The organism is Cryobacterium sp. W22_MBD10_FK3, from assembly GCF_052113745.1.
Lineage (GTDB): Bacteria > Actinomycetota > Actinomycetes > Actinomycetales > Microbacteriaceae > Cryobacterium.
On sequence record NZ_JBGQOH010000020.1, the window covers coordinates 1 to 56,447 of the forward strand.

The 56,447-nt window shown below is 62.7% G+C and carries 53 protein-coding genes (1 of these 53 running past the window's edge); 24 read left to right on the plus strand and 29 right to left on the minus strand.

Annotated features, from left to right (window positions below; all coding sequences use genetic code 11):
* Positions 1-483 precede the first annotated feature (483 nt).
* On the plus strand, positions 484-1,545 hold the full coding sequence (locus ACEN2M_RS15270) for a hypothetical protein (RefSeq protein ID WP_441649000.1): 1,062 nt from the start codon (positions 484-486) through the stop codon (positions 1,543-1,545).
* A 101-nt stretch (positions 1,546-1,646) separates the two neighbouring features.
* Here the strand turns inward: ACEN2M_RS15270 and ACEN2M_RS15275 are convergent, their stop codons facing one another.
* The 8 genes from ACEN2M_RS15275 to ACEN2M_RS15310 form a co-directional block, all read right to left on the minus strand.
* Positions 1,647-2,054 carry a hypothetical protein gene (locus tag ACEN2M_RS15275; RefSeq protein WP_441649001.1) on the minus strand — a complete coding sequence of 136 codons (408 nt, stop codon included), beginning with the start codon at positions 2,052-2,054 and terminating at the stop codon, positions 1,647-1,649.
* A complete protein-coding gene (locus ACEN2M_RS15280) occupies positions 2,051-2,932 on the minus strand; it encodes a ParA family protein (protein WP_441649002.1) in 882 nt (293 codons plus the stop codon). Before ACEN2M_RS15280 ends, ACEN2M_RS15275 begins: the two co-directional genes overlap by 4 nt.
* A 272-nt stretch (positions 2,933-3,204) precedes the next feature.
* Positions 3,205-3,624 (minus strand): DUF3846 domain-containing protein, encoded by a 420-nt coding sequence (locus ACEN2M_RS15285; RefSeq protein ID WP_441649003.1) that lies wholly within the window; start codon positions 3,622-3,624, stop codon positions 3,205-3,207.
* 364 nt (positions 3,625-3,988) lie between these two features.
* Positions 3,989-4,426 carry a hypothetical protein gene (locus tag ACEN2M_RS15290; protein ID WP_441649004.1) on the minus strand — a complete coding sequence of 146 codons (438 nt, stop codon included), beginning with the start codon at positions 4,424-4,426 and terminating at the stop codon, positions 3,989-3,991.
* 139 nt (positions 4,427-4,565) lie between these two features.
* The gene (locus tag ACEN2M_RS15295) at positions 4,566-5,501 is read right to left on the minus strand and encodes a DUF3560 domain-containing protein (RefSeq protein ID WP_441649005.1); all 936 of its coding nucleotides are present in this window, start codon (positions 5,499-5,501) and stop codon (positions 4,566-4,568) included.
* Between the two features lie 19 nt (positions 5,502-5,520).
* Positions 5,521-5,673, minus strand: coding sequence for a hypothetical protein (locus ACEN2M_RS15300; protein WP_441649006.1), 153 nt, complete (start codon positions 5,671-5,673; stop codon positions 5,521-5,523).
* 587 nt (positions 5,674-6,260) lie between these two features.
* Complete coding sequence (locus ACEN2M_RS15305) at positions 6,261-6,620, minus strand: hypothetical protein (protein WP_441649007.1); 360 nt, start codon at positions 6,618-6,620, stop codon at positions 6,261-6,263.
* 171 nt (positions 6,621-6,791) lie between these two features.
* Positions 6,792-7,445: a hypothetical protein gene (locus tag ACEN2M_RS15310; protein ID WP_441649008.1), complete on the minus strand. Its 654-nt coding sequence runs from the start codon at positions 7,443-7,445 to the stop codon at positions 6,792-6,794.
* Positions 7,446-7,919: 474 nt separating this feature from the next.
* Between ACEN2M_RS15310 and ACEN2M_RS15315 the strand changes: the two genes are divergently transcribed.
* Positions 7,920-8,216: a DUF7882 family protein gene (locus tag ACEN2M_RS15315; protein WP_441649009.1), complete on the plus strand. Its 297-nt coding sequence runs from the start codon at positions 7,920-7,922 to the stop codon at positions 8,214-8,216.
* Positions 8,217-8,239: 23 nt separating this feature from the next.
* Here ACEN2M_RS15315 and ACEN2M_RS15320 read toward each other — a convergent pair whose 3' ends face one another.
* The 4 genes from ACEN2M_RS15320 to ACEN2M_RS15335 all read right to left on the minus strand — a co-directional run bounded on the left by ACEN2M_RS15320 (position 8,240) and on the right by ACEN2M_RS15335 (position 11,441).
* Positions 8,240-10,129, minus strand: a complete 1,890-nt coding sequence (locus ACEN2M_RS15320; RefSeq protein ID WP_441649010.1) for a helix-turn-helix domain-containing protein — start codon at positions 10,127-10,129, stop codon at positions 8,240-8,242.
* A 243-nt stretch (positions 10,130-10,372) separates the two neighbouring features.
* Positions 10,373-10,609, minus strand: a complete 237-nt coding sequence (locus tag ACEN2M_RS15325) for a hypothetical protein (protein ID WP_134642583.1) — start codon at positions 10,607-10,609, stop codon at positions 10,373-10,375.
* Between the two features lie 58 nt (positions 10,610-10,667).
* On the minus strand, positions 10,668-11,024 hold the full coding sequence (locus ACEN2M_RS15330; protein ID WP_441649052.1) for an ArsR/SmtB family transcription factor: 357 nt from the start codon (positions 11,022-11,024) through the stop codon (positions 10,668-10,670).
* Between the two features lie 93 nt (positions 11,025-11,117).
* Complete coding sequence (locus ACEN2M_RS15335) at positions 11,118-11,441, minus strand: hypothetical protein (RefSeq protein ID WP_441649011.1); 324 nt, start codon at positions 11,439-11,441, stop codon at positions 11,118-11,120.
* Between the two features lie 719 nt (positions 11,442-12,160).
* Between ACEN2M_RS15335 and ACEN2M_RS15340 the strand changes: the two genes are divergently transcribed.
* Genes ACEN2M_RS15340 through ACEN2M_RS15380 form a run of 9 tightly spaced genes read left to right on the plus strand, consistent with a single transcriptional unit; the run spans position 12,161 to position 21,979 of the window.
* Positions 12,161-12,979, plus strand: a complete 819-nt coding sequence (locus ACEN2M_RS15340) for a MinD/ParA family ATP-binding protein (RefSeq protein WP_441649012.1) — start codon at positions 12,161-12,163, stop codon at positions 12,977-12,979.
* 4 nt (positions 12,980-12,983) lie between these two features.
* Positions 12,984-13,298: a hypothetical protein gene (locus ACEN2M_RS15345; RefSeq protein ID WP_236900939.1), complete on the plus strand. Its 315-nt coding sequence runs from the start codon at positions 12,984-12,986 to the stop codon at positions 13,296-13,298.
* Positions 13,299-13,328: 30 nt separating this feature from the next.
* On the plus strand, positions 13,329-14,039 hold the full coding sequence (locus ACEN2M_RS15350; protein ID WP_441649013.1) for a hypothetical protein: 711 nt from the start codon (positions 13,329-13,331) through the stop codon (positions 14,037-14,039).
* Complete coding sequence (locus tag ACEN2M_RS15355) at positions 14,039-15,517, plus strand: hypothetical protein (protein WP_441649014.1); 1,479 nt, start codon at positions 14,039-14,041, stop codon at positions 15,515-15,517. The genes ACEN2M_RS15350 and ACEN2M_RS15355 overlap by 1 nt, the downstream gene beginning before the upstream one ends.
* Positions 15,510-17,210: an SCO6880 family protein gene (locus ACEN2M_RS15360; protein WP_441649015.1), complete on the plus strand. Its 1,701-nt coding sequence runs from the start codon at positions 15,510-15,512 to the stop codon at positions 17,208-17,210. The genes ACEN2M_RS15355 and ACEN2M_RS15360 overlap by 8 nt, the downstream gene beginning before the upstream one ends.
* A complete protein-coding gene (locus ACEN2M_RS15365) occupies positions 17,207-18,751 on the plus strand; it encodes an ATP/GTP-binding protein (protein ID WP_441649016.1) in 1,545 nt (514 codons plus the stop codon). The genes ACEN2M_RS15360 and ACEN2M_RS15365 overlap by 4 nt, the downstream gene beginning before the upstream one ends.
* Before the next feature lie 7 nt (positions 18,752-18,758).
* Positions 18,759-19,832, plus strand: a complete 1,074-nt coding sequence (locus ACEN2M_RS15370; RefSeq protein ID WP_441649017.1) for a hypothetical protein — start codon at positions 18,759-18,761, stop codon at positions 19,830-19,832.
* Between the two features lie 46 nt (positions 19,833-19,878).
* Positions 19,879-21,585, plus strand: a complete 1,707-nt coding sequence (locus ACEN2M_RS15375; RefSeq protein WP_441649018.1) for a type IV secretory system conjugative DNA transfer family protein — start codon at positions 19,879-19,881, stop codon at positions 21,583-21,585.
* Positions 21,578-21,979: a DUF4913 domain-containing protein gene (locus ACEN2M_RS15380; protein ID WP_441649019.1), complete on the plus strand. Its 402-nt coding sequence runs from the start codon at positions 21,578-21,580 to the stop codon at positions 21,977-21,979. Before ACEN2M_RS15375 ends, ACEN2M_RS15380 begins: the two co-directional genes overlap by 8 nt.
* Positions 21,980-22,125: 146 nt before the next feature.
* On the opposite strand, the gene ACEN2M_RS15385 is transcribed toward ACEN2M_RS15380, so the two are convergent.
* Positions 22,126-22,320, minus strand: coding sequence for an ABC transporter ATP-binding protein (locus ACEN2M_RS15385; RefSeq protein WP_441649020.1), 195 nt, complete (start codon positions 22,318-22,320; stop codon positions 22,126-22,128).
* 277 nt (positions 22,321-22,597) lie between these two features.
* Between ACEN2M_RS15385 and ACEN2M_RS15390 the strand changes: the two genes are divergently transcribed.
* The 3 genes from ACEN2M_RS15390 (at position 22,598) to ACEN2M_RS15400 (ending at position 27,214) form a co-directional block, all read left to right on the plus strand.
* Positions 22,598-23,731, plus strand: a complete 1,134-nt coding sequence (locus ACEN2M_RS15390; RefSeq protein WP_441649021.1) for an AAA family ATPase — start codon at positions 22,598-22,600, stop codon at positions 23,729-23,731.
* The gene (locus tag ACEN2M_RS15395; RefSeq protein WP_441649022.1) at positions 23,724-26,045 is read left to right on the plus strand and encodes a S8 family peptidase; all 2,322 of its coding nucleotides are present in this window, start codon (positions 23,724-23,726) and stop codon (positions 26,043-26,045) included. Before ACEN2M_RS15390 ends, ACEN2M_RS15395 begins: the two co-directional genes overlap by 8 nt.
* A gap of 176 nt (positions 26,046-26,221) precedes the next feature.
* Positions 26,222-27,214: a DUF559 domain-containing protein gene (locus ACEN2M_RS15400; RefSeq protein WP_441649023.1), complete on the plus strand. Its 993-nt coding sequence runs from the start codon at positions 26,222-26,224 to the stop codon at positions 27,212-27,214.
* A gap of 40 nt (positions 27,215-27,254) precedes the next feature.
* Here ACEN2M_RS15400 and ACEN2M_RS15405 read toward each other — a convergent pair whose 3' ends face one another.
* On the minus strand, positions 27,255-28,292 hold the full coding sequence (locus ACEN2M_RS15405) for a PDDEXK nuclease domain-containing protein (RefSeq protein WP_441649024.1): 1,038 nt from the start codon (positions 28,290-28,292) through the stop codon (positions 27,255-27,257).
* Positions 28,293-28,339: 47 nt separating this feature from the next.
* The gene (mobF, locus tag ACEN2M_RS15410) at positions 28,340-32,152 is read right to left on the minus strand and encodes a MobF family relaxase (protein WP_441649025.1); all 3,813 of its coding nucleotides are present in this window, start codon (positions 32,150-32,152) and stop codon (positions 28,340-28,342) included.
* Positions 32,153-32,451: 299 nt separating this feature from the next.
* Between mobF and ACEN2M_RS15415 the strand changes: the two genes are divergently transcribed.
* Both ACEN2M_RS15415 and ACEN2M_RS15420 read left to right on the plus strand, forming a co-directional pair.
* Entirely contained in the window at positions 32,452-32,766 is a 315-nt protein-coding gene (locus ACEN2M_RS15415) for a hypothetical protein (protein ID WP_441649026.1), read from the plus strand.
* A 61-nt stretch (positions 32,767-32,827) separates the two neighbouring features.
* Positions 32,828-34,585 (plus strand): diadenylate cyclase, encoded by a 1,758-nt coding sequence (locus ACEN2M_RS15420; RefSeq protein ID WP_441649027.1) that lies wholly within the window; start codon positions 32,828-32,830, stop codon positions 34,583-34,585.
* A gap of 442 nt (positions 34,586-35,027) precedes the next feature.
* On the opposite strand, the gene ACEN2M_RS15425 is transcribed toward ACEN2M_RS15420, so the two are convergent.
* Positions 35,028-35,651 carry an NADPH-dependent F420 reductase gene (locus tag ACEN2M_RS15425; protein ID WP_441649028.1) on the minus strand — a complete coding sequence of 208 codons (624 nt, stop codon included), beginning with the start codon at positions 35,649-35,651 and terminating at the stop codon, positions 35,028-35,030.
* A 165-nt stretch (positions 35,652-35,816) separates the two neighbouring features.
* On the opposite strand from ACEN2M_RS15425, the gene ACEN2M_RS15430 reads away from it, so the two are divergent.
* Positions 35,817-36,104: a winged helix-turn-helix transcriptional regulator gene (locus ACEN2M_RS15430; RefSeq protein ID WP_441649053.1), complete on the plus strand. Its 288-nt coding sequence runs from the start codon at positions 35,817-35,819 to the stop codon at positions 36,102-36,104.
* Between the two features lie 522 nt (positions 36,105-36,626).
* The gene (locus tag ACEN2M_RS15435; protein WP_441649029.1) at positions 36,627-37,748 is read left to right on the plus strand and encodes an epoxide hydrolase family protein; all 1,122 of its coding nucleotides are present in this window, start codon (positions 36,627-36,629) and stop codon (positions 37,746-37,748) included.
* A gap of 58 nt (positions 37,749-37,806) precedes the next feature.
* Here ACEN2M_RS15435 and ACEN2M_RS15440 read toward each other — a convergent pair whose 3' ends face one another.
* Complete coding sequence (locus ACEN2M_RS15440; protein ID WP_441649030.1) at positions 37,807-38,304, minus strand: MarR family winged helix-turn-helix transcriptional regulator; 498 nt, start codon at positions 38,302-38,304, stop codon at positions 37,807-37,809.
* Between the two features lie 91 nt (positions 38,305-38,395).
* Here ACEN2M_RS15440 and ACEN2M_RS15445 point away from each other — a divergent pair, with 91 nt between their 5' ends.
* Positions 38,396-39,322 (plus strand): EamA family transporter, encoded by a 927-nt coding sequence (locus ACEN2M_RS15445; RefSeq protein WP_441649031.1) that lies wholly within the window; start codon positions 38,396-38,398, stop codon positions 39,320-39,322.
* The gene (locus ACEN2M_RS15450; protein WP_441649032.1) at positions 39,319-39,951 is read left to right on the plus strand and encodes an NAD(P)-dependent oxidoreductase; all 633 of its coding nucleotides are present in this window, start codon (positions 39,319-39,321) and stop codon (positions 39,949-39,951) included. Before ACEN2M_RS15445 ends, ACEN2M_RS15450 begins: the two co-directional genes overlap by 4 nt.
* Positions 39,952-40,457: 506 nt before the next feature.
* On the opposite strand, the gene ACEN2M_RS15455 is transcribed toward ACEN2M_RS15450, so the two are convergent.
* Positions 40,458-40,949 (minus strand): TetR/AcrR family transcriptional regulator, encoded by a 492-nt coding sequence (locus tag ACEN2M_RS15455; protein WP_441649033.1) that lies wholly within the window; start codon positions 40,947-40,949, stop codon positions 40,458-40,460.
* Between the two features lie 179 nt (positions 40,950-41,128).
* Here ACEN2M_RS15455 and ACEN2M_RS15460 point away from each other — a divergent pair, with 179 nt between their 5' ends.
* On the plus strand, positions 41,129-41,656 hold the full coding sequence (locus ACEN2M_RS15460) for a hypothetical protein (protein ID WP_441649034.1): 528 nt from the start codon (positions 41,129-41,131) through the stop codon (positions 41,654-41,656).
* 196 nt (positions 41,657-41,852) lie between these two features.
* On the opposite strand, the gene ACEN2M_RS15465 is transcribed toward ACEN2M_RS15460, so the two are convergent.
* The 4 genes from ACEN2M_RS15465 to ACEN2M_RS15480 all read right to left on the minus strand — a co-directional run bounded on the left by ACEN2M_RS15465 (position 41,853) and on the right by ACEN2M_RS15480 (position 44,015).
* The gene (locus ACEN2M_RS15465) at positions 41,853-42,431 is read right to left on the minus strand and encodes a DUF4865 family protein (RefSeq protein ID WP_441649035.1); all 579 of its coding nucleotides are present in this window, start codon (positions 42,429-42,431) and stop codon (positions 41,853-41,855) included.
* Positions 42,432-42,448: 17 nt separating this feature from the next.
* Positions 42,449-42,844 (minus strand): cupin domain-containing protein, encoded by a 396-nt coding sequence (locus ACEN2M_RS15470; RefSeq protein ID WP_441649036.1) that lies wholly within the window; start codon positions 42,842-42,844, stop codon positions 42,449-42,451.
* Between the two features lie 5 nt (positions 42,845-42,849).
* Positions 42,850-43,419 (minus strand): TetR/AcrR family transcriptional regulator, encoded by a 570-nt coding sequence (locus ACEN2M_RS15475; protein ID WP_441649037.1) that lies wholly within the window; start codon positions 43,417-43,419, stop codon positions 42,850-42,852.
* A 272-nt stretch (positions 43,420-43,691) separates the two neighbouring features.
* Positions 43,692-44,015: a hypothetical protein gene (locus ACEN2M_RS15480; RefSeq protein WP_441649038.1), complete on the minus strand. Its 324-nt coding sequence runs from the start codon at positions 44,013-44,015 to the stop codon at positions 43,692-43,694.
* Between the two features lie 234 nt (positions 44,016-44,249).
* Here ACEN2M_RS15480 and ACEN2M_RS15485 point away from each other — a divergent pair, with 234 nt between their 5' ends.
* The gene (locus tag ACEN2M_RS15485; RefSeq protein ID WP_441649039.1) at positions 44,250-45,416 is read left to right on the plus strand and encodes an NAD(P)/FAD-dependent oxidoreductase; all 1,167 of its coding nucleotides are present in this window, start codon (positions 44,250-44,252) and stop codon (positions 45,414-45,416) included.
* A gap of 25 nt (positions 45,417-45,441) precedes the next feature.
* Here ACEN2M_RS15485 and ACEN2M_RS15490 read toward each other — a convergent pair whose 3' ends face one another.
* A complete protein-coding gene (locus ACEN2M_RS15490) occupies positions 45,442-46,110 on the minus strand; it encodes a FadR/GntR family transcriptional regulator (protein WP_441649040.1) in 669 nt (222 codons plus the stop codon).
* Between the two features lie 178 nt (positions 46,111-46,288).
* Here ACEN2M_RS15490 and ACEN2M_RS15495 point away from each other — a divergent pair, with 178 nt between their 5' ends.
* Entirely contained in the window at positions 46,289-48,109 is a 1,821-nt protein-coding gene (locus ACEN2M_RS15495) for a 2-isopropylmalate synthase (protein WP_441649041.1), read from the plus strand.
* A gap of 823 nt (positions 48,110-48,932) precedes the next feature.
* Here ACEN2M_RS15495 and ACEN2M_RS15500 read toward each other — a convergent pair.
* From ACEN2M_RS15500 to ACEN2M_RS15510, 3 genes are read right to left on the minus strand one after another with little or no spacing between them, the layout of a single operon-like run.
* Positions 48,933-49,394: a nuclear transport factor 2 family protein gene (locus ACEN2M_RS15500; protein ID WP_441649042.1), complete on the minus strand. Its 462-nt coding sequence runs from the start codon at positions 49,392-49,394 to the stop codon at positions 48,933-48,935.
* 14 nt (positions 49,395-49,408) lie between these two features.
* Positions 49,409-50,341, minus strand: coding sequence for a pyridoxamine 5'-phosphate oxidase family protein (locus tag ACEN2M_RS15505; RefSeq protein ID WP_441649043.1), 933 nt, complete (start codon positions 50,339-50,341; stop codon positions 49,409-49,411).
* A gap of 26 nt (positions 50,342-50,367) precedes the next feature.
* Entirely contained in the window at positions 50,368-50,916 is a 549-nt protein-coding gene (locus ACEN2M_RS15510) for a carboxymuconolactone decarboxylase family protein (RefSeq protein ID WP_441649044.1), read from the minus strand.
* Positions 50,917-51,088: 172 nt separating this feature from the next.
* On the opposite strand from ACEN2M_RS15510, the gene ACEN2M_RS15515 reads away from it, so the two are divergent.
* A complete protein-coding gene (locus tag ACEN2M_RS15515; RefSeq protein ID WP_441649045.1) occupies positions 51,089-51,643 on the plus strand; it encodes a CGNR zinc finger domain-containing protein in 555 nt (184 codons plus the stop codon).
* A 427-nt stretch (positions 51,644-52,070) separates the two neighbouring features.
* Here ACEN2M_RS15515 and ACEN2M_RS15520 read toward each other — a convergent pair whose 3' ends face one another.
* The 3 genes from ACEN2M_RS15520 to ACEN2M_RS15530 all read right to left on the minus strand — a co-directional run.
* Positions 52,071-52,631 (minus strand): recombinase family protein, encoded by a 561-nt coding sequence (locus ACEN2M_RS15520; protein WP_441649046.1) that lies wholly within the window; start codon positions 52,629-52,631, stop codon positions 52,071-52,073.
* 185 nt (positions 52,632-52,816) lie between these two features.
* A complete protein-coding gene (locus ACEN2M_RS15525; protein ID WP_441649047.1) occupies positions 52,817-55,594 on the minus strand; it encodes a DNA methyltransferase in 2,778 nt (925 codons plus the stop codon).
* Positions 55,591-56,447, minus strand: the 3' end of a protein-coding gene (locus ACEN2M_RS15530) for a helicase-related protein (RefSeq protein WP_441649048.1). The gene runs 2,401 nt beyond the window's last position; the window shows 857 of its 3,258 coding nt (coding positions 2,402-3,258); its start codon lies off the right edge, out of view; the stop codon is at positions 55,591-55,593. The genes ACEN2M_RS15525 and ACEN2M_RS15530 overlap by 4 nt, the downstream gene beginning before the upstream one ends.

Consider the following 56,447-nt stretch of genomic DNA (forward strand, 5'->3'; position numbering starts at 1 on the left):
AGTGTGCGCCTGGAATTCTTCATCGAACCTACGACCAACATGTGCGCCGTGCACCTGTTCGACATGGCCGCGAAAAAGGTTCTTGTCGAGCGGGTCACAGCCCCCACTTTCGCCGAAGCCATCGAGGCTTACCCCTGGGATGTGGCGGTCAACGCGCTCGATCTCACCTAAACCACGCAGCGCCACCGGTCGCCGCGGAATGACCCTCGGTGACAATGGTTTGACCGCGACAGCTCTAGATCATGCTGACGAGGTCGCAGGACGGGCAGCGCCAGTAGGGCGCATCGTTAGTGCCGGCGGGCAGCATCGGGACGAGGCAGCGCGCGCAGTTGGGCGGTGCGCCGAGGTCATCCGTGTGCATGACGGCAAGATACCCCGGCCGCGATGGCCTCCGCGACCGCGTCGACGCTCCCTCGTTTCGTATTTAGTTATCGTTATTCGTATTTCGTTATCGTATTGGGTAGTGAGTGATACGATATAGGTATGAGCATTCCCGAGATCACCGACGTGCGTACCTGCGGTTTCCCCGGCTGCGACGAGCCCGTCGACGCCACGCCTGGCGTTGGCCGGCCCGCCGGCTATTGCGTCAACCCTGCCCACAACCGTGCCGCCGCCTGGCGGGCACGCCGCGCCGAGTCCGGACGCGTCGAGCGCCCGGTCGAGGACGACAAGCTCCCCGTCGATGCCGCACGTCAGCGCGCGAGCTTGCTGCAGTCCCAGGTCACCGGGATGGTCGAGCACTTACAGCAGCAGCTCGTCGTCCTCGTCGACGAACTACGCACGATCGCGGATCCCGACGCGGCCGAAGCACAGATCGAGGCCGTCACCTCCGACGCAGCCGAACAGGTCGCGTCCGCAGCCGCGCGCGCTAACCGGGCAGAGACCGCCACACGTAAGGCCGAGGCTGAGCGCGCCGAAGCCGACGCAGCAGCTGAGGAATCCGCCTTCCTGGTCGACGAACTCCGCGACGTCCTCGCGGGGCTCGAGCAGCGCGCCGGGGCGCTGGAGAGCGACCTGGTCGTCGCGGGTGAGGACAACACCCGTGCGGCCGCGGAGATTGCCGCCCTGACGGACCAGGTCGCCATCCTGAGCGTCGAGAACGCGACAACGACCGCACAGCTCACCGAGACCCGGGAGCTCCTCACGGCGGCCACAGCGGCCAAGGACGAGGCCACGGCGGCCTCTCGGGACGCGGCCGCGCAGGCTGACGCTGCGTCAGCGCGTGCCGAGCGTGCCGAAACTGACACAGCGACCACGCGTGACCTGCTCGACCAGGTCCGCGTGGAGCGCGAGAGCGCCCGCGCAGAAGCGCTCGTGCTCACCGGGCGCCTGGCCACGGTCGCCAGCGAACGCGACAGCGCCGCGGCCGAGGCCGCCCGGGAGCGCTCCTACGCCGAACAGCGCGTCACCGACGTGCGGGATGCTCTCGAGCAGCAGCTCACCCAGCTGCGCGCCGACCTGGACCTGGCACGCTCGAGCGAACGCGAGCAACGTACCCGTGCTGACCGCGCCGAGTCACGAGCATCAGGCCCGCAGCAGAAGTAGATCGGCTTCCCAACTCCCCTGCTCGGGCGGCGGCACGACCTTGTGGTCAAACCAGCGCCCGCTCACGTCAAGTGGCCTCCGAGCTCGCCCCCGTCTTTTAATCAGCTTCCTAGCGGTCGACCTTGGCGGAAGCCTCCGGCGTTCTCTGGAAATGGCTCACCGTTGTTGAACTCAACGGCAAGCCGCTCAAGTTCACGCTCTAAGGCACCCTCGACGAGCGCAGCCATGGACTTGTAGCCGCCCTCGTAGCCGGCCGTTCGAAGCACTGCCGTCTCTGCGCGCTTCTTGAGGGACGTGCGGAGCGCAAATGTGACGGCTTTCTTCTCAACACTTTCAATGGGCTCAACCGCGAGTGCTGCAGTTGCAGGCGCTGTCGCGGGGGAGCTTGGGGCAGGCTCAGCGATCGGCTGTGCCTGCTCTTCTACCGGCGATGTGCGGAGTTCCTCGACCTCGGGCACGAGCGCGAGCGGGCTTGTGCTTCCGGGCCGGCGGCGGATGGGTGCGGTCATGCTGCCACGCCCTCGGCGTTCAGGAAGCGGGATATGTAGGTTCGAGCGACGGCATCGTAGAGGGCGACGGTCTTGCGTCCGTTGCGATCAGTCCAGCCGGAGAGTGACACTGCAGCCGCGTCGGCTTCCGCGAATCGGGACCATTCGGGAATGTAGGCGGGGTTGAGCAGTTCTGAACCATCAGACATCTTGACGACTCCCCCGAGGTTCCATACGAGGTCGCCAAACTGACCGCGAAGACCCTCAATTTGATAGTCGTGCTCGATGGTGGTCTTTCGCCTGGTCACGACGATGCCACCGACGGCGAGTGTCGGGTTGGCAATGTCGATCGCATGCCTCGCGACGAAATCATTCACGCGGATCGCCGCTTCAACGGAGTCGTAGTTAGGATCTGTCGGGATGATGATGGTGTCGGCCGCCGCCATCGACATCTGGACGAGATGTCCGAGATCTGGACGGGTGTCGATGAGAATGACGTCGTAGTCGTCGGTCCACCCCTCGAGAGCCTTCTGGAGGCGCCGGACTGCGCCGACGACACCAGCTTCAGTTTCGCGGTTGATCAGATCAAAACGTGCCGGGAGAACGTCGATTCGCTCGGCCTCAGGTGTGGGACTCCCATCCGGCAGCGCCCATCCACAGGCGACCACGGCCCCCTCCCCCGCCCCAATCTGGTCAGCCTTGATCACCTCGGACATCGTAAGGATGGGCGCTTTTGCGTCCCATTCGATACCGAGGCGTCGGGTGGCGTTCGCTTGTGGGTCCATGTCTACGACGAGGACGTTCTTGCCAGCTCGAGCTAGCGCGGCGGCGAGCTGTACAGTCAGCTCGGTCTTCGCCACGCCGCCCTTGTTGTTGGATATGACTGCCGCATGGGCCACGATTGGTTTGCCTTTCGCCAGAAAGCTGTAAACACAAGGCTTGTTTGTCTTTACAGCGTTAATTGTCTTTCAATCATTTCACAACTATTGCCAAAAGCAATAATACCTTGGAATACAAGGAATACAACACTTGTTTGTATTGCAAGTATTGCAGACCGGGGCGCTGATGATTCCCGGGAGACACCGAGGAAGCGTGGTTCTCCTGCAGGGGAGTGTGAGGGGGGTCGCCCCTCACCGGCTGGCCCCGGGTGGGGCCAACCGGTTGCTCGTGGTTACCAGTTGTTGAGCATGCTGACGACGGTGGGGAATGGGGCGAGGCTCTCGAGGAGGGTGTCGATGGTGCCGTCGTCGGGTCGGTGGGTGAGTGTCTTCTGGATCCGGGCGATTTGCTGATCGGTGAGGCCGATGGTTTCGCCGTCGGGGGTGACGCTGACGGCGATGGCGGTGCCGAAGAGCACGGCGGGGGCGCCGAGGTGGTGGGCGAGGATCGTGGCGGGGAGGTTCAGGGGTGATCCGTTGATGAGTCCTTCGTCGTCGACGAAGAGGTCGATGTTGTCGGCGAGGCCGACGACATCGAACATGGAGCATCCGATCGCCCGGCACATATCGGCCCCGATGCTCTCGGCGGCCGGGGTGAGGGTGGTGATGGTGCCGGTGGGGTGGATTTGGATGCTGCGGATGGTGCTGGTCATGGAGTTCTCTTTCCTGGTGGGGGAGTAGCCGCGGGGTTTCCGGGCTTTTGGGCAGTGGTTGTGTTGTCGTCCACCGTTTTTCTGCCCTTGGTGGCAAGAGAATCGATTGAGAGCGGGAGTGCCGCAGCATCCGCAGTCTCGGGCGAAATAAGGGAGCGTGCGACCGCGTCCGAGAGTGTGGTGCGTAGGCGCGGGAGCGAACTACGATGACCGGGTCACCAAGGGAAGAAAAGAGAGTTTCTGAAGGGTCGGGCCGGCGTAGCCGGCTCCGTGTGGGGCCGGCCGTGGCCGGGTTCGCCTGGTGGGGGAGTGTGAGGGGGCGCCGTCCCCCTCGCGGCCGACCTCCTGAGGGTCGGCCCGGCGGTCAGGTGGTGGCGGTTGAGCTGGCGGTTACGTCGTCTTGGTCGCCTTCCCAGAAGTGGCCTAGTCCGGCGTCGACCATGCTGCGGATCACCGCGGCCGCGTTGATGCCGTGTGCAGCTCGGTCGGGAAACGACAGGGTGACGGTGATGCTCTGGGTGGGGGCAGCCTGGTCGACGTCGCCGTGCTGCGCGTCGGTGGCGTATTGGTACGTCCACGCGATGGCAACGGCGCCGGTCGGGCCGTCGCCTGCGGGAGTGGTGGTGGCGCGGTGTTCGTCCTGGCCGGGGTGGGGTGCTCTGCTGCAGCTCCACTGGATCCCGAGCAAGTCGACGGTCGTTGTTCCGCACGTGGCCCCGGTGGGGCTGAGGTCGGCGGCGGGTGCGTCCTGGTCGACCTGGTGCGCCTCGAGCGTGGCGGGGCGTTGGTAGGTGATGATCATTACCGGATCTCCTGTGGTCCCTGTGTCGGGACCGTTCTCGAGGGTGGGTGCCGGGCGGGGCCGGCTGCAGTTGGTGGGGGAGTGTGAGGGGGAGACCCCCTCACGGCCGGCCCTGGGTGGGCCGGCCGCTGGGGTGGGTTTACTCGGGCCGCATGAGCTGCTGAATCTCGGCGTAGGGGGCGGTGTCGGTCCAGGTGTAGCCGGTGGTGACGCTGACTGTTTTGAGGTTGGCGCGCACGACTTCGCGCCACTGGCCGCGGATCTTCACCCGGTCGCCCTTCTGGACGGTGGACCGGTCGTAACCGGTGGCCGTGCCGGTGGCGACGTGGGCGGCGCGGACGGCTTCCCAATAGGCGATCTGGTCGCGCTTCTCGTCGATGTGGGGGGCGAGGCGTGTTGCTCGGGCCTGGATCTGCTCGGCGGTGGCGTCGATGTAGCCGCGGGTGTCGTCGTAGCACTGCGCGGATATGCGGCGTTCGAGCTTGCGGAGCTCAGCGCTCAACGTCTCGATGCGGTTGGCCACGGTGACCGGGTTGTAACGGGCGTCGGTGGTGTGGGTGGCCGCGTCGGCGCGGGCCTGGGCGGTGGTGGCCTCTGCGCTGGCTTCGACTGATCTGCGCATGGCGGTATCTGCTTTGGCGATCGCGTTGCGGTGGCGGCCTTCGGAATGGTGGCCAACCTTGATCGGCTCGCCTCCCTCGGGCAGCCGGTCCAACGCTCTGCAGGCCTTGTCGTAGGCGGCATCTTCCGCGCTGGTCTTGCGCTCTGCTTTCGCGGCCAGGGCGTCGACCCGGTCCGCCTGGCGCTCGATCTTTCCGGCCTCGACGTCGGCGGTCGTGCGGTGGCTGCTGTCGATTTCGGTTGTGACCTCGAACCCGGCGGCTTCAAGTGCCGTCTTTGTGCGGGTGATGGTGTGCAGTTTGGGCAGGCAGTCGCGGGATTGGGGGACGAACCAGGCGCTGATGCTGCGGCCCCAGCGCCATCCGGTGGACTTGAGGATCTCGGCGGTGCCGTCGCCTCGGCTGGTGCCGTCGATCATGGTTCCGGCTTCGTGGGTGTGGGTGATGGTGAGCATGAGTTCTTTTCCCTCTGGTCTAGGCGAAGCTGTCGGCGTAGCGGCTGGCGGTGCAGGTTTCGCCTGGCTGAGTGTCTGCGGCACCTTCGGACCGGCACCCGCTGCAGGCGCACCCGGCGGCGTAGCGCTCCCGGGGGTAGGTGTTCTCGTACGGGTAATCGGTCTCAGCCATCGGTTCTCTTCCTCTTGAACAACTGTTTTTTTGCCCTATCTGGCAAGAGAAATCGATAGCGACCGGGAGTGCCGAAGTGCCCGGATTGTCGGGCGAAATAAGCCCGCAGGGCGCGTCCGAGAATCCGGGCACGCAGGCACGGGAGGAAGCTACGGTGAAACGCCAGATAGGACAAAAAGCCCACCGGGCAGCGCCGCGAAGCGGCTCCAATTCGCTTGTGGACGGCAGCGCCGTCACGGGGTCAGATTGATTCCACTCCGAGAAGGACCCCGGCCGCGCAGCGGCTCACCTGGGGTAGGAGTGCGGCGGCCGCGCCGCTGTTCCTCCACGTTCCGCCAGGGACGTGCGCCTGGTCACCGCAGACACCGGCCATAGGCGCTGGCAGGTGTGGCCGTTAAATCACGTCCGTGCCATGCCGCCGGCGCCACAAGTGGGGTGGGCCCGGCGTGACAGTGGGGGGACCATCACACCGGGTTGGAGCCGAGAATACTCCTGGCCGATCTCCCTCGATCGTTGGGTTCTGTCGCCGGATCCAGGTTGCGCGCGACGGCCCAAAACAGAGCGGCGTGCCCACATCGGAGGTCGAGTTAGTGCGCTCTGACTGACGGCGATTCGGCCAGGAGCTGCTCGAGCTCGTCGTCACGGGTGGCGCTGGCGCTGATGAGGGCGGGCATGAACCGGGTGATCGCGTCGAACCCGGCCGCCTGGGTGGCGTACACGCCCAGCGAGACCAGGTGGGTGGTGCCGTTGGACATGCTCAGCTCCACGCACGGGTAGTGCTCTTCCGGGGTGATGCCCATCCGGACGGCGTCGGCGAAGGTATTGCTGTCCAGCTGCTCCTGGATGGTGACGACCTGGTCGAGGTTGATCCACACATCGTCGGCGCCGATCGCGGGCCGGGACCGGTCGTGTTCGTAGGTGGTCACGGCAAGTTTGATGAAACACATAAGGGCGTCCTTTCGATGAAGTGGGATCCCTGAACGCTAAAACCGGCCGGCGCCGAGCCGGCGACTGGTTTGTGGTCCTGTGGAGAACGTGCTCGCCTGGGGGAGTGTGAGGGGGCGGGCGGCCCCCTCACCCGCGGCCGTCCCGGTCACGGGGCGGCCGCGGACCCTCACTTACCGGGCCGGTAGGGCTTGCAGCGCGATTTCTAGGGCGCGGTCGTAGCTCATCCCGCCGGGGCGGATGGTGCCTTTCCGGAACCGCAGCTCTTTGGGTGTCCGCAGCGTGCCCCGGTAGTTCTCCGGAGCGTCCTGCAGGGGCCCGTAGGACGGGTTTAGGAGGGCCCACTGGGTGAAGGGGTGGCCGGCGTGCAGGACCTTGTCAACGAACACCGGGGTCGGGTTCTTGCACAACGCCCAGAACCTCGCCGCTTCACGCCGCCCGGTGAGGCGTTCCCCGATCGGGCTGACCGTCAAACCGGGAGCGGGCATCCGCCGGGTGGTCGTGTAGTGCACGTACGGGCGAAGCTTCGAGTCGTCCCGAGCGGGCAGTCCGCCTAGCGCTTCGGCGGCTTCCCGGGCGGCTTTGGCCTGGGCGCGGGCGGCCACGGTGTCCTGGCCGTGCTCGAGGGTCCAGGCTTTGGCCTCGAGGGCGCAGCACACGAGGTTCCAGTCGTGGCTGTAGAACTCGACCATCCGTTCCCGCTCCCGGGCACTCTTCCAGGTGGGTTTGTTGTACCGGGTGAAGAACGCGTTCGCGGCTTTCCGGTCGGCTGCAATGTCATCACTGCTTCGCACAGGCCCGGTGACAACGACGTGGGACAGATACATGAGACTCTCCGCTCAACTGATTTTTTTGCCTGTCTGGCAAGAGAATCGATTGAGAGCGGGAGAGCCGAAGTGCCCGCAGTCTCGGGCGAAATAAGGGAGCCCTCGACCGCGTCCGAGAGTGTGGGCGCGCAGGCGCGAAAGCGAACTACGATGACCGGACAGACAGACAAAAAAGTGCCTGAACCAAAAGACGCGCACGGCGTCCACAGGGCACCGCCCCTCAACTGGGGCTATCTTGCCCATCAGCTCTGTAGGTACAGTGAGCGCGCGAACAGGCCACCCAGCCTTCTCCGGGGCGTCTTCCTTTCCAGATCTGCTTCACCGGCTCAACACAGAGACTCGTAGTAAAGACGCCGAATGTCATCGGCCCCGCTAATCGGGTGGTCCGCGCTTGTCTACGGATTTATCCGGCACCATCGACAACAGTCACCCAGCAGGCGCCGGTCGCATACCAGGCATGGTTAGGAACCAGACATGGGAACTCTCATCTACAACTCGAGAGTTGCCATTAACTTCGATGACACCGTCCTAGCCCATCTCGAGATCGTGATCGGCGCGAAACTCAGACTTCACCAATCTTTCAACCTCACCTGCCCCTACCCCACTGACACCGCCGACAGCCGAACCACCATCTGGCTGCACCCCAGCATTCCACTGCAATTCCTCTATACCCAGGGCACCGAACCCACCGTGGATAAAGCCTGGATCGATGAACTATTCATCCAAGCAAGCTCCACTAACGGCCTCACCCTCAACGCCACCAGAACCTGAGCCAGCCCGGCCCACACGCTCACCTAAGCGACATCGCCCAGGTACAGCCAACGACTTTCCGGATTCAGGTTGCCGGCCGCAACGAGCTCCAGCGCACTGCGGTGATCAGCCAGGTTGTTGCTGGCCCGCGGATACCGCGGCCACACCCGTTCCCCGGCATTACTTGCTTCGAACAGAGGCCGGCTGGACACGTGGGGACGCTTAGGCCGCTTCCCCGGGTGGGTGTTCATGGTGGTCACTTCCGCTTGCCACCACGCCCAGACCTCTCTCTCCACCCGATACCGCTCCGCTCGAGCGACCAGCGTTCCGGCCACGTTCAGGATCTTCGCGGCCTGGTCCCGGAGGTCTTGTTTGGATCTGGCCCACCCGTCGCGGTGGCCCACGAGGAGCTTGTGTCGACGGAGCCGGCCCAGGATCGTCGCGGTGTGCCGGGCAGTGACGCCCAGGAGACGAGCAGCCGTGTCGACCGTGAGGGAGGGGTGTTGCTTCAGGAGGGCGTAGAGCTTGCCGGCGAGGTGGCCCAGGCCGCGGCGGGTGAACAGGTCGTGGCGTTGGTCAGTGAGTTGTGCCTCGAGCTGGGCCACGAGAGCAGCGCGAGTGTTAAAAAGCTCGGCAGTAGTACGACTGACGGGAAGCGGGTCGGCGGCAGGGGGGCGGGGGTTATGTAGTGGTTGTGACCGGACTGTACGAAGGGTTGTGGAAAACGTGGAGACTAGCCGCCATTCCGCCGCGTTCCCCTCGTCGCTGGCCGTGACCCGTTCGACGTAGCCGGCCTCCGCGAGGGCTGTCAGCGCGGTGGCTGCGGTGGTTCGTCCCAGGCCTGCCATGGGGCCCAGGTCTCGGATCGCGGCGGCGACAACGCGTTTGCCGGTCTGCAAGGTCAGGTACGCCAGGGCGGAGAGAATCGACTGCTGGTTCGACGTGGCCTCGGTCGCGCCCCACCGGCCGGGATTGACCCGGAACCGCTCCAGCAGGTCCGACACCTCAGCGACGATGGCGGTCAGCTCCGTGAGGTCCTCCGGGGCCTTCTCCGCCGGCAGCGGGCGCTGCAAGGCCGCGTACTGCACGGCCTTGTCCCACTGGCGCTCCAGGCGGGTACGGGCCTCACCGGCTGAGCGGGGATGGCGGCCGCCACGGCCGGTGTTCTTCGTCCGGTAATGCTCCATCCCCGGCGCGGACTTGACCGCGTGCTCCACATCCAGGAAGCTCCAGCCCGCATTCGCGGCCGACAGCAGGCACATGAACCCGGTCCAGGACGGATCACGGCCACCGTCGATGGTGGCCATGTGCGCCGCCCCCGCAGCACTCAAGGAGCGGTGACCGGTGTGGTGGATGTTCACGGGTCCAGACGGGCGGCTCTCCTGGGCGCGGAGAGCAGGCTTGCGTTCCTCGAGCAGCCCAGCCAGGGCGACCAGGTCAGCCCTCGTCGTCGACGGGGCCGCGAGAGCGGCCACAGAACCGCGGAGCACGCTCGAGGAACTGCCGTCCCGGTGCGGGGAACCCGGGGGACGGGCGGCACCGGTGACGGTGTTCAACAGCATGCCGAAGTCCAACTGGCTGTAGGTGACCTGCGCGGCCCGAGCCACCGGGGCCACATCAGCCTTGACGGCACCGTCCTGCAGGGCCAACCACAGGTGCCGGCCACCAGTTCCGGAGGACTGGCAGACCACGTGTGCGATCGACAACTCATCCAGCGTGCGAGAGAGCGCATCGCACTGATCGACAGCCCGCTCCATCAACTCGGCATCCACAACGCCCTGGATCTTGCCGTCAAAGTCGAAGCAGAGAAACCGGAACACACCCGCGTCATCGGCCAGGTTCATCGCCCACGGCGTCGACGGTTCAACCGGGCCCACCCGGTGAATCGAGGGGTAATTGTTCTCATCGATACGCCCATACGCGTCGCGTTTCATGACCCGGACCTGGTCGCGGGGACTAATCCGGCGCGTCAAATCCCACGCTGTCCACTGCTCTGCGGACACGCCGGACACCTTTATGGGTGCATTCTGCGTGAAATCAGCTATGCTCTGTGGCATAGAGAAACCTCCCGTGAGGGCTGGTGATCTGGATTAGCTCGAACCTCGGGCCGGCAAGCACAGAGGGTTTGAGCTACGAAACTTGTAGAAGCCCGTCGCGGAAGCGGCGGGCTTTTTCGTTTAAGCGGCTGGGATAAGCAGCTCCTCGTTTGGGTTAGGGATGAGGTCGAGGACGGGCAGCTGGCCCTTGTCCGCGAGAGTTAGGCGAAGTAGTGCTTCCAGGTAGATACCGGTGGAGACACCACTTGCGGCTGCGGCTTGATTCACTTCCGCGCGGATCGCGGGGTCGACTCGTGTCTGGAACAACACCGTGGGGGTGTGGTCGCGACGAATCCGGCTTCCCTTTGCAACTGCCATGGAAACGATCTTTGCGTTAAACCCATTCAAGAGTGTGCGCCACGCGGGAGCTGCACGATTAAGGCTCTGATTGCCCGAGAAACTTACCCAAAGCAACGTAAAGCTCTGTGATGCGTTCGGGAACAGCTGTGTAACGGACCCACTGACCACTCCTGGCCTCGCTGCGTGGAGGCGATGACTCGATAAGCCCTGCTGTCTCAAGCGCTGACAGGTGGTTCGAGGCTGTTGGGGGAGCAATCCCGAGTGCCGTTGCAATGTCGGCGCGAGTGCAGGGACCGTTCTCGCGAACATGTCTAAGGATCGCCACCCGCGCTCGGTTCCCAAATGCGTCGATCGCTGCCTCCACGAGTTCATCATGAGGGGGACGCACATAGCGAGGCATTGTGCCATTCTGCCCGACCTCCCCACTCTCCATCGTTGACCAGGTCAACCCTAATCATTATATGGTTAGCTTATGGAAAATGGGAGCACGGCAGGAACCGGCCGACCTAGCGCGACAACGCCACCCCTAGCCCAGGACGAATTCGAGGACCTGGCCGAAGTCGCGGGTGACGAGATCTCGTCGCGCGGTGAAGATGGTCCCGGCGGGGCGGCGGAGGACGTCGTCGGGGGCGTCGTCCTCGACGTAGCCCATCGACCGAAGATCGATCAGTGCGGCGTGGACGGCGGGGCGGCTCATGGTGTCGCCGATCGCGTCGAACAACTCGTTGAAGCTCAGAGGCTTGGGGAGCAGCACGCGGAGGACAAGGATCCGGGAAGGTGCGGAAAACAGCTCTTGAAACAGGGCCACCCGGTCAGGGGCATGTTTCATCAGATTGTCGTCGCGCGCCATGCGCTCAATTCTGGCGTGGATCCGCGCATTTTTACCCGCAACACGACTCTTCTGCGGTTAATGCAAACGCATCTAATTACGTTGACAAATTAACGAGCGCGCCAATGTCGGTAGTGACACATAGGGTTTCAAAACGACCCCGCGTGTGCAACCAGGCGCAAGTTTCCTTTGGTTCAGGAGATTTATGCTGGCACTCAGGCGAGGCACACCCCCCGTTCAGGTGGCATTTAGGGGCGAAAAAGTAGAGACTAGTCAGGGCCTTTGGGGGGCGTCCTATATCCCTCTGATGCTTAGCAAGAGTTCGAGAGGAGATACCGCCCATGAGTGACACCAGTCACCGCAGCACCCGTGATGTCTTCGGCGCGGCTGACCGCGCCGGAGATTACGTCGAGGACGACACGGCCCACATACCCCCGCCGGCGCCCCGCCGTCGAGCAGAAACGGCCGACGATAGTCCCGCGCACCCCTCCGCTGGGGTCGGAGCAGACCCCGTCATGCCGCCGACGCCTGCGGAAACCGCAGTTGAGGCGCCGACCACGGTGAGCCTGGCTAGCACCTCGGTGTTGTTTGGCGGGTCGGCGGCCGCTCTGGTCGCCGGGGCGCGAACGGCGAACCCAGCCAAGGCCACCACGGGGTTCCGTGGAGCCTTGGCGAGTCTGGGATTGCCGGTCGGACCCAGCGCCGCAGAACTGGGGGAGCGGCGCCTGCAGGAACAACGCATGGCGCATGAGACCACCGTGCGCCAAGCAACGTGGACCCGCGCCGTCTCGGTGCTGGTGAACAACCCGAAGGGCGGCACCGGTAAAACTCCGACCGCGTTGCTGCTCGGGGGAGTACTCGCCGCGATCCGCGGCGGCTCCGTCGCGATCTTGGAAGTCTCCGATGACCCCGGCGCGCTGAACTTCCGCGCTGAGGGCAACCCTCAACTCGGCTTGGGGGAACTGGTCCGCGACGTCGATCAAGTGGGCACCGTCGGACGCCTCGCCGGCTACACCGCCCCGCAAACCTCGTTTGCCTCCGTGATCGGATCCACCGGCCGCCGCGAACGCCTCACCGGCGAATCCGTCGTGGCCGTGTCCAACGTCATCGATGAGTTCTACGCCATTCGCGTCATGGACTCCGGCAACGTCCCCACCTCCTCCGCATTCCAGGGTGCAGTGTCCGTGGCAGACGTCCTCGTGATCCCCGTCATGAACGCTGGCGACTCAGTCCTGGAAGCGATCCAGCTACTCGAGGAACTCCGTGCAGCCGGCGGCGACTCTGCAGGGCTGGCCAACCGGGCGATCGCGATTCGCCTCACCGACGGGCGCCCCGAGAACGACGCCGTCCGCCAGGAAGTCGAACGGCTCCTCAACCAAGCCGGCGTCACCGCCCTGCACGACATCCCCTACGACGCGCACATCGCCGAGCGCGGACAACTCACCCTCGCCCAGCTCCAGCCCGCGACCAGGGACGCATTCGTGGCCGCAGCCGCGAGCGTGGTCCGGGCGCTGCAATCCGCGGTCTCCACCGCTCCCACACAGAACCGGAAGGCCTAACCACATGCACGACCTCATGCTCCGCGCGGCGATCGACAATCCCCTCGACGGGATCCTGCCCGACTTCTCCTTCGGCGGAGCCGAGTTCACCGCCCTCTGGCAAAAACTCATCGCCGCCCTCTGGGCCATCGGGATCCTCGTCTCCATCGGGTTCCTGATCTTCGGCATCGTGGCCATGGCTGGAGCCTCCGGCGACACCAACCCCAACCCGCAAGCCCACGCACAAGGCCGCCGGAAAGCCGTCTGGGCCGGCATCGCCCTCGCCGCCCTCGCCGGCCTGGCGATCATCGTCGGCGCCGTCCTCTCATTCGCCGGCTAACCACACCACCCAAGGAGACCCACCATGCGAATGGTTACAGCATCCGGTCGCAGCCGGTGGCCTCTCGTCATCGGCGGCGGCATCCTGGTCCTCGCCATCGGCGGAGGCATCGCCTACACAGCAACCCGCCCCGCAGCAGAGCCCCTCACAACACCCACCTCGAGCACACCGACACCGACGGCGACCGCGACCGGTAGCGCATCGGGGAGCGAAGACAACGGGGACGACGTTGCACCCACGGGCTGCCTCGGCGGCCAGGACCGCACCGCCAACATGGTCCTCACCGCCCAAGCAGAAGCCAAACACAGCACCTACGGAGCCGTAGAAGTCGCCACAGCGTTCTATCGATTCGTGTGGCAGTCTCCCTACCCTGACTCTGCTGACGCGAGCACTGTCAGCGACGCCATCATGTCTGTGGATACGCCGGATTCCTATAGAGATCTTGCTGGTACATATTCATCCACTGATGACCTCACCAACGGTGAGGTCGAGCTGGGCGCACCCTTCCACCTATCCACCACGAACGGACTATGGCTGGTGGGAGAGAGTTCGACAGCCGATCGCGTGACGGTAAATATCGCCGCTGGATACGTCGTTAATGGCGAGTTGAGCCCGACCAAGGTCACAGCCCAAGCCTTCGTCATGGTCTGGGAAGACGGCGCATGGCATGTCGCCGACGGCGAGCAGCCTGACGCCCAGAAGCTCACCGCTGGTGGCAATCGCTACACGGGCGGTTGCTAGTGGCGGCGGGAGACGGCTGCACCAACATCGCAACGTGCGCATGGAACGGAGCAACGGGCGGAATAAGGGACGCCGTCAACGGGGCCAACAACGCCGTGAATACGGCTGCAGGAGTGGCGAACTTCTGGTCGGATCCAGCGGGGAACTCGTTCAAGATGATGCAGAACGGGGCCAAGGGACTGGCTGATAACGTGCTGCCAGCCCTGACGCACGCGACCCTTCCGGATCTGACTGCAGATTGGTTCCTGCAGGCGTACCGGGTGTCGTTCGCCCTGGCGATCTTCGTGTTTGTCGCGTTGCTGATTCCGCAGATTGTGCGCACCGCGCGCGGGCATCAGTCCGGCCGTGAGCTGGGGGAGTCACTGACGTTGTATGGGCCCGCGTTCATTCTCGGCGCCATGTTCGGGCCCGCGCTGGGGGCGTTTCTGGTGACGTTCTTCGGGGCCTTGTCAGATTCGCTGATCTCGTGGGGCGTTACAAATAATGCTCAGACGATCGTGGACAAGTTCTCCGTGATGCTCTCGGAGGAGAACAGCGACGGCCTGGCCGGCGGTGCCGTGTTGGGCGTCATCCTGATGTTCTTCATGATCATCGGTTTACTGATCGTGTTGCTCATGCTGATCGTGCAGCTCATCACTCTCTACTTCTCCGGGGTGTTGTTCCCGCTGGGGTTCGTGTGGATCGTGGACCCGCAGAAGCGAAAGTTCGGGTCCAAGATCGCGTACCTGTGGTTCGGGATCCTGGCCTCGCACCCGCTGCTCTTCTTCCTGCTCGCGATCGCGTACAGCATGATGTCTGCGCAGGTCGATGTGTTCGCCGGCTCGCCCACGCTTGCCAAGACGGTGACGTTGGTGGTGTCGATCCTGGCGTTGTTCATGGCGGGGTTGGCCCCCCTCGCGTTGACGAAGTTCGCCCCGGTCATCCCGACCGGGGGTGGCGGTGCGGCGGTTGCGGGTCCGACGATCGGGTCCCCGTCGATGCAGCAGGCCGATGCGAAGTACGGCGACAGCAGTCCCAGCAGTTCAACGAGCAGCCGGAGCGCTGACAGTTCGTCGGCCTCCGACGAGTCGGACAGCACCCCGGTCACCACCGGCGGTGCTGGCAGCACGGGTGGTGGTGGTTCGGCTGCGGCCCAAGGCGACACGGCGACGTCGTCGATCTCTGAGGCGGCCTCGCGGGGCGGCACGAGTGGCGGGGCGAGCGCGGGTGCAGCTGCAGGAGCCGGCACCACGGTCGGTGCGGGCACGGCGGCTGCCGGTGGAAGCGCTGCAGCGGCTGAGACCGGGCTGACCGCAGCGGGTGTCGCGGAGTCCGCGACCGGTGTCGGCGCAGCAATCGGGATTCCCACGATGATCGCCGCCGGCGCCAAGGCCGGGTTCGATACGACGAAGAAGGTCACCGATTCGGTCACGGATGCGGCGGTCGCCCCGGTGGAGGACCACGAGCAGCACTATGGAAAGGACTCCACCCATGAGTAACCCGGAGCCATACGTCCGGTACTTGGGCGGTGAGACCGGGCACCGCGGGTTCTTCGGCGGCACCGCGTCCAAAACCCGGGTGTTCTTGCTGGCCGTGTTCATCGGCGGCGGCATGGTCGGCATGGTCATGGGATTGGGCCTGCCGGCCCTGATCGTGGCCGTGACCGGGGTGGGCATCACGATGCTCACGACCGCACGCACGCACCGGGGCACCGTGCTCGAACGCCGCCGGAAACGCGCCCGCGCCCGGGCCCGCCGCCGGCTGGGAACGGACGAATTCGTGCCCTACGAAGTCGGGGCGTGGGACCAGCTGCAGGAAGCCATCAATCAGGGAAGCAAAGAGGAGATGCGGGCCGCGGAGCGCGCCATGGTGAAGATGCGGGCGAACCCGGATGGTTCCGACGGAATGGGCTGGCTGCAGTACGCCTCGAACATGCCCGGCATCGCCTGGCATGCCCCGATCGGTGAGCAACCGTACCTGTCGGTGGCGTTTTCGGTATCGGGTCAGCTGCGCGGGATGGAGACCGCGGCCGCGCTGACCCGGGCAGCCAACGCCTGGGGCAAGTTCCTGGCCCGCCGGGCGGCGCCGTCGTCGTTGATCCGCGACGTGCAAACCCTCACCCGGGTGTTACCTCCGGACTCCGCCAGGCAGCAGCTCTGGGTGAAGACCCGCCTGGAGAGCGTGCACGAGGACTGGACGGCCGCGCAGCGGGACTCGTTTGAGGCGCAGAAACTCTCCTACGACGAAGTGATCCGCAAATCCAGTGCAGACGCGATGGTGCAACGCCACTACGTCGTGGTGTCCTGGCCGTTGGATCAACAGTTCACCGATGCTGCGGCGAAGTTCGGCCTTGGCCGCGACGCCTGGCGGGTGCTGATGGCCGATCAAATCCGTGCCACCGAACGAGGCCTGGACGACGCGAAGATGGGCGACGTCCGCGCCCTGACGGCGAAGCAGACCACCGCGCTGATGCTGCACCAACAGAACCCACACCTGCCCATTGACCTCACCCGCACCGTCGACCCTCTCCGTGCCGGGTTGCGCTCACACGATGAGTTCTCCGCACACGTGGTCGAAGACGTCGACCCGACGTCGCTGATCATGGGGGAGGACGGGCCGGTTTCGCCTCCGGTGACCTGGTGGCATCGGACGGCGGCGATCCACGGTGAGAACCTCGCCGTGGCCGGCCGCAGCCCGCTCTGGTGTCTGGATCTGCTCATCGGCCGAGAACTCACCTTCGTCCGCTCCGTGTCCTTCCACCTGCATTTGGTCCCTGCCGGTCAAGCCAAAGCGAAAGCTAGAGCAGACGTCGTCCGGGACCTTGCCGGGGTCATGGCCGACCAGCAGAAGGGCCGCCTGGTCTCCGACGACTCGACCACGAGGATGTCGGCCGCGCAGCGCCGCTCCGCAGACCTGGCCGCCGGATCGCACCATCATGGTGTCGATTGGATCGGGTTCATCACCATCTCCGCGCCCACCCGCGACGACCTCGCCCAAGCCTCCCGCCAGCTCGAGGAAGCCTGCGCCACAGGCCTGGGCATCGAACGGCTGGACTGGCAGGACTCGTTCCAGTCCGCCGCGTCCGGCACAACCTGGCCCATCGGCCGGGGCCTTCGCCCCGCAGCGCCCACGATGGCCTCCCGGGCCATCAACCGTCTTGCCGGCCGCACCGAGAAGGAAGCACTCTCATGACCACCAACCCGGCCACACCGCCCACCACCACGACGAGCGCCGCCGGTGGTGGCGCTCACTCTGCCGGGTCGAGGAAGCCCTGGTACGGGTCCGTGCCGGGCCTGAAAATCTTCATGTCGCCCACCGCGACGATCCCGCCCGTCCTAACCGGTGAAGAGGACGCTGCCGCATCCGATTCGGCTGGGCCCACGGCCCGGCCGGCGGACGTGCCACCGTTTTCCCGGCCCGGGTCCGTGCTCCGCGCCTCCTCAGGCGCGGCGGCGCGAGGGTGGTACGCACCCAAGCTGGCCGGGGCGCCCACAACGACCCGGCAGGCCGAGATCCTGAACACCGGCATAATCGGGGCCCCGACCGGGATCGAGGGCGTCGTCAACGGCACCGACAATCTGTCTTCGACGATGATCAGCCATGACGCCCCGACCGCGTACAACGCGTCCCCTCGAAAGTTGACGTCGCCGAATGTGCTCATCATCGGCACCGTCGGGTCGGGAAAGTCCTCGTTCACCAAGACGGTGATGGTGATGCGGCCGCTACTGCTGCGAAACCATCGCGCAGTGGTCTTTGACAAGAAGGACGAAGGCGGCGAAGGCGAATACGCGGCCCTGACCCGGCGGATGGGCACCGAGCCGCTCCGGTTCGATCCGGACGGTACGGGGACCAGGTTCAACCTCATGGACCCCCTCATCGCGCAGGGCACCGGGCTGCAGGGGCAGATGCTGCTCATCAACGCGGTCGCCCGCATCGCCCGCGACGACACCGCCGCGACCGAGTGGGAAGAAAAAGCCACCCGGCACGCACTGCAGCTGCTCTTCGAGCGCTTCCAAGACACCCGCCGGGCCGCGACGACGACGGACCTGATGCCGTACCTAGGCATGGTCCCCACCGACCAGGGGCTGTCACCGGAGGCGTCCGAACGGTTTCACCAGGCAGGTTTGTCGATCCGGTTCGGCCTGCAGAACCTCCTGGAAACCTACGCCGGCGTCTTCGACGGCGAAACCAGCCAGCATGTGGATCTCTCCCACAAGCTGACCACGTTCGACATTTCGCAGCTGCCCGACTCGGGGCCGGCGATTCCGACGGTGATGGCGATCGGGAACATGTGGCTGATGGGCCGGCTCCGCCAGGAGCGCGGGTTCATCACCAACGTGATCTACGAAGAGGGCTGGCACATGATCGGCGGCCCCTCCGCCCAGCTCGTCAAATCCAACCAGAAACTCTCCCGATCCCTCGGCATCTCCAACGTCTTCGTCATGCACAAAGGCACCGACATCCCCGTCGACAGCCCCGGCTACACCGTCGTGCAGGAAGCACAGACGGTCTACGCGTTCCGGCAGGACCGCCCCGAAGACGCCCGGTGGGCGCAGGAGACGTTCAACTTCGCACCTGACACCACCGCCACGCTGATGGGGCTGAACCCGGGCAATTGCGTGTTCAAGTACGGGTCGAACCCGGAAACCCATATCCGTCACATTCGTTCGGACTGGGAGATCGAAGTCACCAACACCGACTCCGCCATGGCCGCCGGCAACACCCCCACCTGACCAGCGCATGCAGAAAGGTATCTGGGGGACCGGGGCAGTACTGGTACTGGTGGTCATCTTCACCGGGCTGCTGCTGATCACCGGCGGCGGCCCTGGCACCAACGCGTGCGCGGCGGTCGCCGCGAACCCGAAAGACGCCGCCGAACGCGGCGCGGTCGCCGGCTACCAAGGTGACCAGCTCGTGAACGCGGCCCTGATCATGAACGCCGGCGCGACCTTGGGTGTCAACGTGAGCGGGCAGACCATCGGTGTGATGACGGCGATGGGCGAATCGACGCTGCGCAACATCGAATACGGCGACCTAGCCGGTCCCGACTCCCGCGGCCTGTTCCAGCAACGCGACACCTGGGGCACCCTCGCTCAGCGGATGGACCCCACCCAGGCGGCATCGTTCTTCTTCCAGCGCCTGCTGCGGGTGCCGAACTGGGAAGCCATGACGACCACCCAGGCGGCGCACGCCGTGCAGATCAACGCCGACCCCAACCACTACACGAAGTACTATGACGGCGCCCGAGCCGTCGTCACCGCGCTCACCACCGGAGACGCGGCCTGCGCGGCCGGCGTCGACAGCGACGCCCGCACCCTCGCAGCCGGCCTGGTGGCCAAGATCGACTCCGGCAACATCACCGGCCTGTCACCGGATCACCTCCGCGAGATCCGCTGGATCGCCAACGGCGAAACCAAAGAGAACTGCGGCATCGATACCCGGATCCTGCAGGTCATCACCATCGCCACGAACACCTTCGACAGCGTCGGGATCTCCGACATCAACCGGGCCTGCACCGGCCAGATCCTCGGCTCCGGCCTCACGTCGCCGCACTCGGCGAACGGGGGCGGCCACGCCGTCGACTTCTACTCGTTCGATCGGATGCCCACCACCGGCGCCGACGCCAACGCGTTGAAGCTGCTCAAAGCGCTCAGCCCGGTGATGCCGGACGGGTCCGGAACCGGCCAGTCCCAGTGCCGCGCCGACGCCGGCGTGACCCTGGACCTGTCAATGACGCAGTTCAGCGACTACTGCAACCACGTCCACATCGCCGTCGACCCGTACAGCACCGACCCCCTGAAACTCGGCACCTGATGCCACGCACCACAACGCCTGCGCTGCAGGTTGCAAGGAGAATCCGATGATCGATTGGAAAGCCCGCATCATGACAGGCGTCCTCGCCCTCATGACCGTCCTCGGGTTACTCGTCGCCGTGCACGCTGGCGCCGCCCTCACACCAACCGGTGTCACTTATTCGTGGAACCCGGCCGCTCTGGCCGGCGATTTCCTCTTCCGCGACGCCCCCTGGCCGCCGGCTGCGACCTGGACGTCCTTAGTGGCTCTGGTTCTCGTGGTTGCGGTGTTCGCGTTCGTCCTGGCCAAGCAGGCACAGTGGGCATCGACCAAGCGCAACAACGTCGCCCTCAAGCACATGGCCACACGCAAACAGTCCGCCGTGTTGCGCGAAACAGCGCGGGCGACGGAGGCTGCGCAGCTGCACCCGGCCGCGGTGAACCTACCGGCGGGGGAGCGGGTCGGCCGGCTCGTGGGGCGTGGGGACCGGTGGGTGTATCAAGGGTGGCGAGACCTGGGCGTATACGTCTTCGGCACCGGCCGAGGCAAAACCTCCGCCCTCGTCATCCGCCACATGATCGAAGCCCCGGGGGCTGCGATCATGACGTCCAACAAAGTCGACGGCGTCCGCGAAACCCTCGCCGGCCGTGCCGGCCACGGCCAGGCGTTCATCTTCGACCCCAACCGCATCTATCGACGCGATACCCGCCCAGACTTCGTGTTCAACCCGCTCGACTACGTGCAAAGCGCCGCCGACGCCCGCGAGCTCGCGGCCATCTTTGAAGCCTCCACCCGGAAAGCTTCCGACCGAGGCGGAGACTCCCAGTTCGACACCGCCGGCCGCGACCTGCTCGCCTACTTCTTCCTCGCCGCCGCGCTCGAGCACGAACCCCTCTCGCAGGTGTTCGCGTGGATTGCCCGCGCTGAAGGGCACGAGGTACAGCGGATCCTGGCCCGTCACGGGAAAACCGGGCCGTCCTCGACAATCGAGGGCATCCTGAGCTGGCCCGAGAAGACCAAAGGCAGTGTCTACGCCACGGCACAGCGGATGGCTTCAGCCCTCGCTGACGATGACCTCCTCGCCTGGACCAGCGCTGAGGGTGTTCGCCGGTTCAACCCGGACGAGTTCATACGCAGCACCGAAACGCTCGTACTGCTCTCCAAAGACGGTGAAGGATCCGGCGGCGCCATCCTCACCGCCCTCATCCGCGCGATCTGCAAGACCGCCGAGCACGCTGCGCAAGGCAACGGCGGCCGGCTCACCGTGCCGCTGGTGATGGAGCTCGACGAATGCGCCAACATCGTCCGCTGGCCCGAATTGCCCTCGGTGTACTCGTTCTACGGATCCATGGGCATCATCCTGAACTCCTACTTCCAATCCCGTGCCCAGGCGATCGACGCGTTCGGGAAAGACGGCTGGCAAACCCTTTGGGACGCCGCCGCCACTCGCGTCTTCGGCGGCGGATCCGGCGACGATGACTTCCTCCGCTCGCTGGCCGCGCTGATCGGTGAGCACGACGAGATCACCTACGGCAGCTCCACCGGCAAAGACGGCCACATGTCCACATCGACCAATACGCGCAAGGTCAACACCCTCGACATCGCCGCACTCGGTTCGCTGCCTGAGTGGCGCGCGGTTATGTTTAGCTCGAAATGCCGGCCAGTGATGGTCAACACCATCCCCTGGTTCCGCGACAAGACGCTGTCCTCTGCCATCAAGATAACCAGGCCTATGACGGTCACGGCACCACTGAAAGTGGGCGCACGTGGCTGAGTACGACGATCAGAGTGACGGGGAGGAGACTCCAGTCGATGTCCGGCAGATGTTCCTCGACTGGCTGGCCACGCACCTCAGCACCGTTGAAACCACCGGCACCAAACCCACACCCTGGTGCACCGAATGGTGGCTACACCCGGAAGTCGTCGCTCGGTTCAAGGCGCTCTGGCAGGCCAGCATGCAAGCCGACGCCAGCCTCATGGACGGCGACGCCGGCGCCGTTTCCTCCTGGTGGATCAACCATTGGGATCGCCACGCCGTCATTATCTTCGACAGGAGCAACGGCCCCTTCCGGGACTGCGACCCAGAACAAGGACATTTCCACCGTCGCAAGGTTGGCACCGCAGGCATTGTGCCGGTATCGATGCCAGCCGCCGATTTCGAGTTGTAGCCGCAGGTCTCCGACGGCCCTCCGCGCGGCAAGAGGCTAATCAACCTCGAGAGCAACTCGAGAAGCGTCCTCGATCGCGAGGCGACGAGAAAGGGGTGCCCACGCTCAGCGTGGGACACCCCTAAGGTCGCTAGAGCGGCCGCTGCCTAGCCGCGTTCAGCCTGGCTCCCATTCGGATTGCGCTGTGCCTGTGCACCGGTGATGAAGCGGCCGCTTCCTGAGTTGCGGTAGTGCGTACCGTTGCTGTTGTTGCTTCCGCTTTCGGTGACGCTGGTGCGCGGGTGACGCGCCGCAGCAGCATTCGAGATGTAGCGGCCGGAGATAGATGAGCGATTGGCCATGGGCCATGCTCCTTTCTGCACCGCGGCAGCACTAGGGCTTAGGCACAACCCCCATTTAGAGATTGCCCCGCTGCACCAGCTAGAGTCGAAGGGTTCCCGCCTAGAGAACACCTGCGACCCCGTCGGCCGCCAACCACCATGTGGTCGGCGCTTTGCCGACCGGGGTCGTTGTGCGTTAACGACGTTACCTGTGTTGGCAAGCAATGTCTATTCCGAATCGCCGATTTACCACTTACATCTGTTATGAACGCGATCATGTAGGCCTATAGTGGAAAACATGGCAACCCGAACGCGAAATGATTACCACTTCAACGGCGGACTTGAGCAGGCCCTCATTGACCTCGTGCAGGTCGGCGTCACAGGACATGGGTCGGGCGTCCGCCAACTCGCGACTCGACTCATCCGAGCGGTCCCGCCAGAGATCGCGGACGCCGAGCATTTTCGCGGCGCTCTCCACACCGCTCTGACAGCAGGGTCCACTTCAGGAGGGCTCCGATTCGCTCGAGGAGAGACACCCTCAGACGGTGAAGACCACCCCTTAGTAGACGTTGAACCGACCCCCGACGGTGGCGCTTTGGTTCTCGCTGAAGCCACTTTTCGCCAGCTACAGGAAATCGTTGACGAGCGACATCGCGCGGACGAGCTCGCTCAGGCCGGAGTATCACCAACGAGATCCTTGCTACTAAGTGGTCCACCTGGTGTTGGTAAGACGCTGGCTGCGAAATGGCTCGCAGAAGAAATCGGTGTACCCCTCGTGTCGCTCGATCTCGCCTCAGTCGTGTCCAGCTACCTCGGATCATCCGGCAGGAACATCAAGTCCGTCCTCAGCTACGCGCAGTCCGGCCCATGCGTGCTTCTCCTCGATGAATTCGATGCGGTCGCAAAGCGCCGCGACGATGACACGGACATCGGCGAGCTCAAGCGCATCGTGAACGTCCTCCTTGTAGAACTGGACAGGTGGCCGGACACCAGTCTTCTCGTCGCTGCCACAAACCATCCCCAGCTGCTTGATCCGGCCGTCGGCCGTCGTTTCGACAGACGGATAGAGCTTGAGGCCCCCACGTATGTCGAGCTGCGGCAAATGCTGCAACGGCTGTCAATCCATAGCCTGGACGGTGACGTTCTGGAACTTGCTTCCCAAGCGCTCGTCGGGGTCAGCGGATCGGAAGTTGTGCGACTTTGGGAAACAGCTCGACGCCGGGCGGTGCTTCAAAGTAGCGACCCTGGTAAAGAACTGCTCGATTCCGTCGTATGGAGGGCTCGTGAAGCCGGCCCGATTCGGGACAAGTTGTGGCTTGTTGCGTCGGAACAGCTCAACCTCTCCGCCCGACAAATCGCATCTCGCGCCAGCGTTACCCATCCCACAGTGAGCGCCGCTTTGAAACGAGCAAAGGAGATAGCCGATGTCTGATGTTGGGTCGCCTGGCCGTTCCCGACCTCTGCTCGGTCGGGGCGAGGCGTTGCGTATCGCGGTGACAACACCGCCGTCTGGAGGTGGAGATAAGTTCGTGCCCCAGACGGCAGAGGAAGCGCGCGTGCTGTTGTCGCCGCAACTCTCTCTAGCCCGAGACAAAGCTTTGGCTCTCCCGACGAACTTACGCGGCAATCGGCTCTACATTGAGGCTCGGCTTCTTCCCAACTACATTGCCGCTTCAAGCTTTCCCACCAGCCTCCTGTCCCAAGTGGGTGCGGTTCCGGTCGGGTCAAGAGCGGACAAGACTTGGTATGAAACCAAGACGAAAAAGAAACAGGCCGGTACTCGGCGTCTCATCTTGTCAATAGAGGAGGCTGGTCTAGAGGCTCTTTCTGCCCTCATGGCGACAGGTGGCTCGAGCAAGTCCGAACGCCAAGCGTTCGATGAGATCAAGAAGTTCGACGCGATTTCCATCTCGACTCCGCCGCAGAACCTCATCGAAACGGATGCAGCCCTCTGGGAAGCGGTTCTACACCCGGAGATCCAGACGTCCGGTGAAATGGTCCGTTCGAGTGCCGACCTCCTGGAGAAATGGTTTGCTCTCGTTGAAAGCCTCGGCGGTGCGGTTCGCCGCGACTATGTCAGAGTCGTCGGAGGGCTCACTTTTACTGCCGTGGAACTACCACCTCATCAGGCTGGCGCCGCAGTTCAGTTCAATCCGCTTCGCGTAATGCGTCCCATGCCAGGCATCCGCCCTCGGCCGAATCTACGCACCCGCTCTATGCAGAAGCTCCTGCCGGTCACATTTGTGCCCCACCTTCCTGAGCTACCTCGGGTTGCCGTTTTTGACGGCGGCATCCCTGGGACGTCTCCGCTTTTCCCGGCGGGGAGCATTGATCTGACGACTGAGGCTCCTGGCACAGAAGAGCTGAAGCACGGCACCGGTGTCACTGGAGCGGCCATGTATGGACTCGCCCAACCCGGGACCACAGCAGCACATCCCCCTCTGCATGTGGACAGCTACCGAGTCTTTCCTGCGCCGGCTGGCGACCCAGATGGGTACTGGATTCTTGATCGGATAGCAGAAACGGTGCGCTTGGGCGCGCACCGCATCGTGAACCTGAGCCTCGGTCCGGCCCTTGCCGTTGAAGACGATCAGGAACCAAACCTCTGGACTAGCACTCTGGATCAGCTCGCCTGGGAGCATGACGTTCTCTTCGTAGTAGCCGCCGGCAATGACGGCGACCAGGACCGTTCTTTAGGGCTCAACCGAGTGCAGGTGCCTGCTGACATGGCCAACGGGCTGAGTGTTGGGTCCTGCGACACCTCCAACTTGACCGAGCGTTGGGTACGTGCTCCGTATTCGTCGATGGGCCCCGGCCGCCAAGGGAGCAGAGTGCAGCCCATCGGGCTTCAATTCGGGGGAGTGAGTGGGAAAGAGTTCCCGCTTCTACGCGCTGATGGGACATTCGATTCTGCGATCGGGACGAGCTTTTCGGCGCCGCTGGCTACATACGCACTCTCTGACTTGGCAGCGGGGATCACTGATGCCAGCCCCAGCGTCCTCCGCGCCTTCGCAGTGCACTTCACTGAGCGCCATCGCTTTCACAAGAAATTCCGCAACGAAGTTGGCTATGGGCGGCTGCCCATAAGCTTCCGGCCTTACCTTGAGTGCGGTCCCGACAAAGTTCATGTTCTCTATTCGGACGAAGTCGCCCGCCATGAACTACTGGGCTACCAGGTTCCGCTTCCAACAGCACACAGCGACAATCTCGAAGTCCGAGTCACCCTCGCGTACGCTTCGCCAGTGGATCCCACGGAGCCCAGCGAATACACGCAGGCATCTGTGGAGATTTCGTTTCGTCCCCATGAACACCTTTACAGCTTCCGACCGCCGAAAGGGTCGGGGGAGAAATCCCGAACCTTGGACCAAAGAACCCCAGAAGCTCTAGGTCTAATCAGCGCGGGATGGAAATCAGGACAAGAGCCCGTCACCCGGGGCCTAGGAACTTCCGGCCCCATCCCAGAATCTCACCTCAGAGATGACGGCAAGTGGGAAACAGTTCGGCACGCTCGAATCTCGCTGCCAAAGGGCTCCACTTTTAACCCACGACTCGAGGTTTCGTACCTGGCACGAAACTCCGGCATGCTCGACAACTCACCCAAGGCGCTGCCCTTCGCTCTATTGGTATCTATCGTCGACAAGGACGAAAAGGGGAACCTTTACGACGAAGTGCGGGCGCAGTACACGGCACTGCGTCCAATGATTCGCGTGCAGCCTCAGGTTCGCGTACCTGCATCGCCGCTGTAGGTCGCTCTGGAATCAGTCGGGGACGTTCATCAACCGGAAATCCGGTCGTCCACTGGACAGCGCGGCCAACCCGCCGAGGTTCTTCCTCTGTCGCTGGCCCTCGATACCATCCGACTAGCTACTACCGAAGGGTGTCCGTGATGCGCAGTGCGAGGTACGAGATCGGGGCAGTCGTCATGTCCAAGAATCCGAGTACGTCCAAAATGGAAGAAGGTGTCCGGCAGAAACTGCTCGACGCTGGGCTGAAGCTCCATAAAGGCCGCTCTGCTATCCAGTGCGGGTACGAAGCCTCTAGGGACAACCACCCCGTGCTGTCCCCTGACATCCTCATCAAGAGCGCCAAAGTTGCTGTGGAAATCGATTCTGACTTCACCCATGCAGACGAATTCATCAAGGATCAGCTCCGCAACCAGCTTCTAGGCGAAGTGGGTTGGACGGTTGTTCGCCTGCGGCTCGGCGGCCTCAGCGAAGTCGGGCCACACGATGTGCTCTCCGAGTCCACTGGTCCTACCAAGGCTTCGATCGCAGCCCTGATTGAGGCGATTGGAGACGCCGTTGCGGGTAGGCCCGGGACGGTTCGTCGCCTGACAAAGGCGGTGCGCCCCAAGAGCACGAAGGAGCCCTCCCGCCTGGGGTCCATTTCTCCCCACAAGTACACGGAGAATGCCTTTTATGTTTCGTGGATTGGTGACGGGAACACTATCGAACGGCTGGTGGCGATGGATGGCGGGAACTACTTGGCTGTTGCTGAAGGGTGGGGGGCTCCCCGGTTTATTTGCTGGCTCGGGCTCGCTGGCGTTCCAAGAACACAGTGGAGGACGCCGCTCATTGAGCTCCTGACCGTAAAGGATGACCTTGGGTCAGTGTCCCGGTTCCCTTGGGGCGACGAGCTCTTCACCGGTGAGCAAGCATCGAACATTCGCATCTTCGATAAGTTCAATGCCGGCGGGGCGGATTGGGACGCCACATCCAACTTGGTGGGGGTCGATGCAACCGATGGAGTGGCGTTTACTGCTCAGGGCAAAGCGCTTGCGCAATTGCACGACGGGGCTGTCGATGCAGGGTGGCGACTGGAGGATCTAGTGATCACCGCCGGGATGTATGGGCCCTACCAACGGTTTCGGCTTGTACGTAATGGTGCTCGTTCGAAGCTTTGGGCCCTCGATTAGGAACTTGACCCAAGCCGAATATGAACCACTCTTGTTTGAGTTATTGACCCGTCCCGTCCCAGCCCAACGCTGCGGTTAGTTCGTCGGCGTCAGGCAGAGCGTCCTTCTCAGTTGAGGGGAGCGCATCGTAGGTGTACGTGGAGACTGCCATTGGTGATCCGCTTCGGCTGAGCGCGTACCGGACCGTGTGGTCGTTTCGGTCTCCGCAGATCAGGATGCCGACGGTGGGAGCATGGGCTGCCCTGCGGAGCCTGTCATCGACAAGGGAGATATAGAAGCCGAGCTGGCCAGCATGTTCAGGTTGGAATTTCCCGGTTTTGAGTTCGATTACGACGTAGCGCAGCTGCTCGACGTGGAAGAAGAGCAGATCGAGGTAGAAGTCGTCGCCACCGACATCGAAATGTACTTGTCGGCCAACGAAGGCGAACCCTGTGCCCAGCTCGCGGAGGGTGTCAACGATGCGGTCCATGAGCGCTTGTTCGAGGTCACGTTCAGCGGCATCCTCAGTGAGTTCCAGGAAGTCGAATACGTACGGGTCTTTGGCGATCTGGCGTGCGAGATCCGAGTCAGCGGGTGTCAGCTCCGCCGTGAAGTTCGACGGGGCCGAGCCTGTGCGTTCGAGGGTGCGGTTCATGATCTGGTTGAGCAGCACGTTGCGGGACCAACCGTTCTTGGCGGCCGCGATCGCGTACCATTCACGGCTTTCAACGCTGTCCAATTTGTCGAGCAGAACGGTAATGTGGCCCCACGGCAATCCTGCAACAGCCTGTTGCACAATTGGCTCCGCCCCTGGCCACGCAACGGCGAAAGCCCTCATGTACTGCAGGTTTCTCGAGGAGAAGCCTTTCATCTGCGGGAACTCGCTTCTGAGGTCCCCGGCGAGGCGGACCAGCACCCCTGCGCCCCAGCCTTGTCTCTCTTGCTGGCTGATAATTTCGCGGCCGATGGTCCAGTACAGCTCGATGAGTTGGGTGTTCACCGTGCGCTGAGCGCGGAGTTGAGTCTCGTGCACTCGGCGTTTGAGGGAACCTAGGAACTCCGGGTAGCCGTCGGGGAGAACAACATTGCTTTGGGCCATAGCCCTATTGTCCCGGGCTCGGGACGCGTGGGGGACCTGCCGGCGACCTAGAGTGCGCGGCCGTCATCCCGGGTGCGCTGATCCTCGGGTCGCTGCGTCGCTTGGTCATTGCGAGTCGCGGTGCGTGCCGTGACGGTGAGGCCGGCGGCCCGCTGCGCCTCACGCTGCCTGTCGGCTGTGGCCCGGTTTGCCGCTCGCATCGCTTCGAGCGCGGTTGCGGACTTCTGCCGTCCAGTGCCTGTTGCGGCCGCCTGGGTGCTCGGGGTCTGCGCCTGGTGTTGCGCTGCCACGCGGGCCGCGAGCTCCGCGCCCACGGTACGCTCGCGGTAGGCCGCGGGGATGGCGTCGGCTTGGGCCGGGTCGACTCTGTAACGGTCACGGAACACGGCGACCTCGGCCGCGAGCCGCAACCATTCTTCCCGCGGCGCACCTTCGGCCGGGACGTCACCGAGCTGCTGCGCCCAGGCGGGCTGCTCGGCCACGATTGAGGTGCCGCGTTCTTCAAGCCGCGCGGCCAGGTACTCGTAGCGCTCGGCGAGATGGTCACGCCAGGCGGGGTCGGTGCCGGGGGAGTCGAGTGCACGCCGGTCCGCGATCCACGTCGGAACGGCCGGACGGGTCAGTTCTGCGGCCTGTTCGAGGACGGGGGCAGTCTCGAGGCGTCGTTCCATCCGGTAGGACAGGACGGCGCCAACGTCGTCGGCCGTGCCCCGTTCGCGTTCGTTCCACGACTCCCGCAGCACCGCGGCTGCGTCCAGGCTCTGCGCTTCGGCGCGGGTGAGGGCGGCGGTGACGGCGCCCCAGCTTTCGGAGTCGGTGAGGCTGGTGGCGTCCCCGGCCGGGAGGGTGCGGTGAACGAGTTGGTCGAATCGGACCGTGTTGGCGCGTTCGGCGACATCGCCGTACTGATCGATGAGAGTGACCAGGTCATCGACTCGAGCTTGTTCGGCGCGGATGGTTTCTGTCGCCGAGAGCAGGCCGGCGCTATGTCTGGCGATGCTGTCCAGAACGTCGCTGACGGGCTGGGCATCTTCGGTCTCGACGTAGAGGTGGTTCGCTTCTTTCCCACGGGTCAGGCCGACGTACACGAGCTCCCGCGACGTCGACGCGTCCGCCAGGACGTGCGCCGTGTCGGCGGTCAGACCTTGGGCTCGGTGGATGGTGGATGCGTATCCCAGCTCGACGTTTCGCTGCACGTACTCGGCCGGCAGGGTGATGCGGCCGCCGTGCCCTGCATGGATAACGGTCAGCGCACCGTCGCCGTGCACCTTCCGCACCGTCCAGACGTCGCCGTTCTTGACCCGGTCCGTGCCGCGGCCGGTGCGGAGGGTGGCATCGTTCAGCCGGGTCACGATCCGGTCGCCTTGGTACGCGGCCAGGCCGTCGCGCAGCTGCGCTGACGTCCGTCCGGACACTTGGCCGGCGCCCATCCGGTACGCCTGCGCCCGCGTGTTGAGGTCGGTGACGGTGACGTTCTGCTGGGCCAGCATGACCGTGTTCTTGCCTGCTTCGTCGTCGTGCTGCCAGGCGGCGAAGACGTTGTCGGTCATCCGGTCGATGCTGCCGCCGGTGACGCGGTCGTTGTCGACGTACCACCGGAACGGGTCACCGACTGTGGCCGGGTCGCGGAGCTGCCGAGACGCTTCTGCTTCGGCTTGGGAGGCGAACCGGTGGATCTGGTCGAGTTGGACCGAGCCGACTTCACGTTCCAGCAGGCGTAGCGCTCCACCGGATTCAACGGCTGCGAGTTGCCGGTCGTCACCGATCAGGCGCACGTGGGCGCCATGGCGTTCGGCGATACGGGTGACTTTGGCCAGGTTGACGGTGCCGGCCATGCCGGCCTCGTCGACCACGACGATGTCGCCCGGGCGCAGCTTCAACTCGTCCGGGTGACGGCTCTCCGGTGTCGCGTCACCGTGGGTGTCGTAGGCGCCGACGAACGAGTGGATCGTCGCCGCGGGCACGCTCACTGCGTCACGGAACACGGTGGCGGCAGTTGCGGATGGGGCCAATCCGATCAGCCGGCCGCCGGCGTGCTCGGTGGCGCGGGCCGCTAACGCCAGCGCGGTCGTTTTACCCGCACCGGCAGGGCCCGTCCCCACGACCAGCAGTGTTCCCGACGTCGTGAACTCCCGGGCCAGTGCCCGCTGGCCGGCGTCGAGTGGGCCGGTGTGGGCCGCGACGGTCCGGTCGAACTCGGCTACGGTGACCGGGGCGATTGCCCGGGTGCGGGCAGCATTGAGCAGGGTGTCTTCGGCGGCCAATAGGCCGGCGGAGGTGAAGAGCATGCGGCCCTTGTGCTCGTAAATGCTCGACCCGTCACGACGAGTTAGCGGCTGGAACGCGCTGTGCGGAGCGGGCGGTGTGACCGCGATTGAGTCCGTCTCCAATGCACGCCGTGTGATCTGCTCGACGGTGCCGGCGGACACGGGACCGTGGCTGGTTTCGTTCTGGACCCAGCGGCGGGCTTCGGCTTCGATCATGTGCGGACCCCAGACCGCGTGGTGCTCCGACACCGTCGCGACGACCTCACGAGCGGCACGATCAACGTCCACCACGCGCGGCCCGGTCCTCGTCTCGTCCGTCGCACGGGCCGCGGCGCGGGCATCAGAAAGAAGGTTCCGGATGGTGGCGGTGCCAACGCGTTCTGCGCCTTTCACAGCCCACTCAGTGCGGAGCGCTGCGAGGGACCTGGCGTGCAGTTTTTGCGGGCGGGTGTCGAGGGTGGCTTGCTGGGCGAGCTTGATGCGGGCGGTCGCGTCGGGGGAGCGGCCGTGGCTGGCCCGGTAATCCTTCTCGAGCTGACCCACAGCCTTCTTGATGTCCGCAGACCGGGTCGAGAACTGCGACGTGAGGCGCTCGTCGATACCGGCGATCTCGACCACGGGGCGCTTGCCCGGGGTAACCTCGCGAAGCTCCGTGGTCAAGCCCAGCGTGCTGGTGACCTCGTCCATGACGCGCTGGTTGTAGAACTCGGATGCCGCGACACCCTGGCGGTGGAGCAGCTTGGAATCAAGGGTGCGCCACTTTCCGTCAACGCCCTTGACCTTGTTCGCGACGACCAGGTGATCGTGCAGCTGCGGGTCTCCGTTACGGGAGTCGTAGTGCCGGAACAGGGTAGCAATCAAACCGCCTTCGACGTCGATCTGTGCGACGCCGTTCGTGCCGGCGCGGGTGGCGACAGCCTCCCTCTCGAGGTACTTCACCGTGTCGGCGATAGCAACGGCCTGTGCGGCCTCGATCGTCTTCCGGGTGGGTTCATCACCCAGGCCCCAGAGCACGGATACGCTCTTGGCGGGGGAGAAGACCAGGTCGAATCCGGCGACGGCTTGCTGCGTGGGCCGGGTCGCCGCGGTGATGAACCTGCCCAGCTCTTCCTTGTCCGCAGCAGGACGGCCCTTGGCGTCGCGGAACGCCAGGGCACCTTCGCGGGCACGGATCGCACGTCGCTCGGCGACGTTAGGTTCACGTCGTTTCGTCTTCTCGAAGGCGGTGTAGCCGGCCTTGATCTTGTCCTTCAAGTCGGTACCGCCGGTGCTGTAGCCGTAATACGACCGCCCGAGTTTGGCCTCTGCGATGGCACCGCTTGCGGTCTTTCCCTCGGACTGCGCAGCGGCGATGATCCGTTCCGCGTCCGGGTGCAAGCCCTCACCGTAAAGGGCCTTCATCTGCTCCTCAGTGACTGTCCCGGACACGCCCAAGGCGGTGAGGCCGCCGCCGACCCAGATCCCGGGAGGGTTACCGTCTTCGGTGTAGTAGTCGCCCAGTTCGCGGCCGCTCTCCCGCTTCACGTCACCGGTCACGGTCTCGCTGGTGTAGTACGCATACCCGTCTCCCGCGGAGAGGATATGCATGGTCATCACACGCTCACTTTACCTCGTCGATTACTAATGCCAGAGGTGTGGCGAGTTATGGTCCGAAGAATGAGGATATTTGGCGCGACAATCGAAGATTGGGTAGCAGGAATGAAGTGGGGGAGTGTTGCTGGGCCGTGGCCAAGGAGTGGATGCGGAAGCACAGAGATAGTGCGTCGAGCGCGTACCGAAACAAAGCTGTCTTGAAACACCCAGCGCACTACCCTCCCTTCGGAATGCAGAGATTTCCTCCCGGTCGCTAGCTCACGCATAATGGTTTCTTTGACCCACGAAAGGGGTACACCATGAGCGATGTTCGTAACTCCAAAAAACAAAGCGCTGCCCGCTCGCGGGCCCGCGAGCGGGCAGCAGAATATCGGCAGAAGCAGGATGAGCTTGAGGAACTGGCAACCGGATACTTCATCGCACTCAACTCGATCGAAGAAATGGAATCCGCGGCACAGAACGAGATTGCAGCCGTTCATGAACGGACGGAGAAGAAGAGCGCATTGGCCCGCACAAGCATGACGACCGCGATAGGTTCCATGCTCGATTTAGGTGTTGCGCGGGCTGAGGTCGCTGAGCGACTTGGCATTCCCCTTCGCGAGGTGAAGAGGTAGCCTGCACGCTCTTCGAGCATCCTGAGTAGTCGGGCATCGTTCCATCTGACAGGCTTCCTCTATGCGCGATGTTATTCAGCAATTCATGTGGGGTTTCCAAGGTCATTTTCGTTGGTCGCTTGAGGATTTTGCGAAGACGTCTCTCTCCTCGATAGGAATCGAAGTCGCCCCAGAGGCGTATCTCGTGGGGTTTCGCGCAACTGGCGAAGGGGCCTGGCCCATTTGTGTCGAACCAGAAACCGGCGCATACTCACCAGCCCTCCTAGCTGACGCCATGGCTGAAGCGGATCGTCTCTTTGCGGTGCACCCTGAACGAAATATGTTGATCTCCGACCCGCTACTCCACAGTCGTGCTGTTCGCGGACGACTTGAGTCTTGCCGCGTCAAAGCGATTGCAGCAGCATTCGAAGCTTCCGTTCCAGGGCGAGAACGCTCCTTCTTCGTCGGGTATCCCAGCGTCGTTGACGACTATCGGGTCTATCCGATCGTGAGCGTGCTTAGGGGACGCTGGGGCGGATATCCGCACCTAGACAAAGAACAGCACAGCTCGCGCATCAAGACCAATTTTTCCCTCCAACACACTCTGGTTACGAAAGTCCTGGATCGAGCAACATCCCTCCTGGGTCATCCCAGCACCCGTGACACACTGCCTGATTTTGACGGGAGCGCGCGCCAGGACACCGTCCGGCATTCAGCGCGCGCCTTCGTCGACAATCTGGTGTTCGTTCACGGAGACTGGAACGGGTCGAGCTTTCCGGAAGCAATGGATGCAGTAGCAGCACAACCCTATGAAGGTCGCACAGGGATTGGCACTCTCGTCCTCGCGAAGGATGGTCACCCCGACGTCGACGTCGATATTCGTTTCTCAGAGAAGATCGTACTCCGGAAGACACGATCGTTCAGAAAAGCTCTTGAGATGTCTGGACCAGACCTGCATCTGCTCAGCGATGGAGTCCACGCGTACGGCCTGGGTCGGAAGGCTCTCTCGTACCGGGAAACGAGCGAGAGTATCTATTCCGTCAAGGTCATCGGCAGGGGACTATGGGAGCTGGCGCACGAGAGCACGCCGCTCCTTCGTGTCGAGAATGGCATCGCCCGAATCCCGGCGGAGAGACTTTCCCAGGCGCGTTTTCTAGACACGGTGGACCGGATCTACGGCCCCATGGGGGATCCTCAGGCGCTTTGGGATCTGACGCTCACCGCAGCAAAACAACAGCACGGAACAATGCTCGTCATCCACAAAGACGCCGCGAGTGAAGCCGTCAGATTGGCTCCCCAAGCTCTCGCGATCGAACCGCGACGGCTCGAATCGGATGCGCTGTCCTCCCTTTCTTCCATAGACGGAGCGATTCTCGTGTCCCCCGATGCCCAATGTCATGCCGTCGGCGTGATCCTCGATGGAACAGCCATCCCGGGTACAGGCGACGCGGCTCGGGGAGCGCGCTATAACTCGGCGGTTCGCTACCACCACGCAACTCAACCGGGCACCTGCATGATCGTGATCGTTAGCGAAGACGGCATGATCAATCTCCTGCCGTACCTGGCTCGTCGTGTACGACGCAGCGAAATCGTTCGGGCCGTTCAGGAATTGGAAGACTCGACCTTGGGAGAAGTCGACTTCGAGCGTGTCGGCCGCCTGGACAGACACATGAACGCTCTCGCGTTCTACCTCTCATCCGAACAGTGCGGAACGGTCAATAGGGCCCGCGAGCGGGTTGAAGTCGCTCGCGAAAGATCTAGCAGTTCCTTCATAAAGATTGGCTACCAGGAGCTGATGCCGGATCCAACCATGGACGACTCCTACTTTCTTCCTGAATAACGAACCGAACCTCCGAGAGCATCACCAGGCGCCTTTGAAGGGCTAGCGATATATCATCGATATATCGCCGATAATAATGATTATGTCAACACGTAGTCTAGGATGGCGACCTGCCTGCGGTGCACTCAGTTTCGACGCTACGAACGCCCGCCTGTCAGAGCGATTTGTTGCGGCACGCAAATTATGCAGACAGCCCGGGCGGCATCATGGGCGAGGCGCGCTTTCGCGTTCTGAGGCTGGCGAGGCCCAGCATCGAAGCTGATGTGCTCCGCGCCGACACGGTCATGTTCGGCACGACCGATTGTGAGGCGCGAATCACGCGCGACGCCGGTTATGCCCAGCCCCATAGGTGGGAGCGTCAATGACGCTCCCACCTCAGGCGACCCGGCCCGGCCCGGGTCGCGACCGATTGCGGTCGAGACCGCTCAGGAGCCGACTTCGGTCAGCGGCGGGCCGCCGCGACCGCCCCGTCAGCCTCCATCACGCCGTATACGTTCATGAACAAGGCGCCAGGTGCCTCGCTCAGCTTGGCAGTGGAGAGGTCACCCGTATCGAAGGGAACCAAACCAGCGTCGACGACCAACTGTGCGACCGTCTCCTTAGCCTCTTGGTTGTCCCCAGCAAGGAACAAAACGGCGGGAGTCTTCTGCTCTACAGCAGCATCGGCCTGATTCACGGATAAATTGTGAAGCGCCTTGACTACGAGCGCGTCCGGAAACAGTTGTGCCACCTTCGCTGCAGACGTGGTCGCCCCGAGCTCGACCAGACCTGTGCGTTCCGGATTGAAGGGATTGGTGGTATCAATCACCACTTTTCCCGCCGCAGGGCCGACGCGTGCTGCCGCGTGCGCGACCTGTTCGAAAGGTGGTGCGAAAACGATCACATCCGAGATCGCCGCGACATCCTCAACCGCGACCATCGACGCGGACGAACCTAGCCCGATAACAAATGTTTTCAGCCTGCCCTCATCACGCGCATAGCTGAACGCGACTTCGTGACCTCGCCTCACCCACTGCTCGCCGTACAACCTGCCCACGTTGCCGGCTCCGACAATACCAATTTTCATTTCATCCCCATCGCTCGTCACTTCGATTTCCGAAGTGACGCAAACGTAGCACTTCGAAATTCGAAGTACAAGGGTTAGAGTGGAGACATGCCGACAACGCCGCTTCCGGGAAGACCTGCTAGAGGGTCACGCACAGGACGACCGCTCTTCTCCCTGCTTGACCTGATGACGCGTCGATGGAGCATGCGGATCGTCTGGGAATTACAGGACAGAGCGCTCACCTTTTTAGAACTCCAGCGAGAGTGTGACGGCATGTCCTCATCAACTCTGATTCTCCGACTCCGGGAGCTCGCCGAAGCCAAACTCATAATCCATGAGGAGGACGGTAGCTATAAGCTGACCCCCCTCGGCGCCGCACTGCCGACAGCGTTCGCGCCTCTGGTTCTCTGGGCAGAGCAATGGGCCGAAACTACGGCATCGGTACCAACCCACGAGCCGGACAGCACCGCCTAGTTGCACTGAGCCCCCAGGATCTCCCGAGTGCGCTCCTGCACGCTCATCAACAGGTAATGGGCAACCGGGGGTCAAGCACCTGGCGGATCGCCTCGCGGATGGCACGCTCGGCCACGCGCACCTTGGGCAATGAGGAAGGTGTCCAATGGACCACCATACTGGCAGCGATCGGGACCCATGAACGGTCCAGGAGCCACATATGGTCAAGAGTGAAGTCAACGAGAGGGCGCTGCGCATATTTACTTACCGACGCGGGTAGGAACCTGTTTCCTGTGATTGTCACTCTGCGGCAGTAGGGTGAACGTCACGCGTTTGTGGCCTGCGAAGATCGATTTGTCGACAGGCGAAGTCGGCGTTCCCATCCGGCTCATGCCAAATGGCCGTCGTCGGCACGCTTCTGACGAGCGAGAATACGCGTGTCCATCGGGTCGGGTGACTGAATCAATGCGGCCTGCGGCGCCCGCAGCTGAACTACACCGAAGACTCAAATCGATCGCTCGTAACTCCACGTGAGGTTCACACATGCAACAATTCCTTGTCAAAATACCTGATGCTGAAGTCGCCGATCTGCATCATCGCCTCAGTCGAACACGAGTCGTCCCGAAATCAGCGTACGACGACGACTGGGAAGCAGGGGTGCCGAGCAGCTTCGTTACCAAGCTCGTCAAGTATTGGGGCGGTGACTTCGATTGGCGCGCCCAGGAAGCCTGGCTGAATACTTTCCCGCAGTTCACCGCACAGGTGGCTGGACAAAGGGTGCACTTCGTGCATGTGAAAAGCGCTCTGCCGCGGGCCACGCCAATCATCATCAGCCACGGATGGCCCTATGGCTTCTCCGACATGCTCCCGTTGGTCCCTCTGCTCCGTGAGTTCGACCTTGTGATTCCGTCCCTGCCCGGATTCGGCTTTTCCGACCGGCCGGCCGGTCCATTCACAGACCACACTGTGGCCTCAACACTTCACACGCTTATGACAGAAGTCCTGGGATATGCAAAGTACGGCACATATGGCGAGGACATCGGCTCCGCGATCAGCCACCGACTCGCCGGTAACTATCCCGAAGCAGTAGTCGGGATCTTCGCCACTCATCCAGCGATACCAACCGAGGGAAGATTCGCACGCCCTACTGACGCAGAAAAAGCCTTCATCAACTGGCTCGACAAAGCGTGGCACGGAGAAACGGGCTATCAGGCCCTCCAATCAACCCGCCCCAGCACGCTCGCCGCCGCTCTGATCGACTCTCCGGCCGGACTAGCCGCGTGGATCGTAGAGAAGTTCAGCGCTTGGAGCGACCGAGGCAGCGAGCCCGGCGCGCAATCCCTGGAAGAGAAGTTTTCCCTGGACGATCTACTGACGACTGTCTCGTTGTACTGGTTCACCCAGAGCATCGGTTCATCGTTCCTGTCGTATCACGACTTTCATCACCGGACAGAAGCACCTCTCGTACGAGTGCCGGCAGGTATCGCCATCGGTCAAGGCGACCTCGGCTACCCCCAATCACTCGCCGAGCGGTGCTACACCGACCTTCGTTCTTTCGAAATACTGCCGCGTGGCGGGCACTTCATGGCCAAGGAGGAGCCTGCCCTTGTCGCGAAGGGCATCAGCAATTTCTTCAGCGCACTCACCTCGCCTCAAGCTGGCTAGTTCGCACGATGAATGCGGGCGGGCATAGCGACACGACAAGAGACCGGTGTGGTGAGTATTAGCCTCGGCCCTCGTAGTCGTGGAGGAGGACGCGGAGGAGGCCTTCGAGCTGGTCGCGCTGGCTGAGCGTCAAAGTAGAGAGCAGGCCTTCCTGATTGTCTATGTGATCGCGAAGAGCGGCATCGACGACTTCTCTTCCTCGCGGCGTGAGGGCGATGCGAATGGTGCGTCGGCTATGCGGATCTGTCTCGCGAGTAATGAGTTGTTTAAATAGCAGCCGATCTATCCTGTTGGTAATCGCCCCCGAGGTGACCATGGCGCTTTCGGATAGCTGTCCCGCAGTCAGCCCGGTCCCGTCGGCATCCGCTCTTCGCAGAGTTGCCAAGATATCGAATTCGCCGGGTCGCAGGCGGTGCTCACTGAAGATTTTTTGCATGTCCAGCTCGAATATCCGCGTGAGTCGAGAGAGCCTGCCCAGCACTCCCATCGCGGTGACGTTCAACTGCGGGTGCACCTGCGCCCATTGGGTGATGATCCGGTCGACGCTGTCCTCCACGAAATCCCCTCAACGTTGAACTGTTTGACACAAACAAGACTACACCTCTAGACTCCTCAACGTTGAATAGTTTAACGTTAAGGAGTGGCTTATGAATCGACTACAAACCACCCTGCTCACCGCGGTCGCGCCAGCGATGTGGGGGACGACGTACATCGTCACGACCGAGATGTTGCCTGCCGGGCATCCGCTCTTCGCTTCACTGATGCGAGCATTGCCAGCGGGCTTGATTGCGATATTGCTGGTCAGGGCGCTGCCGACGGGTTCTTGGTGGTGGAAATCGGCAGTACTGGGCATGCTGAACATCGGTGCCTTCTTCCCGCTCCTGTTCGTTGCCGCCTATAACTTGCCTGGCGGCGTTGCTGCAATCCTCGGCGCAGCCCAACCGCTGGTCGTAGCGATGCTCGTCGTCATCGTCCTTCATGAGCCTCTCTCCGCGTGGCGTCTGTCCTGGGGTCTCGTCGGGATCATCGGTGTTGCGCTGGTTGTGTTGCGCTCCACTGCGACGCTTGACACGCTCGGTGTTGGCGCCGGGCTGCTGAGCGCGATATCGATGGGATTCGGCGTCACCCTTACCAAGAAGTGGGGTCGGCCCAGCGGGGTGCCAGCAATGGGACTGGTGGGATGGCAGTTGACCGCTGGCGGTCTGCTCCTTCTGCCGATCACGCTCCTCTTCGAGGGAGTGCCCCCGAGCATTGACAGCACTGCCTTCGCGGGTTACCTCTGGCTGGGCCTCATCGGCGGGCTAGTCACATACACGCTGTGGTTCAGCGGCATCGCGCGACTACCGGTGGCTTCAGTCGCGGTCCTCGGGCTTCTCTCCCCACTGGTCGCAGCAGCTTTGGGAGCACTTTTGCTTGGCCAGGTCCTCGGCGCGATCCAGTTGGCCGGCTTGCTTCTGGCGTTGGCCGCAATTGTCGCAGGTCAGATCACCCCGAGCAAGAAACCGCCTACAACAACAAAAACCAACATTGATCAACCGGCGCTAGTGGCCGCCAAGAGAAGGAGAACGTCATGAAGATCGCCGTTATTGGAGCAACGGGAATGGCGGGATCCCGCATCGCGAGAGAAGCAGATCGACGCGGACACAATGTCTCTGGGTTTTCACGATCGGGATGGACGGACACCCCACTCGCCGGAATCTCCTTGGCTGCCGCCGACGCGACTGACCCTGCGGCTATGGATCGCATTGCGGCGCAGCACGACGTCATCGTGCTCGCCACCAGGCCAGATCGCGGCACGGAAAACGAGGTCGGCTCCCAGCTAATCACGGTTCTGGACGCAGCTTTGAAGGCCGGTCGTCGCGTCGTCGTAATCGGTGGCGCGGGCCCATTAAGAATCCCCGAAACCGGCCAACTCGTCATCGACGACCCCCGCTTCGTGCCACCACAATGGCGAGCCATCGCCCAATCCAGCGTTGACCAGTTCAACGCGTGCGTCGCCCATGCGGCGGACTGGACCTACCTGAGCCCGCCTGCACTCTTCGAGCCCGGCACGCGCACAGGGGCCTATCGCCGAGGAGCGAATCACATCCTCATCGACGCGAACGGAGAATCGCGTATTTCAGCCGAAGACCTCGCGGTTGCCGCCGTTGACGACATAGAGAAACCCGCCCCCGGGTTGCGCCACTTCACGGTTGCGTATTGACAGCCCCGTATTGGCGCATCAATTCCGTTGCCCACTGCGGCTGATGCACATTGCCTCGACGTGCGAATTCCGACATCACGGCTTGGTGTCGATAACGGGCGTGCCGTCGCCAGCGTCCAGGCCCTCCACATCCACTGTGAGTCCGTCTATTCCGCGAAGGCAGCAAATGGTGACGCCTAGTCAGTTCGGCCTGTTTTTTCCCCTTGGCGCGAAGATGCCGACGAGTGGCCAACTGCTGTTGCCACGGGGGCCGTGCACCGCGTTCGATCTTTTCTGGAGGCACTCGGTCGGAGAAGTAAATGACCTCGACGTGGCTGAAGCTGTCGAGTTCAAGCAGAGCTTCCGGCGTGTATGCGTCGGGGTCCAACACGATCGACGTCGACTCGCTATCCCAGTGGTCATCGCGCACCTCGGTTCGACTGCTATCCACGCGGCCAATTGCTGTGAGAGTGACTTCCAGATGCTGAGCCTTTCAATCGTCGAGCGTTCGGCTCGGAATGTCCGGTCTAGGCCTGATCAGTGCTGAGTCGTGCGTCTATCGCCGGGCGGTCGCCGACGATGCGCTCATAGGCCAGTGCGCCGTGCAACCAACTCCACTCCTCTACGCCGGATCGCAGGTCACCATCGAAAACATCGACCAGGTCTGTGATCAATTTCTTGCGAGCGGACGTTGCTATATCCAAGGCATCAAGTGGCTGATCGAACAGCATCGTGTACAGCTGCGGATGTTCTCGCGCCCAATCGAGGTAGGCGGGTGGGGGCTCATCGGAATTTCGGAGAGCTGAAAGCAGGTCGGCGCCTACTCTCTCGTAAACCGTTGTCAGCAGCCCTCCCCTGCTTCCGAACTTCGAGTAGACACACATCGTGGTGCGATCGGATGCCTGAGCAAGGCGGCGCACTCCGAGCGAGCTGCACCCTTCTTCTTCGATGAGCCGGGTCGCGCCGCGAATGAGCCGCTCGCGCACGAATGTCGACTCGTCAACTTCGCGTCCCACCATGAACCGACCCTCTCGCAGAAATCCATAACACCTGTTATACATTAACTCATAACACCCGTTATAGAACCTATTGAAAGGCCTCCATGTCTGTCACAGCCCAAAAAATGTCTGCGAACAGAACCTCAACCCCCAGTCCACCGCTGCTCCGAATCCTGGCTTTCGCAGGATTTCCGGCGGCCGTGATTCTCGTGGTGAACGCGCTCAAGCGCGCCGAGATTCTGCCTCTGACGCCAGCCACTCAACTCGCCGCGCCGCTAGCGCAGCTACTTGCGATCGGGCTCATCACTGCGCTGTTCGCCGCGGTGCGAAGCATGCACGGCAAGCTCGGGTCGATTGGCGTGGTTCTGTATGTTGGTTCGCTAGTGGGACTGGTTGGTGTGGAGTTCGTCATCAACCTCGTGTTTCCGTACGTAGCAGCGGACGCCATACCCACGTTGCTTGCGGGGCCGCTCGGGATTGCTTTCACCGTCGCATCCGTGTCGTTCCTGCTGGGCTCGATACTGTTTTTCGCCGCACTGTGGCGAGTGAAAGGCGCGCCCAAGGTCGCCCTCGTCATCGCTATGGTCAGCAGCATCCCCATCGCCCTCCGCATGGCATTTCCGGAGCTCGTACTTCAGATTGCCCTGGTCGGTCTTGCCGTAGGCATCGTCCTTCTCACCGTGTGGCTCGTGAAAAGGACGAGCGGTGCGCCCGAACTGGCGCAGTAGTCGAATGGGCGGATCAGTGCGCACTATTTAGTCTTCCTTTCGTGGCTCGCGGCATATCGCGGGCCACGAAAGTGGGGCAGGGAAACGCTCAGTGAGGGCATCCTTGATGGGTTCCCGCGGCCTGGCGGTGTCGGCCCGGGCGAGGTTCACGCTCGCAGGTGAAAGCTGCCGTCGAGCTCTGGCTCGGTCACTGTTACTAACGGTCTGCCAGCTCGGCGATGTGCGGGGCGGAGACATGCAGCACTTCATAGCACTCGCCGTCTGGGCTGGTGGGCGGCGCATCCCGCAACGTGAATTCCACGATCGTCCATGACGTCGGATCGACCGCGACCGCCGTGGCGTGGACGCCGTCGAGGTGTTGTCGTCGATCGTGACGCTCGAGTGCGGCTTGCAGCGCACTGTCCAGCGGCTCATCCGGCTGGATCGCTGTGATCAATCTTGTCGCGAACCGCGCGGACAAGAGTCGGTCGGCCGGGCCGAACGCGAATGCGGTGCCTGTCCAGTGCCGCACGGGCGGGCGGCCGAAGTCATTCATGATTCCGGTGAATGGGGTGCCCAACAGGAACGAGTTCATCCCCGCAGGATTAGCCCACAGGTAGAACGGGGCGTACTCGTTGACCGCGGATCCGTGCACGTTCTTCTCACGAATGAGGTAGGCCTTGATCCCTAGGCCGTCGAAAGCGTCAGTTCCAGACCCGCGTGTTGCCACGCGCGTGCGGATGATGCCCATGTCGTAGTCGGCAGGCAGGGTGATTTCGTACTGCATGGCGTGCATGCGTCTCCTCGTTATTGTTAGGCGGGATACTGCTCAGCAACGGGTGCGCCACGATCCGCTTCATGGCCGTCCTGGCCTGCTTCTTGAATCGCGATGTGGGCCATACCGGTATCCGCGGTGGCGCCGTGCCAGTGCCACTGATTCGGCTCGATGCAAACCGTGTCGCTGACCGTTATGCGCTCGACCGGTTGCCCGACGCGTTGAACGAGGCCGTCGCCGGGGATGACATAAAGGACCTGGCCGAGCGGGTGACGGTTCCAGACGGTGCGTGCCCCGGGTTCGAAGTAGGCCCGCGAGACGCACAATGCTGATGGCGGGGCAGGCGCGGAGACGGGAGTGATCCATGCGGTGCCGGTAATCCACTCGCTCGGGCCCAGCACACTCCCTGGACGGCGGCGGGGAATGGGTGCCACGGTTCTCAACGCTCCGCCGTGGCGGCAGCAAGGAGCGCCATGATCCCCGCAATCGCCCGGTGAAACGGATCCGGTGAGTCCGCTGCTCGCGCTAGGACGTAGCTTCCCTGCAGCACGGCAACCAACGCAGCCGCGAGCTCAGCAGGCTTGATCCCACCCGCGAGCTCACCCGCTGCCTCTCCTTCTTCTAGTAGCTGAGTGACGCGGCCCTGCAACCATGCGAGCGTCCGCTCGACCGGTGCGCGCAGTTCCGGGGCGGCTACGACATCTGCGTCCTGCGCCATACTCCCAATCGGGCAACCGCGGAGCACCTCCCGCTCGCGCAGCAACCACCTCGATATACGTTCCACTGCCGTGCCCGGCCCGCTGAACTGAGCCTCCGCGGTGGCCACCAGCGACTCGGCGTTGTGCTCCATCGCCGCGATCGCCAGATCAGACTTGCCTGCGAAATGGTGATACAGACTGCCCTGCCCCACACCGGAGCGTTCCAGGACCGCGGCCGGACTTGTGCCCACATACCCCCGCTCCCATAACAACTGTGAAGCGGCCTCAATCAACTGGTCTTTAGCCCCCATAAGACAAACATACCTACTAGTACGTATGCAACGCAACGCGGCGGCTCTGGCGATAGCTGCGCGCTAGATTGCGTGCGCTGGGCAGAGGAAGCCGAAGCGGCCACAGCCTAGACGCGGCGCAACGAACTCTTTGCGATTTTCGGGGTCGCCGATATTGTGCTCAATCGGCGGCTTCATAAGATTGGGGCGGGTAGCGGTCGTGAATTGCGCTTGCCACGTCCTGATCTCATGGTCGGGCACCTTGCTGCTTCACACGGCCGTTGCTCGATTACTCAACGCAAAGCGTTGCTGCTCTGTGCCTGCTGCGAGGAGACGGCAACACTGAGGACGCGGAGAAACAAGGAAGTGGCACTTGTGAGATCTTGCCCGCGTGTGGCCTTGACTCCTTCATCGGTGGCGAGGATCAGAGCGGCAAGCTCCGCGGCTGTTGCCCCCACTGCGGATAGATCAATTTCTGCTCTTGCAGCAGCTTCCTCTAGACCTTCACCGATTCGGGTTGTCAAACGCCGCCGCGATTGCGTGGTGATATCGCGGGAAAGGGTCAAGTTCGAATCGAACAATTCTTGTCCGTGAGGACTCGCACTGATTTCTTCCATCAATCCCTGTAGGTACGAAATTATCGCGCGGTCGATTCGCTCAAGCGCTGGGCCAGACTCCCCAGTACCGCTTAAACCTCAGCCATCATTACGGCGTGGGCTCGCCTGGATCCTGCCCGAAAAACCGCTTCCTTATTGCTGAAGTGGAGATTTTCGAAAGTCACAGCGGTTGAAGGACAGACACCGACACCTGGCCCGGCTTCTCCGGGTCGGCCTGACCAATAGGATCGAGCGATGCGCAGGATAGTAATTATCGGAGCTGGAATCGTAGGGTCGAGTCTTGCTGCGGAGTTGGCAAGCGATTCAAGCTGCTCTGTAACGGTGCTCGAGCGCGATGCTGTTCAACCGCAGGGATCCACGGCATACGCCCCCGGATTCGTGGGCCTTTACAACGACGCACCCGTGCTCACAAACCTGGCTCGAGCCAGCACCCACATCTACGACACGCTCGGCGAAGGCTTCGTCCGGGCCGGCGGACTCGAGCTCGCCGTCTCGACGGAGGGGGCGGCCGCTCTCGAGCGACGCGCCAAGAGCGCCATGGCCGCTGGATTGAGAGTTGCCGAGTTGTCACCGACTGAGTTGCCCGCCTCCGTCTCGCACTTCGTTGACACCACCCGGGTGATCGCAGCCTGGCATTGTTTGGATGACGCAGTCGCGCACCCCGCCACCTTGGCCGACGCGCTGCGAGAGCGAGCAACCACGAAGGGGGCGCATATCGTGAGCGGCGCCTCCGTAGTCGGAATCGACGCAGTCGGCAGCGGCTATACCGTCACCACCGCCGATGGCCAACGCTTTCTTGCCGACGACGTGGTCTTGGCGGGCGGCGTGTGGGGGCCGACCCTGGCGGACATGGTGGATGTCGTCATGCCGCTGATCCCCGTGGCGCACCCCTACGTGTACGGGCCGCACCGCGCATCCTTCTCTTCCGGACCATTCGTGCGCTGGCCCGAGCTCCACGTTTATGCGCGGGTGCACCTCGACCGCCTTGGGCTCGGATCTTATGACCACGCACCAATTCCCGTTGAGCAGGAAGAGCTGGGCGCGGGGGCGGGCCTCGCGTGGCGAGATGAACTAGATGCTGTGATCAACTCCGCGCAGTCGCTGCTCCGTGCCCCACTCCGCTTCGCACCGGAAAAGCGGGTCAACGGAGTTTTTGCGATGACACCCGACAACCTCCCATTCCTGGGACTCCACCCGTCGCTGGCAGGGGTATGGATCGCGCAAGCATTATGGGTGACGCACGCGGCAGGAGCGGCACGTGCCCTTACCGACGCCATCCTCTCGGGCTCCGCGCTGCCTCCCGAGTTGCGTCCCGACAGATTCGACGGCCGTCCACCGGTCGAGCTTCGCGAAAGCGCTCTGCGTCTCTACCGGGACATCTACGCCAATGACGCCGAGTAGCGGCGAATCTGGGTCGGTCGGCGGCTCAGCGCAGTTTCGTCTTGAGCGTGAGCAGATGGTCGCGTGAAAGCGCAGCGGCGGACTGAGGGTCGCCAACGGAAATCGCTTCGAGAATCTGCGCATGAATACATTGGTCTGCCTCACTGCCGAACTCGCTCCGGAGACGAACAAGTTCGATCATCGCTTGCCTACTGCGAGGAACGAAGTACTCGAAAAGCTCCGCGAGAACCGTGTTGTGTGCTGCAATGACAATCGATCGATGGAAGTCGATATCGGAGTCCACGTGTTCTTCGACGGATGATTGATCCAGGCCGCGATGAGCTAGGGCTCGCCTCATTGAACGTAGATCCGCGGGAGTGCGGCGTTCTGCAGCAAGTGCGCAGGACTCAACCTCTATCGCAATGCGCGCTTCGACCACGGACGCGATGTCGGCGCTGTTTAAGACCTGGATCCAGTCATCAGAGGCGTCAAGGGCGCTCACGAAAACGCCAGCCCCCTGCCTGGTCGCAAGAACGCCGCGCCCCGCGAGTTGCCGTATCGCTTCGCGAATCGTGGAGCGACCGACTCCGAATTGAGGGGCGAGGGAAGTCTCTCCAGGCAGCTTCTGCCCCAATTCCCATTCACCATTGCGAATGCGCTCCAAAAGCGCGTCGGCGACCTGGTCGGCAAGTGGCTCCCGGCGCAGAGTTGTCATGACTACATCATGTCCCATCCCCCACTTCTCAGCTTGTCTGAGGAGTTGTGGTAGTTTCAACCTATGTCAGCGCGTCTTCTTCTTCGCCGCCACGGCGGGGCCTAGCCGGATCGGCTCCCCGCCGTGGAGCCGAATCACCGCCGGTCATTTCCGAAGAAGAACAAAAAGGACAGTCATCGTGGAACCAACCGCTTTCTCTCGCATCTCGTCCCCTGCTGGCTCGATTCCATCAGGCTCCCCTCAGTGGAACCGGCAGCGGCATTCTCAGATGCCGTCCCATCGTTACCTTGACGGATACTCGCGAGTAGACGTACCCCTGGTCGAGCGCAACTGGCCATCGCGCACACTGACCAGCGCACCATTGTGGGTTCCGGTTGATTTGCGCGACGGCAATCAGGCCCTGTCTGAGCCGATGGACGCAGACCGGAAGCGTCGTTTCTTCGAACTGTTGATCGCGATGGGCTATAAGGAAATCGAGGTCGGCTACCCGTCTGCTTCCCAGACCGATTTTGATTTCGTGCGTCTCATCGCAGAGAAGGATCTGGCTCCCGAGGACGTCACCATCTCGGTGTTCACTGCGGCTCGTCGTGACCTCATCGAGAGAACTATCGCATCGATTGAAGGCATTCGTAACGAGGTCGTGATTCACATGTACACCGCAACCGCACCAATTTGGCGCGACATCGTCTTGGATATGAGCCGTGCTGACTTGAGAGAGCTCATCCTCGACGGCGGGCGTTGCATCCTCCAATACGCAGGCCACCTCTCAAACGTGCGCTTTCAGTTTTCACCCGAGGTATTCAACCTCACGGAACCCGACTACGTCCTCGAAATATGTGACGCCATGACGGAACTATGGGACGCGACGCCCCAACGACCCGTGATCCTCAATCTGCCCGCCACGGTAGAGATCGCGACACCCAACGTGTACGCCGACCAGATCGAGTACATGCACAAGAACCTCGCGCGCCGAGATGCGGTGATCCTCTCCGTGCACCCGCATAATGATCGCGGCACGGGAGTCGCATGCGCGGAACTAGCTGTGCTCGCGGGCGCTCAACGAGTAGAGGGATGCATCTTCGGTAATGGAGAACGTACGGGCAACGTAGACATCGCGACCCTGGCGCTGAACCTGCATGCCCAAGGCGTCGACCCAATGATCGACTTCTCTGACATCGACGAAGTACGCCGCATCGTTGAATACAGCAACCGAATCGAGGTCCACCCCCGACACCCCTACGTCGGGGACCTCGTGCACACTGCATTCAGCGGCACCCACCAAGACGCCATCAAAAAAGGCCTCGCCGAGCACCGTGCACGCGCCGAAACTGAAGACCGCCCCGCCAGTCAGATCGAATGGCGAGTGCCATATCTGCCGATCGATCCCGCAGACATCGGCCGCAGCTACGACGCGGTTATCCGAGTCAACTCCCAGTCGGGTAAAGGCGGCATCGCCTACCTGCTCGAAACCGAATATGGCATCGAGCTGCCCCGCCGCTTACAAATCGACTTCGCCCGCCGCGTTCAAGAGCACACAGACCTCACAGGTCTTGAGATCGGCGCGCCCAATCTGCTGGAACTTTTCGAGACTTGCTACCTAGCCCCCGGTACTACGGACCTTCAACTCTTAGACCTGGAATCCGAAAGTCACAACGGCGCCACTCGCACCCGAGTGAGGCTGGGCCTCAAAGGCAGTGACCGCAGCGCCAGTTACGACGACATCGGACCGGTTGAAGCGGTGACCGAATTGCTTAAGGAGCACGGGATCTTGATTGACATCATCTCGTTGCACCAAACCTCGCTCGACGCCGGCACCGATGCCAAAGCGATGACGCTCATCGAGTATCGCCACAACCTCGGCACTAGGTGGGCTGCAGGTCGCGACCGCTCGGTGCTCATTGCAACCGTGGCTGCAGTCATGGCCGCTGCAACAGCCGTCTGCGAGTCATTAGTCGATGCGCCCCGAGCAGGAATCGAGAATGGAGAGGCGCTGGCCTGACTGCATGTCCCCTATCGGACTGAGCTGCCTTGGCCAGATCGCACCAGGCAATCGCCGATACTCATGTAGTGATCAGCGAGATGGTGCCGAAGAACCTCGCGTTGCCCCGACCGCGCGTACCCGCGGCGGCTGCCAGGCCACCGCAAGCGGTCAGCTGTTGAAGGTCGTTTGCACGATGCGACGTTCAAGCCTCGGCGCGGAGGTAGGCATAGACAGTCTCTCCACTGATGCCATAGTGGCGGGCGAGGGCAGCTTTCGGGACGCCGGCCTCGGCCTTCTCGCGCAGTTCGGTGGCACTCTTGGCGTCCAGCGCTGGTGTGCGGCCGCGGTACGCGCTACGCTGCTTTGCCCCCCGGAAGCTGCCGCCGCTGTTTGAAACGGCCAAACGTCTCGGAAAGCTGTGGATTCTTGAGACGCCGCCAGTAGATACCAAATCGACACGGGTTTCCCAGCCGGAGGAGTGGTTGTGACTCGTGGTGCTTTGTGGGGGCATTATGTGATCGCTATTTGTCGTGCCAACCCGGTTGTCGGCGCTGGCTCAGAGCGGGTACTCAGCGTCTTGTATCCCATGGGTTACAAGACAACTGGGTTATGAGGCACCGGAACGAACAGGGATTACCGCACTGGCGCCCGATAGCCGATCGTTCGACGGACGTTCTCTCTTACTCGGCTTTGCTGGGACGGTGTCCGCCAATTAGGTCCAGATGTTGCCCAGTTCGCGGAAGGTGGGTCGCGGCCGAGGGGGTGCGATATCTTGGATAGCCATCGTGCCTTCGGGCCACTTGCGCAGGGGTGGACTGGGCCTGTTGCTGTTTCCTGTGAGTCACCAGACCGGGAAGTCGACGCCGTGTTCGGACTTCGCGCGTGGTCCGAAAATGCGCCGCTCAGTCTCGATGATGCGGTGGTCGTTGATGGATGCCTCGCGGCGGCTCATGAGACCGTTGGATTCGAACTCCCACAGTTCGTTGCCGTAGCTGCGCCACCACTGGCCGTGGTCGTCGTGCCACTCGTATTGGAATCGGACGGCGATGCGGTTTTCGCGGAAGCCCCACAGTCCTTTTCGAAGTGCGTAGTCCTGCTCACGTTGCCATTTCGCGGTGAGGAGGTCGATGATGGCGGGACGGCCGATGACGTGCAGGTCCCGGTTCCGCCAGACCGAGTCCGGTGTGTAGGCGAGGGCGACCTTCTCGGGGTCGCGGCTGTTCCAGCCGTCCTCAGCCGCCTGAACTTTCTGCAGGGCCGACGATTGGTCGAATGGAGGGAAGGGGGGTCGAATTTCTGTCATGGGGACTGTCCTTGTCAATCGGTCAGCGCGGGGTTCCGCGGATAGGGGTTGTGAGCGGTCTCCCGGGTCGGGAGGAGACGGCCGGCTACCAGCCGCTGCAGGGTGAACCGGGCGATGCGGCCGGTGTGTCCGTCGTCTCCGAATCGGCCAGGCTCGCCCCATTCGATCTCGGTCGTGCCGGACATATGCAGTGTCTGGCCGGTCGCGAAATCAAGGAACAATAGGGAAGCTTCGGGGTTAACGGTGATGTTGCCGAAACTGTTGAAGAGGTTGTTGCCTTTGTAGTCAGGCCACCACAGCCCTCGCTCATCGACGCGGACGAACCCAGAAGGACCGCCGCGATGGGACGCGTCCACTCCCCGCTCGGGGTTTGCGGTCCCGAGGAAGAACGTGTCGGCTGCACGGATCAGCCCACAGTCTTCCGCGGAAAGTGTGTCGCCGTGTCGGACCGAAACGCTGCCGAGCGCGCCGGATTTGTCGGTTGCAAGAAGGCGTTGCTGAATGTACTGCGGGCAGTTGGCGTAAGCCTGCTCAACCTCTATGAGAAGAAGGTCGCTGACACTGAGGGTGCCGTTAATGCGGACCCGACGCCGTGTGGCGAATTCGACAGTCACCATTCCGATCTTTTGGCCGGTGGGAAGCCTGTGGAGCGGGTCCCCTGTGGGGAGCACGGCACGAACCGCAACGGTAGTGTCGGACTGCGCCCTGAGGAACCCGGGAGGACCGGTCAGCGCGGACGTCCAGAGGCGGCCTGCACGATCCCTTCCGGAGATGACGAGAAATGTTCGGTCGCTGAGGAATCCGGCGATATCGCCGGTCAGGGCCGCGGGGTCGAGCATGCGAGACAAACGGGCCGCGTTCTGCTCGACCCCGGCCCTGCGCTGTACAGCGAGCTCGCCGGCGTGGAAGCCCACGTCGGCGAGCTGGTGTGTTCCGTTCATCGTCATGATGTCCTTGAGAGACTGAAAGAGGATTACAGCCCGACGACGGGCCAGTCGTTCTCCACGTTGGCGAGCACGTTGAAGTAGTTGGTCAGGATGTTCAGCGCGAGGTTGGCGACGACCTCACCGATCTCCGTGTCGGTCACGCCAGCGGCGCGGGCTACGCCGATCGCGTCGTCGCCAACGTCACCGGCGTTTTCGGCGATCGCGTTGGAGAGCCTCAGCAGCGCGGCGACATGCGGGTCGCTCGACTCCGCACGGCGCGCGGCGTCGAGTTCGACGGCATCCACCTTGGCGATATTGCTGCCGATGTAGGTGTGGGCGGACAGGCAGTACTCGCAACCGTTAAGCTGTGCGGTCGAGATCGCGAGGCGCTCACGCACCGCAGCGGGAAGACTGCCCGACCCGACCGCGGCGGAAAGCGCGAGGTACCCCTTCAGCAAAGCGGGGCTGTTGGCCATCACCTTGGTCATGTTCGGCACGAGACCCAGTCCCTTCTGGACCTGGTCGAGCAGATCCTTAGCAACGCCCGTGGCTGTTTCAGGCTGGATAGGGACGATGGTGGCGGTGGTGACGATCATGGTATTGTCTCCTCGGTTTCTAATGCATGAACACTCGTTTATCCGTGACAAGTATTACCACGGTTGTTCTAACGGATGCAAGACACATCTTCCGTGATAGCTTTTCCGTATGGGAAATGAGAGTTCGAACCGCACGTGGGTACTCCCGGAGGAACCGATCCCCGTTCGACTCATGGCGACGATCTGGGCTGACGCGGATGGTCTGCACGATGACTTATCCGCCCCGGCGGACCTAGACGCTTGGCTGGGTTCCGCGGGCGTTGAGCTGAACGGCGTGGGCGCGACGCAGGAGGAGTTCCTGCGCGCACGGGCGCTACGGGATTCGGTGCGCAAGCTGGCCGCCCACGTCACGGGCGACCAACGTCCGGGTGCCGCCTCACCCGTGGCCACCGTGGACGACGCCGCCCGAACCGTCAATGCCGCTGCCAGCCGGCGTCCGATTGCCCAGCTCCGTCTGGATGACGCCCGCCTCGTACTCGGCGCCGATTCTGCGGCGTCGTCAGTGGTTGCAGGCTTGGCCGACGCCGCTTGTGAAGCCCAGCAGTTGCTGAGCGAGGAGCCCTCCCGGTTGCGGGCGTGTCACGCACCAGGGTGCGTGCTCTACTTCACCAAGACGCATCCCCGGCGGGAATGGTGCTCGGTCACCTGCGGCAATCGCGCCCGTGCCGCACGGCACTATCAATCAGTGAGGTCCGCGCGCGGCGCTCGAGAGCACACTGAGCGCTGAAACACTCTGCCGCGAGTTACAGTTCGCCTACATCGCTCAACCGTCCTGCAGAGTCGGATGTCTGAGTTTCTCGGGTCCGTCTCCTACGTCTCGTAACCTCGGGTTTCGATGGGATGAAACGAAGCCGACGTATCACTTGGGCTACGCCTGGCTCTGTGGACTCAGCTGATTCGGATCACTGTTTCGGGTCCCGTGACCATCCGCCTGTGCAATCCTGGGCATATAACCCGCATCGCCCAACGGAAGCCAACATGCTCAACTGTCTCGTAACCCTAGGGATACGAGACGTCCTAAGCGTTTGACCTGGAATTCCGTTCAATTCATGTCGTTTCTCGAGGTCGCCTGCACGGCCCACCGCTTGTATCCACGGCGGGTGCGGGCGACCTCGAGCGGTCAGCTGTTCAAGGTCGTGTGCACGATGTGACGTTCAAGCCTCGGCGCGGAGATACGCATAGACGGTCTCTCGACTGATGCCATAGTGGCGGGCGAGGGCAGCTTTCGGGACGCCGGCCGCGGCCTTCTCGCGCAGTTCGGTGGCACTCTTGGCGTCCAGCGATGGCGTGCGGCCGCGGTACGCGCCGCGCTGCTTCGCCAAATTGATGCCTTCGCGCTGACGTTCACGGATCAGAGATCTCTCAAACTCCGCGAACGCTCCCATCACATTCAGCAGAAGCGTCGCCATCGCGTTCTCGTCACCGGTGAAGGCGAGCTGCTCCTTGACGAACTCGACGCGCACCTTCTTCTCCGTGAGCCGGCGCACGATCGCGCGGAGGTCATCAAGGTTGCGGGCAAGGCGGTCCATCGAATGAACGAGAACAGTGTCACCCTCCCGGGCAAAATCGATCATCCGTTCCAGCTCGGGCCGGTTCACGTCTTTACCTGACGCCTTATCTGCAAAGACCTGGTCGACGCCGACGCCGTCGAGCTGGCGGGCCGTGTTTTGATCGAGGGTGCTGACGCGCACGTAGCCGATTCGCTGACCTGTCATATGTCCACCGCCTGATCTGTCAGGTTGAACTCTAAGAGCCTGCCAGGAGTGGTGTCAACAGATAATAATTGAACTTCAAGTGGACGGGTTTAGCGGCATGAACTGACGTCAAACTGGTGTGTACTCCACATTGGCAATGCGGCAAAGTGATTCGGTTGCTCACTCTGCGCCGGTGCCGCCTAAGTTCATCGTTGGCGACGGCGCTTGAGCGCTGGGCTAATCTGCAATTGGTTCGCGGTCGTTAATGCTGTGTATCGCTCGAACAGTATTCGGAGCCGATCGTCGTCGTCGCCTATCTGGCGGGTGCCAGCGAAGAGCGGGTCCACAACACGATCTAGGTCAGCGTGTGCGGAGATCAAAGCTGACGGGATTGCGGTGGGTTCGTAGAGGTCGGCCAGAGACCTGTCTGGGAATTGTTCGCGAGCCCGCTTTATCTCTGTTCCTGCGTCAACGACGGCGGAGATCTGGGCCGCGCTCAGCGCAGGGAGAGGGAGTGTGTTCCATACCCCGAGTTTGTTCAATCGGAGGTCGGATTTGATTCGCCCGCCGACCGCTTTCAGCCAAGCGATGAACATCGAGCTCGACAGAATTCCGAAGGCTAGCCCGGTCGGATCGGGCGCGACAAAATTCGCGTTGCTGGAGATCACGGATTTGTCGACGTGTAGCACGGGGAAGAACCGTCGCGACTCGCTGACGTGGATTGGGATGCTCACATAGTCGGTTGTTGGCTGAGCTATTTGCCGAAACAGCTGTGGAGACGACGCAAAAACGCGCGTGGAGGCGGCCTTACTTGCGCCTCGGAATTCTTCGACCTTCTTGACTCTCTCCCTCAGGGTCGGACTCTTCTCGAGATCCCCAGGAACTAGATCCACCAACCAGAGACACCACCGATCAGCACCGTGTAACAACTCGCGCGCGCCTACGTACCGGCGAAGGTATTTGGCCGCGACTAGGTCATGCAGAACTTCTTGCAGGTCTTCAATCTCGACGATGAGATTGCCGTCATCGGTGGGCTTGTTCCCGTAGAAAATATCGGGCAGGTCAACGGCAAGGGGAGCAGTGAGGGGCTCGACTACGACAGATGGTCCCTCAATCAGGTACGGGCTGATATTGGCAACTTCCCGGCCTACCGCGGGTCCGAAGATGTTTTGATACTCATAAAGAACGGGCACCCTTCTGGATACCTTCGAGATTCCCACGATGACTACGTGTACGGCTGCGCCGCCTGGTGCTTCCGTGGTCCACGCGAAGGTCTTGTGAGCAAAATCAATACCGAAGCCGGCCTTGATGACGGCGCCCCACAGGGGTGCAACCTGCTCGCCCTGGCAAATTGAGTTGGTCGACACCAGTGCGACTCGAGCCTTGGAATTGCCGACGTAGTCGATCGCTTTCTTGTACCACCCGGAGACGAAGTCCAGTGTTCCGTGATAACCCGCCCCCCAGACCTCTTTGAGGGTTTGGGTTTGTTCGTCAGATCGAAGTGAGATCCCGACAAACGGAGGGTTGCCGAAGATATATGTGGAGTCGCTTACAGGGAGCACCGCCGACCAGTCCGTCTTGAGCGCGTCGGCATGAACGATTGTCGGGGCAATCCGGATTGGGAGGCGGTCGGGTGCGAGACCGAAGTCTTGCTCCATTCGCAGGTTCGCCAGATGGTCGACGAGCAGCATCGCGGTTTCCGCGATGCGCGCCGGCCATTCCTCGATCTCGATGCCGTAGAAGTGATCGAGTGTGACCTTGATGTCGCCGGTCACGTCGAAACTCTGCTGACCCCTGCTGGCGATCGTCGTTCGCCCTTCTTCGATGTCGAGGTCTCGCTGGCGCTTTAGGAGCTCGAGTTCTAGGGCGCGGAGCTCGCGGTAGGAAACGATCAGGAAGTTGCCACAGCCACAGGCAGGGTCCATGAAACGGAGCTTCCCCAGATCCACATGCAGTTTGGTCAGTTCTTTCTGGCTGTCCCACCCGGTTTCGAGGCGTCGAGTGTACTCTTCGAGAAAGAGCGGGCGGATGGTTTTGAGAATGTTGGTTTCCGAGGTGTAGTGCTCGCCTCCGAATCGGCGCGCGTCCTTGCTCTTCACTGTCTGGAACATGGAGCCGAACACGGCCGGGGAGATGATGCCCCAATCGAATTGACATGCTGAAATGAGCGCATTTCGGAAGCCATCTGTCAGTTCGACGATCGCCAGACCGTCAGTGAAAAGGCCGCCGTTTATATATCGGAACCGGCCTAGCGGGCTGTCGGCAGGGAGCTTCCGTTGACCCTCGTCGGTGTTTAGGACGTCGAAGAGTTCGTGCAGCTGCTTATTAAGATTCTCGGCGGTCGTTTGATTGTTGATGAACTCGTAGAACATGCCTGCGGACCACATACCGGAGTCGTCGCCGAAAAGCAGGAACAGAAGTCGAGCCAAGAGCAACGTTGCGTCTCGTTCGTTGGCGCCAGCGATGTCGAGCTCTGTGTAGAGCCGGCCCATGAGTCGCGCTGCCTGGACGGATGCAGCTTCTGCCTCGGCATCGAAAGCAAGCCGCATTTTGGCGAGCAATTCGACGAGTGAGATATCGGTGTCAAAGTCGATCGCGATCGCTTTGAGCTGGTTGCCCAGATGCGGATCGTCGTTGCCGACCACATGCTGATGTACGAGTAACTTCGCGTTCGCTGCGCCCAGCTGTGATCGTCTCGGCCACCGCCACTCCTGGCGTGTTGGCTCCGCGAATATCACCAGACGTTCGTGGCTCCCCTGCCCGATTTGTTCGTCGATTACTCTTTGGATCTTTCTCGGAGGAAGCTCAGCGCAGTACCAGATACGAAGCCCCTTGAATCCGGCGACCTGGGTGAGCGAATATGTGTTGCCTTCGACTTCGATCTCTTTAGCGGGTTGGTCGGGGTTGTTCCAACCGAGCTCAGCGATAAAGAGCTCCCGAAAGTTCCGGTTGTCGACGAGTGAGAGGAGGTGCGCGGCGTTCACGATCGGACTCCCATGCTGCTGACGATGCGAACTGGGTCGTTACCGCTGCGCGATTCGACGACGAGTCGACCGTCGCGGTGTAGCGCAGAGACTCGGGCCGCGAGGTCCTCGTCGCTTGTCCCGGTGCGTAGCGCCCGGCGTAGTCGACGGTCGGCTTCGCCTGTTAGTGCATGTTGGAAGAGGGCGTCGAGGGCCGCGTCGGTGTCGGCGTCGTAGTGGAAGACGGTATCCCCCAGACGCCTCCATAAGGTGCGTCGAACTCCCCTCAGCCTGCCCGCGGCTGCGCTCGGTGTGGCAAGGGGCCCTCGTACAAGTTCTCCGAGGAGCTCCTCATGGTCGGGTCGGTGCTCGAGGCCAGGTTCGTCGGGCGTGGCTTCGAAGGCGCGCAGCGCTTCGAGGCCGGTCAGCAGCCGAGGTTCTTCACCTGGTGATATCCATCCGAAGCCGTCCGTGCCGGCTTCGGTCCTGACGTAGCAGAGCAGCCCTTCTTCAGCGTCGGTTGCTCGTTTGGCCCGGGTAGCGTCGACCAGATCCGGGAGTTTAGCGACGCGGGCCGTCAATTCGGGGTCGAGATCCTCGGCATTTCGCCAGTACTGGTACGCGAGGCTCGAGGCGTCCACATCTTCAATGGTGTCGCTGTCATCGACGGTGCCGTTGTATAGGTCCGTGATCGACTTGACCTCATTGGTGCTGCCGAAGAACTGCTCGTCGGATCCGAATGCTTCAGCATTTGCGCTAAGTCGGTCGGCGATACGTTGGCGAAGGGACAGGACGGCGTCCACGGACTCGTGGAAGAACGAGTAGATGAGGACGTGATCGGAGTGCTGTCCGACCCGATCGACGCGGCCGGCGC

Coding starts and splice junctions, on each gene's coding strand:
- ACEN2M_RS15420 (WP_441649027.1), top strand. CDS start 32,828: ATGCGCGATGTTATTCAGCAATTCATGTGGGGTTTCCAAGGTCATTTT.
- ACEN2M_RS15465 (WP_441649035.1), bottom strand. CDS start 42,431: ATGCACGCCATGCAGTACGAAATCACCCTGCCTGCCGACTACGACATG.
- ACEN2M_RS15400 (WP_441649023.1), top strand. CDS start 26,222: ATGTCCAAGAATCCGAGTACGTCCAAAATGGAAGAAGGTGTCCGGCAG.
- ACEN2M_RS15455 (WP_441649033.1), bottom strand. CDS start 40,949: ATGGTGGGACGCGAAGTTGACGAGTCGACATTCGTGCGCGAGCGGCTC.
- ACEN2M_RS15360 (WP_441649015.1), top strand. CDS start 15,510: ATGAGTAACCCGGAGCCATACGTCCGGTACTTGGGCGGTGAGACCGGG.
- ACEN2M_RS15335 (WP_441649011.1), bottom strand. CDS start 11,441: ATGGCGCGCGACGACAATCTGATGAAACATGCCCCTGACCGGGTGGCC.
- ACEN2M_RS15450 (WP_441649032.1), top strand. CDS start 39,319: ATGAAGATCGCCGTTATTGGAGCAACGGGAATGGCGGGATCCCGCATC.
- ACEN2M_RS15405 (WP_441649024.1), bottom strand. CDS start 28,292: ATGGCCCAAAGCAATGTTGTTCTCCCCGACGGCTACCCGGAGTTCCTA.
- ACEN2M_RS15325 (WP_134642583.1), bottom strand. CDS start 10,609: ATGGCAGTTGCAAAGGGAAGCCGGATTCGTCGCGACCACACCCCCACG.
- ACEN2M_RS15350 (WP_441649013.1), top strand. CDS start 13,329: ATGGTTACAGCATCCGGTCGCAGCCGGTGGCCTCTCGTCATCGGCGGC.
- ACEN2M_RS15370 (WP_441649017.1), top strand. CDS start 18,759: ATGCAGAAAGGTATCTGGGGGACCGGGGCAGTACTGGTACTGGTGGTC.
- ACEN2M_RS15275 (WP_441649001.1), bottom strand. CDS start 2,054: ATGACCGCACCCATCCGCCGCCGGCCCGGAAGCACAAGCCCGCTCGCG.
- ACEN2M_RS15390 (WP_441649021.1), top strand. CDS start 22,598: ATGGCAACCCGAACGCGAAATGATTACCACTTCAACGGCGGACTTGAG.
- ACEN2M_RS15385 (WP_441649020.1), bottom strand. CDS start 22,320: ATGGCCAATCGCTCATCTATCTCCGGCCGCTACATCTCGAATGCTGCT.
- ACEN2M_RS15430 (WP_441649053.1), top strand. CDS start 35,817: ATGACGCGTCGATGGAGCATGCGGATCGTCTGGGAATTACAGGACAGA.
- ACEN2M_RS15520 (WP_441649046.1), bottom strand. CDS start 52,631: ATGACAGGTCAGCGAATCGGCTACGTGCGCGTCAGCACCCTCGATCAA.
- ACEN2M_RS15285 (WP_441649003.1), bottom strand. CDS start 3,624: ATGACCAGCACCATCCGCAGCATCCAAATCCACCCCACCGGCACCATC.
- ACEN2M_RS15435 (WP_441649029.1), top strand. CDS start 36,627: ATGCAACAATTCCTTGTCAAAATACCTGATGCTGAAGTCGCCGATCTG.
- ACEN2M_RS15505 (WP_441649043.1), bottom strand. CDS start 50,341: ATGACGATGAACGGAACACACCAGCTCGCCGACGTGGGCTTCCACGCC.
- ACEN2M_RS15305 (WP_441649007.1), bottom strand. CDS start 6,620: ATGTGTTTCATCAAACTTGCCGTGACCACCTACGAACACGACCGGTCC.
- ACEN2M_RS15365 (WP_441649016.1), top strand. CDS start 17,207: ATGACCACCAACCCGGCCACACCGCCCACCACCACGACGAGCGCCGCC.
- ACEN2M_RS15270 (WP_441649000.1), top strand. CDS start 484: ATGAGCATTCCCGAGATCACCGACGTGCGTACCTGCGGTTTCCCCGGC.
- ACEN2M_RS15515 (WP_441649045.1), top strand. CDS start 51,089: ATGGCGACGATCTGGGCTGACGCGGATGGTCTGCACGATGACTTATCC.
- ACEN2M_RS15485 (WP_441649039.1), top strand. CDS start 44,250: ATGCGCAGGATAGTAATTATCGGAGCTGGAATCGTAGGGTCGAGTCTT.
- mobF (WP_441649025.1), bottom strand. CDS start 32,152: ATGACCATGCATATCCTCTCCGCGGGAGACGGGTATGCGTACTACACC.
- ACEN2M_RS15480 (WP_441649038.1), bottom strand. CDS start 44,015: ATGGAAGAAATCAGTGCGAGTCCTCACGGACAAGAATTGTTCGATTCG.
- ACEN2M_RS15290 (WP_441649004.1), bottom strand. CDS start 4,426: ATGATCATCACCTACCAACGCCCCGCCACGCTCGAGGCGCACCAGGTC.
- ACEN2M_RS15340 (WP_441649012.1), top strand. CDS start 12,161: ATGGCGCATGAGACCACCGTGCGCCAAGCAACGTGGACCCGCGCCGTC.
- ACEN2M_RS15475 (WP_441649037.1), bottom strand. CDS start 43,419: ATGGGGGCTAAAGACCAGTTGATTGAGGCCGCTTCACAGTTGTTATGG.
- ACEN2M_RS15510 (WP_441649044.1), bottom strand. CDS start 50,916: ATGATCGTCACCACCGCCACCATCGTCCCTATCCAGCCTGAAACAGCC.
- ACEN2M_RS15300 (WP_441649006.1), bottom strand. CDS start 5,673: ATGGCTGAGACCGATTACCCGTACGAGAACACCTACCCCCGGGAGCGC.
- ACEN2M_RS15375 (WP_441649018.1), top strand. CDS start 19,879: ATGATCGATTGGAAAGCCCGCATCATGACAGGCGTCCTCGCCCTCATG.
- ACEN2M_RS15415 (WP_441649026.1), top strand. CDS start 32,452: ATGAGCGATGTTCGTAACTCCAAAAAACAAAGCGCTGCCCGCTCGCGG.
- ACEN2M_RS15490 (WP_441649040.1), bottom strand. CDS start 46,110: ATGACAACTCTGCGCCGGGAGCCACTTGCCGACCAGGTCGCCGACGCG.
- ACEN2M_RS15330 (WP_441649052.1), bottom strand. CDS start 11,024: ATGGAGAGTGGGGAGGTCGGGCAGAATGGCACAATGCCTCGCTATGTG.
- ACEN2M_RS15425 (WP_441649028.1), bottom strand. CDS start 35,651: ATGAAAATTGGTATTGTCGGAGCCGGCAACGTGGGCAGGTTGTACGGC.
- ACEN2M_RS15395 (WP_441649022.1), top strand. CDS start 23,724: ATGTCTGATGTTGGGTCGCCTGGCCGTTCCCGACCTCTGCTCGGTCGG.
- ACEN2M_RS15295 (WP_441649005.1), bottom strand. CDS start 5,501: ATGCTCACCATCACCCACACCCACGAAGCCGGAACCATGATCGACGGC.
- ACEN2M_RS15345 (WP_236900939.1), top strand. CDS start 12,984: ATGCACGACCTCATGCTCCGCGCGGCGATCGACAATCCCCTCGACGGG.
- ACEN2M_RS15500 (WP_441649042.1), bottom strand. CDS start 49,394: ATGACAGAAATTCGACCCCCCTTCCCTCCATTCGACCAATCGTCGGCC.
- ACEN2M_RS15320 (WP_441649010.1), bottom strand. CDS start 10,129: ATGAAACGCGACGCGTATGGGCGTATCGATGAGAACAATTACCCCTCG.
- ACEN2M_RS15310 (WP_441649008.1), bottom strand. CDS start 7,445: ATGTATCTGTCCCACGTCGTTGTCACCGGGCCTGTGCGAAGCAGTGAT.
- ACEN2M_RS15315 (WP_441649009.1), top strand. CDS start 7,920: ATGGGAACTCTCATCTACAACTCGAGAGTTGCCATTAACTTCGATGAC.
- ACEN2M_RS15445 (WP_441649031.1), top strand. CDS start 38,396: ATGAATCGACTACAAACCACCCTGCTCACCGCGGTCGCGCCAGCGATG.